Origin of the sequence: Loktanella sp. M215, from assembly GCF_021735925.1 — a bacterium.
Taxonomy (GTDB): Bacteria; Pseudomonadota; Alphaproteobacteria; order Rhodobacterales; family Rhodobacteraceae; genus Loktanella.
The window spans coordinates 1-57,671 of sequence record NZ_WMEA01000006.1 but is presented as its reverse complement, the minus strand read 5'-3'; the positions used below and the strand labels follow the sequence as shown (position 1 = coordinate 57,671).

Annotated in this window: 46 protein-coding genes and 4 pseudogenes (1 of these 50 running past the window's edge); 25 read left to right on the top strand and 25 right to left on the bottom strand. The window is 62.2% G+C overall.

Going from position 1 to position 57,671, the window contains the following annotated elements; all coding sequences use genetic code 11:
• The 7 genes from GLR48_RS23535 to GLR48_RS23505 all read right to left on the bottom strand — a co-directional run.
• Positions 1 to 439, bottom strand: partial view of a glycosyltransferase gene (locus tag GLR48_RS23535; protein WP_237066379.1) — the 5' end (the start) only. Its footprint begins 3,551 nt before the window's first position; the window shows 439 of its 3,990 coding nt (coding positions 1-439); the start codon lies at positions 437 to 439; the stop codon falls past the left edge of the window.
• A gap of 83 nt (positions 440 to 522) precedes the next feature.
• On the bottom strand, positions 523 to 927 hold the full coding sequence (locus GLR48_RS23530; protein WP_237066378.1) for a hypothetical protein: 405 nt from the start codon (positions 925 to 927) through the stop codon (positions 523 to 525).
• Positions 897 to 1,721 carry a sulfotransferase family protein gene (locus GLR48_RS23525; protein WP_237066376.1) on the bottom strand — a complete coding sequence of 275 codons (825 nt, stop codon included), beginning with the start codon at positions 1,719 to 1,721 and terminating at the stop codon, positions 897 to 899. Before GLR48_RS23525 ends, GLR48_RS23530 begins: the two co-directional genes overlap by 31 nt.
• A 213-nt stretch (positions 1,722 to 1,934) precedes the next feature.
• On the bottom strand, positions 1,935 to 2,225 hold the full coding sequence (locus GLR48_RS23520; RefSeq protein ID WP_237066374.1) for a hypothetical protein: 291 nt from the start codon (positions 2,223 to 2,225) through the stop codon (positions 1,935 to 1,937).
• Between the two features lie 15 nt (positions 2,226 to 2,240).
• A complete protein-coding gene (locus GLR48_RS23515) occupies positions 2,241 to 2,492 on the bottom strand; it encodes a hypothetical protein (RefSeq protein WP_237066371.1) in 252 nt (83 codons plus the stop codon).
• A complete protein-coding gene (locus GLR48_RS23510) occupies positions 2,486 to 2,857 on the bottom strand; it encodes a hypothetical protein (protein ID WP_237066369.1) in 372 nt (123 codons plus the stop codon). The genes GLR48_RS23515 and GLR48_RS23510 overlap by 7 nt, the downstream gene beginning before the upstream one ends.
• 290 nt (positions 2,858 to 3,147) lie before the next feature.
• Positions 3,148 to 4,512 carry a phosphomannomutase gene (locus GLR48_RS23505; RefSeq protein ID WP_237066367.1) on the bottom strand — a complete coding sequence of 455 codons (1,365 nt, stop codon included), beginning with the start codon at positions 4,510 to 4,512 and terminating at the stop codon, positions 3,148 to 3,150.
• 134 nt (positions 4,513 to 4,646) lie between these two features.
• Here GLR48_RS23505 and GLR48_RS23500 point away from each other — a divergent pair, with 134 nt between their 5' ends.
• The 4 genes from GLR48_RS23500 to GLR48_RS23485 all read left to right on the top strand — a co-directional run bounded on the left by GLR48_RS23500 (position 4,647) and on the right by GLR48_RS23485 (position 7,828).
• Positions 4,647 to 4,934: a hypothetical protein gene (locus GLR48_RS23500; protein WP_237066365.1), complete on the top strand. Its 288-nt coding sequence runs from the start codon at positions 4,647 to 4,649 to the stop codon at positions 4,932 to 4,934.
• A 233-nt stretch (positions 4,935 to 5,167) separates the two neighbouring features.
• Entirely contained in the window at positions 5,168 to 6,157 is a 990-nt protein-coding gene (locus GLR48_RS23495; RefSeq protein ID WP_237066364.1) for a glycosyltransferase family 2 protein, read from the top strand.
• A 13-nt stretch (positions 6,158 to 6,170) separates the two neighbouring features.
• Positions 6,171 to 6,611 (top strand): GtrA family protein, encoded by a 441-nt coding sequence (locus GLR48_RS23490; RefSeq protein ID WP_237066362.1) that lies wholly within the window; start codon positions 6,171 to 6,173, stop codon positions 6,609 to 6,611.
• A complete protein-coding gene (locus GLR48_RS23485; protein WP_237066360.1) occupies positions 6,608 to 7,828 on the top strand; it encodes a glycosyltransferase family 87 protein in 1,221 nt (406 codons plus the stop codon). Before GLR48_RS23490 ends, GLR48_RS23485 begins: the two co-directional genes overlap by 4 nt.
• A 60-nt stretch (positions 7,829 to 7,888) precedes the next feature.
• Here GLR48_RS23485 and GLR48_RS23480 read toward each other — a convergent pair whose 3' ends face one another.
• A complete protein-coding gene (locus GLR48_RS23480; RefSeq protein WP_237066357.1) occupies positions 7,889 to 9,784 on the bottom strand; it encodes a polysaccharide biosynthesis protein in 1,896 nt (631 codons plus the stop codon).
• 260 nt (positions 9,785 to 10,044) lie between these two features.
• On the opposite strand from GLR48_RS23480, the gene GLR48_RS23475 reads away from it, so the two are divergent.
• Entirely contained in the window at positions 10,045 to 13,080 is a 3,036-nt protein-coding gene (locus tag GLR48_RS23475) for a calcium-binding protein (protein ID WP_237066355.1), read from the top strand.
• Here the strand turns inward: GLR48_RS23475 and GLR48_RS23470 are convergent.
• The 4 genes from GLR48_RS23470 to GLR48_RS23455 form a co-directional block, all read right to left on the bottom strand.
• Positions 13,077 to 13,691, bottom strand: a complete 615-nt coding sequence (locus GLR48_RS23470; RefSeq protein WP_237066353.1) for a sugar transferase — start codon at positions 13,689 to 13,691, stop codon at positions 13,077 to 13,079. The genes GLR48_RS23475 and GLR48_RS23470 overlap by 4 nt on opposite strands.
• Positions 13,688 to 14,479, bottom strand: coding sequence for an NAD-dependent epimerase/dehydratase family protein (locus tag GLR48_RS23465; protein WP_237066352.1), 792 nt, complete (start codon positions 14,477 to 14,479; stop codon positions 13,688 to 13,690). Before GLR48_RS23465 ends, GLR48_RS23470 begins: the two co-directional genes overlap by 4 nt.
• Positions 14,480 to 14,522: 43 nt before the next feature.
• A complete protein-coding gene (locus tag GLR48_RS23460; RefSeq protein WP_237066350.1) occupies positions 14,523 to 15,989 on the bottom strand; it encodes a CAP domain-containing protein in 1,467 nt (488 codons plus the stop codon).
• 268 nt (positions 15,990 to 16,257) lie between these two features.
• Positions 16,258 to 17,415, bottom strand: a complete 1,158-nt coding sequence (locus GLR48_RS23455; protein ID WP_237066348.1) for a polysaccharide biosynthesis/export family protein — start codon at positions 17,413 to 17,415, stop codon at positions 16,258 to 16,260.
• A 207-nt stretch (positions 17,416 to 17,622) separates the two neighbouring features.
• Between GLR48_RS23455 and GLR48_RS23450 the strand changes: the two genes are divergently transcribed.
• Positions 17,623 to 18,771 (top strand): UDP-galactopyranose/dTDP-fucopyranose mutase family protein, encoded by a 1,149-nt coding sequence (locus GLR48_RS23450; RefSeq protein WP_237066346.1) that lies wholly within the window; start codon positions 17,623 to 17,625, stop codon positions 18,769 to 18,771.
• Positions 18,768 to 19,778: a glycosyltransferase gene (locus tag GLR48_RS23445; protein ID WP_237066344.1), complete on the top strand. Its 1,011-nt coding sequence runs from the start codon at positions 18,768 to 18,770 to the stop codon at positions 19,776 to 19,778. Before GLR48_RS23450 ends, GLR48_RS23445 begins: the two co-directional genes overlap by 4 nt.
• Before the next feature lie 226 nt (positions 19,779 to 20,004).
• On the opposite strand, the gene GLR48_RS23440 is transcribed toward GLR48_RS23445, so the two are convergent.
• A complete protein-coding gene (locus GLR48_RS23440; RefSeq protein WP_237066342.1) occupies positions 20,005 to 21,060 on the bottom strand; it encodes a ParB/RepB/Spo0J family partition protein in 1,056 nt (351 codons plus the stop codon).
• 147 nt (positions 21,061 to 21,207) lie between these two features.
• Entirely contained in the window at positions 21,208 to 22,617 is a 1,410-nt protein-coding gene (locus GLR48_RS23435; RefSeq protein ID WP_237066340.1) for an AAA family ATPase, read from the bottom strand.
• 445 nt (positions 22,618 to 23,062) lie between these two features.
• Here GLR48_RS23435 and GLR48_RS23430 point away from each other — a divergent pair, with 445 nt between their 5' ends.
• On the top strand, positions 23,063 to 24,055 hold the full coding sequence (locus GLR48_RS23430; protein ID WP_237066338.1) for a replication initiator protein A: 993 nt from the start codon (positions 23,063 to 23,065) through the stop codon (positions 24,053 to 24,055).
• Between the two features lie 84 nt (positions 24,056 to 24,139).
• On the opposite strand, the gene GLR48_RS23425 is transcribed toward GLR48_RS23430, so the two are convergent.
• Positions 24,140 to 24,907: a DUF2793 domain-containing protein gene (locus tag GLR48_RS23425; RefSeq protein WP_237066336.1), complete on the bottom strand. Its 768-nt coding sequence runs from the start codon at positions 24,905 to 24,907 to the stop codon at positions 24,140 to 24,142.
• A 241-nt stretch (positions 24,908 to 25,148) separates the two neighbouring features.
• Here GLR48_RS23425 and gmd point away from each other — a divergent pair, with 241 nt between their 5' ends.
• From gmd to GLR48_RS23410, 3 genes and pseudogenes are all read left to right on the top strand, one after another.
• On the top strand, positions 25,149 to 26,207 hold the full coding sequence (gene gmd / locus GLR48_RS23420) for a GDP-mannose 4,6-dehydratase (RefSeq protein ID WP_237066509.1): 1,059 nt from the start codon (positions 25,149 to 25,151) through the stop codon (positions 26,205 to 26,207).
• Positions 26,208 to 26,211: 4 nt separating this feature from the next.
• Positions 26,212 to 27,193 (top strand): annotated as a pseudogene (gene fcl / locus GLR48_RS23415) (GDP-L-fucose synthase).
• Positions 27,194 to 27,336: 143 nt separating this feature from the next.
• Positions 27,337 to 28,749 (top strand): mannose-1-phosphate guanylyltransferase/mannose-6-phosphate isomerase, encoded by a 1,413-nt coding sequence (locus tag GLR48_RS23410; protein WP_237066334.1) that lies wholly within the window; start codon positions 27,337 to 27,339, stop codon positions 28,747 to 28,749.
• 190 nt (positions 28,750 to 28,939) lie between these two features.
• Here GLR48_RS23410 and GLR48_RS23405 read toward each other — a convergent pair whose 3' ends face one another.
• Complete coding sequence (locus tag GLR48_RS23405; RefSeq protein ID WP_237066331.1) at positions 28,940 to 29,461, bottom strand: MobA/MobL family protein; 522 nt, start codon at positions 29,459 to 29,461, stop codon at positions 28,940 to 28,942.
• Positions 29,462 to 29,500: 39 nt separating this feature from the next.
• Positions 29,501 to 30,475: pseudogene (locus tag GLR48_RS23400) on the bottom strand (IS5 family transposase).
• Positions 30,476 to 30,675: 200 nt separating this feature from the next.
• Here GLR48_RS23400 and GLR48_RS23395 point away from each other — a divergent pair.
• From GLR48_RS23395 to GLR48_RS23385, 3 genes are all read left to right on the top strand, one after another.
• Positions 30,676 to 32,571, top strand: a complete 1,896-nt coding sequence (locus GLR48_RS23395; RefSeq protein WP_237066329.1) for a hypothetical protein — start codon at positions 30,676 to 30,678, stop codon at positions 32,569 to 32,571.
• 226 nt (positions 32,572 to 32,797) lie between these two features.
• A complete protein-coding gene (locus GLR48_RS23390) occupies positions 32,798 to 33,841 on the top strand; it encodes a hypothetical protein (RefSeq protein ID WP_237066327.1) in 1,044 nt (347 codons plus the stop codon).
• On the top strand, positions 33,838 to 35,538 hold the full coding sequence (locus GLR48_RS23385) for a glycosyltransferase (protein ID WP_237066326.1): 1,701 nt from the start codon (positions 33,838 to 33,840) through the stop codon (positions 35,536 to 35,538). Before GLR48_RS23390 ends, GLR48_RS23385 begins: the two co-directional genes overlap by 4 nt.
• Before the next feature lie 68 nt (positions 35,539 to 35,606).
• On the opposite strand, the pseudogene GLR48_RS23380 reads toward GLR48_RS23385, so the two are convergent.
• Positions 35,607 to 36,549, bottom strand: a pseudogene (locus GLR48_RS23380) (IS3 family transposase); the annotation flags it as partial.
• A gap of 112 nt (positions 36,550 to 36,661) precedes the next feature.
• Between GLR48_RS23380 and istA (GLR48_RS23375) the strand changes: the two are divergent.
• Positions 36,662 to 38,230 (top strand): IS21 family transposase, encoded by a 1,569-nt coding sequence (gene istA, locus GLR48_RS23375; protein ID WP_237066324.1) that lies wholly within the window; start codon positions 36,662 to 36,664, stop codon positions 38,228 to 38,230.
• Positions 38,163 to 38,891, top strand: a complete 729-nt coding sequence (gene istB, locus GLR48_RS23370) for an IS21-like element helper ATPase IstB (protein ID WP_237066322.1) — start codon at positions 38,163 to 38,165, stop codon at positions 38,889 to 38,891. Before istA (GLR48_RS23375) ends, istB begins: the two co-directional genes overlap by 68 nt.
• Before the next feature lie 262 nt (positions 38,892 to 39,153).
• Here the strand turns inward: istB and GLR48_RS23365 are convergent, their stop codons facing one another.
• The 7 genes from GLR48_RS23365 to GLR48_RS23335 all read right to left on the bottom strand — a co-directional run bounded on the left by GLR48_RS23365 (position 39,154) and on the right by GLR48_RS23335 (position 50,040).
• Positions 39,154 to 39,831, bottom strand: coding sequence for a YjbF family lipoprotein (locus GLR48_RS23365; RefSeq protein WP_237066320.1), 678 nt, complete (start codon positions 39,829 to 39,831; stop codon positions 39,154 to 39,156).
• Positions 39,828 to 42,044 (bottom strand): YjbH domain-containing protein, encoded by a 2,217-nt coding sequence (locus GLR48_RS23360; RefSeq protein ID WP_237066317.1) that lies wholly within the window; start codon positions 42,042 to 42,044, stop codon positions 39,828 to 39,830. Before GLR48_RS23360 ends, GLR48_RS23365 begins: the two co-directional genes overlap by 4 nt.
• 189 nt (positions 42,045 to 42,233) lie before the next feature.
• Positions 42,234 to 43,247: an NAD-dependent epimerase/dehydratase family protein gene (locus GLR48_RS23355; RefSeq protein WP_237066315.1), complete on the bottom strand. Its 1,014-nt coding sequence runs from the start codon at positions 43,245 to 43,247 to the stop codon at positions 42,234 to 42,236.
• 142 nt (positions 43,248 to 43,389) lie between these two features.
• Positions 43,390 to 45,156, bottom strand: coding sequence for a glycosyltransferase 61 family protein (locus GLR48_RS23350; protein WP_237066313.1), 1,767 nt, complete (start codon positions 45,154 to 45,156; stop codon positions 43,390 to 43,392).
• A 161-nt stretch (positions 45,157 to 45,317) separates the two neighbouring features.
• Complete coding sequence (locus GLR48_RS23345; protein WP_237066311.1) at positions 45,318 to 46,454, bottom strand: glycosyltransferase 61 family protein; 1,137 nt, start codon at positions 46,452 to 46,454, stop codon at positions 45,318 to 45,320.
• A 210-nt stretch (positions 46,455 to 46,664) separates the two neighbouring features.
• Complete coding sequence (locus GLR48_RS23340; protein WP_237066309.1) at positions 46,665 to 48,392, bottom strand: glycosyltransferase family 61 protein; 1,728 nt, start codon at positions 48,390 to 48,392, stop codon at positions 46,665 to 46,667.
• Positions 48,364 to 50,040 (bottom strand): glycosyltransferase, encoded by a 1,677-nt coding sequence (locus GLR48_RS23335; RefSeq protein ID WP_237066307.1) that lies wholly within the window; start codon positions 50,038 to 50,040, stop codon positions 48,364 to 48,366. The genes GLR48_RS23340 and GLR48_RS23335 overlap by 29 nt, the downstream gene beginning before the upstream one ends.
• Before the next feature lie 527 nt (positions 50,041 to 50,567).
• Between GLR48_RS23335 and GLR48_RS23330 the strand changes: the two are divergent.
• The 9 genes and pseudogenes from GLR48_RS23330 to istA (GLR48_RS23290) all read left to right on the top strand — a co-directional run.
• Positions 50,568 to 51,227: pseudogene (locus GLR48_RS23330) on the top strand (ISNCY family transposase); the annotation flags it as partial.
• Between the two features lie 96 nt (positions 51,228 to 51,323).
• Entirely contained in the window at positions 51,324 to 51,584 is a 261-nt protein-coding gene (locus GLR48_RS23325; RefSeq protein WP_237066304.1) for a CopG family ribbon-helix-helix protein, read from the top strand.
• 96 nt (positions 51,585 to 51,680) lie between these two features.
• Positions 51,681 to 51,881, top strand: a complete 201-nt coding sequence (locus GLR48_RS23320) for a hypothetical protein (RefSeq protein WP_237066302.1) — start codon at positions 51,681 to 51,683, stop codon at positions 51,879 to 51,881.
• 327 nt (positions 51,882 to 52,208) lie between these two features.
• Entirely contained in the window at positions 52,209 to 52,856 is a 648-nt protein-coding gene (locus tag GLR48_RS23315; RefSeq protein WP_237066300.1) for a choice-of-anchor C family protein, read from the top strand.
• 1,020 nt (positions 52,857 to 53,876) lie between these two features.
• Positions 53,877 to 54,479 (top strand): VPLPA-CTERM sorting domain-containing protein, encoded by a 603-nt coding sequence (locus tag GLR48_RS23310; RefSeq protein WP_237066298.1) that lies wholly within the window; start codon positions 53,877 to 53,879, stop codon positions 54,477 to 54,479.
• A gap of 203 nt (positions 54,480 to 54,682) precedes the next feature.
• The gene (locus tag GLR48_RS23305; RefSeq protein WP_237066296.1) at positions 54,683 to 54,919 is read left to right on the top strand and encodes a hypothetical protein; all 237 of its coding nucleotides are present in this window, start codon (positions 54,683 to 54,685) and stop codon (positions 54,917 to 54,919) included.
• A gap of 319 nt (positions 54,920 to 55,238) precedes the next feature.
• Complete coding sequence (locus tag GLR48_RS23300) at positions 55,239 to 55,742, top strand: hypothetical protein (RefSeq protein WP_237066294.1); 504 nt, start codon at positions 55,239 to 55,241, stop codon at positions 55,740 to 55,742.
• Positions 55,743 to 55,971: 229 nt separating this feature from the next.
• Complete coding sequence (locus GLR48_RS23295; RefSeq protein WP_237066292.1) at positions 55,972 to 56,244, top strand: hypothetical protein; 273 nt, start codon at positions 55,972 to 55,974, stop codon at positions 56,242 to 56,244.
• 297 nt (positions 56,245 to 56,541) lie between these two features.
• Positions 56,542 to 57,671: IS21 family transposase (istA, locus tag GLR48_RS23290; protein WP_237066290.1), on the top strand; the 1,130-nt coding region annotated here is incomplete at its 3' end.

The following is a 57,671-nucleotide window of genomic DNA, read 5'->3' as shown; positions in this document are numbered from 1 at the left end:
ATGACACGTCGAACAGCGGATGCAGCGTGTGACCGTCCTTCCAGCCCTGCTGCAGGTAATGCTGGATCGGCTCGACGCCCTTTTTCAGCAGCTCGGGATGCTCCAGCAGGTACCAGGCCGGATCGAACAGGGGGTGCGGGCTGCACAGACGGCGCCAGTCGCCATCGAAATAACAGCTCATCGGTTCGATCCGGGCCTTCGCCAGTTCGGGGCGCTGCGCCAGATACCAGGCCACGTCGAACAGCGGATGCGGATTGCGGCGCTCGGCATAGCCGTAGCGCAGGTAATGATCCTTCGGCCCCGGCTTGTAACCCCTGACGTCGGGATTGGCCGCAAGATACCAAGTGGCGTCGAACATGCGATCAAAGACCTGCCGCGCGGTCACGATCGGGGCGGTTCCGGCCGGATGCGCACGCTGGCCTTCGGTCCTAGTGCTCATCGGGAACTCCACTGAATGTCGAGGTTCATCGCAAACCCTGCCTTGTCGTTGTCACGGCGACCCCCGTCGCCCGGCGAGCCAGCCTAACCCCGCCCCGTCACCCGGCGCAAACCCAGCACAACCCCGCGCAGGGGTGCCGTCAACCGCCAAGAGGTGCTGACGGTCATCGCGCGCAGTTTCCGTTCGGCCGCGTCGCGCTGCTTGCGGGCGTCGGACACCAGCGCATCCGCATGGGCATTGCTCAGGCGCAGAGCCGTCGTCAGCTGGTCGCGTGTGGCCTGCAGCGCCTGCTGATGCCGGTTGCGCAGATCGCGCAGCAGCGCCTGCCTCTCGTCGCGCAGGGCATCGCGTTCAGCCGCCATGGCGTTCTTCAGGGCATCACGCTCGGCCGCCACGGCATCTCGGGCCGCCTCGGCTTGCGCCAGCCGTCGGGCCAGCGTATCCGTGCGCCCGCTCTCTACCGCAGCCGAAAAGGCCGGGGTCGCCACGTCGAAGGCCGCCCGGATCCCGTCGAGCGTCGCATGGTCGGCCGCGTCCTCGCCCTGCGCGCTCCAACGTTCCAACGTTCCAAGATCGCGAAGGTGGTGGCGACCCAGGGCGCCAGCCGCTGCCGGTCCGAGGCATGGTCGTCGCGGGCCTGCATATGAGACAGGTCGCGGTCGAGAAAATCGTCGATCTCCGCCGCGGCCCTGTCCGACTGGCGCGGCCATACCAGATCGAGGCTCTCGCCCGCGTTACGTGCAACCGCACGCCAGTCCTGCATCAGCCGGGTATAGGAGGTGAAGTGTCGGACCTGCCCGCGGGTGGAGGCTTCTGCCGTCAGCACGTAGCGAAGCCACAGCAGCTGCCCGTAGCCCTGGTCATAGCCCGCCCAGTGGTCAAGCGACTGCGCCACCTCCAGCGGGTGACGATGGGTGTGCAAATAGCGCGGGGCGTAGCCCGCCGCTTCGAGAACGGTCTCCCAGAACGGCACGAGCATGCACATCCGCGGATCCTTGATCACCGGAAAGGCCGCATCGCCGTAGACGGCCTCCAACTGCGCCATCGCCCGCGTCCGACCGGCCTGTGCCTGCGGGGCGCGGAACCAGCTGTCGCTGAAAGGCTGCCAGGTGAACCAGCTGGACCCGGCGGATTGCATCAGCTCGTCGTTCATCTGACTGATGCCGCCGGATTCGTAGAAACCCTTGGCATTCATCGGCGCGGCCTCCAACAGGTCGCGCGGCACGTCGCATCCCAGACGGGCCAGCATCCCGGCCAGCGCGGATGTCCCGGACCGGTGCATCCCCAGAACGACAACGGCGATACGCTAGTCCGGCCGGGTCGCCTGCTCTGCTGTCACCGAAGGGTCCCTCACGTCGTTACATGCGGCGCCGGCGATCCGTTCCGCCGTCCCGCTGGAACGGCTTGCGGGGGTGGCCACAGTCGTCGGTCTCGGCATTACGGTCTGATCCCATGAATGTCAAAGGTGCCGTCGGCCCGGGCGGGGAATCCGCGATCATGGGGTGCCGGTGGCTGAAATGCGCAGGCCGCGCGCCGTCATCGTCGCCAGCAGGGTCGTCGCCTCGCGCAGATAGCCTGGTCGTGCCGCGGCCCACATCGCGGACAGCGCAGCCCCCTGCAGACCCGAGGCATCGCCCTCGCGCATCCGCCACAGGGCAAAGGCGGTCTGTTCCGTGACCTTGGCCGCGCCCGCGTCCGTCGCTGGGCGTGGCGCGGGCGCGGGCGCGGGGGTAGCGGATGCCGCGGGAAGGGCATCCTGTGTCCGGGCCGAGGCGGTCTGATCCACCAGGCGGGTCCACATCTACGCAAAGGCGGGATCGGGGCTTTGCGCCCGGCCCGCGGCCAGGGGAAAGGCCAGAAAATGCGGACGCCGGCCGTCAGGCACCTGTGCCGCGATGTAGCGTTCCGCCATGCCGGTCAGGATCGCGGCAGGCCTGACCGCCGACACCAGCTCATGATGGAAATGAGAGCTGCGCACGAAGACGATGCTGTCCCAGTAGAAGATCAGTTCGTCCAGCAGGCAGCGGAAAAAGGAATCCCCGAAGATCAGCAAGGTGCCGGTGCCGGCAGGCGCATGCGCTTCTCGTGGCGCTGCGGCACGCATTGCACGCCCAGGTCGCCCACCACCGTCGCGGTCCGGGCGCTGGCGACACGGGCTGCGACATGTTCCGGTTCCTGCCGGCCCAGCATGACCCGCGCCACCTCGGCCGCAAGATGCAGGTGGCCCAGATCGCTGTAATGGCTATCGGTCAGCGTCTGCCGGTCGGGATGGTCTTGCAGCAGTCCGATCGGGTAATGAACGTCCGCCGTGTCTCCGTCAAAGCGGAAACTCGTCTCGTAGACGGACCGGACCTGCGACAGGTCGAGACCGCCCTGCCCCGCCGCCCCGCCCTGCGGCGCGGACAGCCTGGCCAGCACGATGGCATCTGGAAACACCCATTGCGAGAATGCGATCCCCCCGCGTCGCGCACCAGGCGCGCCGGGCGAGGTGGTTGTCGCGAAAGGCCGCGATGGCCTCAGGCGCAGGCGCACTCAGGCCCGTGAAAAGGTTCGCCACATTGTGCGCCCCGCCCGTGAGGACCAGCCGTCCGCCAGCGGTCATGCCGATATGGTCCGGCAAGCCCGCCGTTTGAAGAGAATCAATCATCTCGCTTGTCATAGCATCCTGTCCGCCGCGTCCTGCATGAGCATCCCTCACTCCGTCCGGATCAACCGGCCAGCGCCTGTGACAGGGTCTTCAGCCCCGTTGCCAGAATCTCCTGCGCCGCCTGCGCCGTGTCGGCTTCCGCATAGAACCGCAGTTCCGGCGCATTGCCCGAGGGGCGCAGGTGCACGATCCGGCCGTCGGTCAGGGTCATGCGCAACCCGTCGGTGCGGTCGACGCTGGCCTCTTGGCCATCGAAGAGCGACAGGAAATCCGCGCGCTTACCTGCATCGCTGTCGAACGACGCCACCAGCGCGAGCGATTTCTCCGTCGGCACCTCCTGCAGCCGGTTCGCGGCGGTGAACCGCGCCGGCTGCGCCGCCACCAGCGCCGCCAGCCCCTCCGTCGCCGCGACCAACGGCGCCACGAAGGGCAGCACCGCGTCCCGCGTCGCCAGTGCCGGCAGCGGCCCCGCGGGGCCTTCCGCATCGAAGCCCAGCAGGAAGCCGCCATTCGCCTCGTAGCCTACGACACGCCCCCCGACCTCTGCCATGCCGGCGATCACGAAGGGCGAGCCGATCTTCGTGCGGACCACGCGCCCGAACAGGCGTTCCGCTCCGGTGTTCGACGACACCGGCGTCACGGCGACCTCGGCTCCGAGGCTCTGCCCGGTGATCTGCCCCAGGATGTCGCCGACGATGACCTCTCCGGTCTCGTCCGTCAGCAGCGGTCGGTCCCCGTCGCCATCGGTCGAGACGATGGCATCAAGGCCATGCGCCTGCGCCCAGTCCCGCAGCTGTGCGCGGATCGCGGGATCGACAGCCTCCGTATCGACGGGAATGAACCTCTCCGACCGCCCCAGTTCCACGACCGATGCCCCCAGCCCCGCGACGATTTCCAGCAGCAGATCGCGGCCCACGGCGGAGTGACTGTAGACGCCGATCCTCCGCCCCGTCAGCGCGGGGCCATAGGCGCCCACGTTGCGTGCCACGTAATCCGCCCCGGCGCGCGTATTTTCAGTCACTGTTCCGGCGTGACCGCCCGCATCCCGCCACAGCCCCGCCAGGATCGCCGCCTCGTCAGCCTTGCCGATCTCGCCGTGGGTGACATAGAATTTCAGCCCGTTGCGGTCGGCGGGGATATGGCTGCCCGTCACCATCACCGCCGCGGCCCCGGCCCCCATCGACGCCAGCGCCAACGCCGGCGTCGGCACCGCACCGCAGTCGGTGACGTCCACCCCCTCGCCCCGCGCCGCGGCGATCACCATGTCGGCGATGGCGGGCGACGACGGCCGCAGATCGCGCGCGACGAACAGGCCCGTGCCCACAGGACAGGCATGGATGAAGGCGCGCACATGGTCCGCCACCAGATCGGGGGTTAGTTCCGTGACAAGACCGCGCAGGCCGGATGTGCCGAACTTGGGGGGCATGGGATGGGTCCTTTCAAGGAGGTGTCGGCCCGTCTTAGCGGACCCGCGTGCCCCCGGCAAACACCGGTGGCGACCGGCCTGCCACAGATGTCATTCAACTTGTGCCGGGCGGTCGGATCGGGTGAACTGATATCATGATGACATCGTATCAGGCCCGCAAGCTGATCGCCTTCCAGATGGTCAATCTGGGCGTCACGATCCTGATCAGGCTGGGGATCCCTTTCGACATCCGCGGCGGGGGCTTCATCTCTATCCTCTTTGCCCTCAAGATGATCGCCCTGCTCTATTGGAACGATTATCCGGCGCAACGGGACCGGTATGCGCTTCTGTTTTTCGTCATCGCCGTGACGGAAGTCATCCTCGTCTTCGTCTTCGGGTCCTTCTCGATCTATTCCTTCGCCTACGTCAGCCTATTCGGATGACCCGCACATGATACGCCAGCGGATCGGACGCGCGGCCCGGTGACCGGACGACACGCGCGTTTGCTCTGACGACACCGACGTCCGGTTGTCCGACCGGCCAGGGCACATCACGGTCGGATTTTTCACGAATATGGCAACAGGTGGCCATTTTATGAACAATGTTGCCCCCCATGCCTCTGACCGAGCACCGCGAGACACATCGTCACGCACGGACATCGCCATGGGATGACACGATGAGCATCGTCAAACTCAACCTGTCGACCGACGCCACCCCCGTCGAGACGCAGACCCTGCTGACGCTGGTCGTCCCCGTGTATAACGAGGAAAGCGCGATCGGGCCGTTTCTGGATGCAACGGCCACGATCCTTGAACAATTGGCGCCCTCGCTCCGGTGCGAAATCCTGTTCATCAATGACGGCAGCCGCGATGGCACGGAATTCGCGATCCGGTCCTTCATGCACAACAATCCCGCCATTCGCCTCGTCAACCTGTCGCGCAATTTCGGCAAGGAGGCGGCACTCTGCGCCGGGCTGGAACACGCGCGCGGCGCTGCCGTCATTCCGGTCGACGTCGACCTGCAGGACGACGTCAGCATCATACCGGACATGGTCGACAAATGGCGGCAGGGGGCCAGAATCGTCAACGCACGCCGCAGCGACCGGACAAGCGACAGCTGGGCAAAACGCACCTCCGCGCGCGCCTTCTACCGGGCCTTCAACGCGCTGTCGGACTATCCGATGCCGTCCGACGTGGGTGATTTCCGCCTGCTGGACCGGCAGGTCGTCGACGTCCTGCGCTCGATGGGAGAGCGGGTGCGCCTGAACAAGGCGCTGTTCAGCTGGGTCGGGTTCAAGACCGAAGAGGTGACCTTTGCGCGCAACGCCCGCAGCCGGGGCAAGACCACGATGAACTACTGGCGGCTGTGGGGCATGGCGCTGGACGGGATCATCGGATCGACGACCAAACCGCTGCGGATCTGGACCTATCTCGGCACCGGGCTTGGTCTGCTGTCGTTTCTCTACGCGGCCTGCATCTTCGTCAGCACCCTTTTGTTCGGTGTCGATGTGCCGGGCTATGCCTCCCTCGTCCTGCTGATCCTGACCTTCGGCGGTCTGAACCTGTTCGCGATCGGGATCCTGGGGGAATACATCGGCCGCATTCTGACGGAAGTTCGGGAAAGACCGATGTTCGTGGTCCGGTCGACCTACGGCGCAGAGGACTAGAGTGCGACAGTCCATGCGCAGGGATCCCCGGCCCGGACCGGTCTGGCTGGGCCAGTTGGGACGTTTCGCCGTCGTCGGCGTGGCGGCGACGCTGACCCATGTCGGGGTCGCCCTGCTGACCACATACATGTTTGCCCTGTCCCCCCTGCAGGCCAATCTGGCCGGATTCACCGCTGCCGTCGGCGTGTCGTTCCAGGGCCACCTGCGCGTGACGTTCCGGGTGAAGGATCCGCAGTGGCGGCATCTGTGCCGCTTCATCGTCCTGTCGGTGACGTCCCTGGCGGTCAGCAGCCTGATCACGGCCCTTTGCACGCGCAGCGGTGGCGACATCAGGCTGGCGATGGCGCTGGTCGCCGGGGTCGTGCCGGCGTCATCCTTTCTCGTGGCCCGTCTCTGGGTCTTTGCAGGACTTGCGGTCACCCCACCGGAGTCGCGATACGGAGTATCCCCATGATACAATTGAAACCTGCGACGCTGGCTGTGGTGGCTGCGGTCACCGCGGCCCTGATCGGATATGTGGCACTCGAATTCGCACTCCCGGTCCTGCTCGGGAAAGAGAACCTGGTGGATTTCGACATCTTCCATCTGGTCAGCATCATGATCGCGGAAGGCAACCTGCCTGCGGCCTATGCGGTAGAGACCTTCATGCTGCGACAGGCCGAACTGCCCGGCTTCACCGGCTTCGATATGTTCTGGAGCTATCCGCCCTTCTTCGATCTGGTGGTCGCCCCGCTGTCGCTGCTGCCCGCCGCACCGTCCTATATCCTGTTCATGGTGGTGACGCTGGCCTTCTACGTCCGGGTCGTCCGGACGCTGGCCGGCCCCGCGTTCCACACGATCCTCGTCCTCTTCCTGCCCCTGACGCTGCTGATCATCCGGACGGGCCAGAACGGTTTCCTGACCGGCGGCCTGATCGGGCTGACCTGCGTACTGGCGCTGCGCCAGTCGCGCTGGTCCGGCGTGCCGCTGGGTCTGATGGCAATCAAACCGCATCTGGCCCTGGGCGTCGGCATCTGGTCGCTGCTGGATCGCCGCTGGGGCATGGCCGTCCAGTCCTTTGCGGTGATCGGCCTCTTTGCGGCACTGACGACGCTGGTGTTCGGCACCGGTGTCTGGGCCGCGGCCTTGGGGGGGATCTCTGAAACCGCAGAGGTTCTGCGGGAGGGACGGTTCGCGATGTATCGCATGACCTCGCTCTATGCCTTCGGTCTGTCCTTCGGATTCGGACACGCGGTGGCGCTGTCCCTGCACATGACGGGGGTCGCCACGGCCCTCGGGGCGCTGGTCCTGCTCAGCCGCGCCAAGCTGCCGCCGCGTGTCTTGATGGGAGCCGGAGTTTTCGTGTCGGCGCTGATCAGTCCCTATAATTACGACTACGATCTCGCCATGCTGGCCGCCGCCGCCTGTCTGCTGATCGACACGGTGATGCATCATGCCAGCAAGGCAGAACGATACACGATTGCCGCTGCAATCCTAATCGTCGGCACCTACGGGATTTCGCTCACGGCTATCATCGACCTTATCATGAACGATGAGTTCGCTCGACCGGTTTCCGTTTTAGGCCCCGTGCTGTTTGCTGGTGGAATCGTCCTGTTCCGGGTGGTCTGGCGCAGCAGGAATGCGGCACATGCGCACCCCTCCACAGCGAAAGCAGGGTTCAACCCGGCCTGAGTCTGCCTTGGCGGATCATCACGATCGACCTGAAACGCGATGTCAGTCGCGGCAGGCTCCTCAGATCTGGCCCTCGGCCCCGCCCGCGAAATGCGCGCCGCCTTCGACCCAGCGGGCGACGACCGCGCGCAGGGCCACCTCGTCGGCGGCCTCGATCGCGCGGCGCAGGGCCTTCAGGGCAGAGGCGACCTCGATCTCCGACAGGGCCGCCTCGTTGGCCTGCAGGATCTTGGGGTGCGGCGTGGTCAACTGGCCTTCGCCGATCAGCAGCTCCTCGTGGATCTTCTCGCCGGGGCGCAACCCGGTGATCTGGATTTCGATATCGCCGTCGGGGTTGGCCGCGTCGCGCACCGCGTAACCCGCCGCCCCTATCATCTGGCGCGCAAGGTCGTAGATCGAGATCGGATCCCCCATGTCCAGCACGAAGACATCGCCGCCTGACGCAAACGATCCCGCCACCAGCACCAGCTTGGCGGCCTCGGGGATCGTCATAAAAAAGCGCGTGACCTCACGGTGGGTCAGCGTGACCGGGCCGCCTTTCTGGATCTGGTCCTGAAACAGCGGGATGACCGACCCCGACGACCCCATGACATTGCCGAAGCGCACCATGGTAAAGACCGTGCGCCCCTTGCTGCGGCTGGCCAGATCCTGCACCACAAGCTCCGCCATCCGCTTGGAGGCGCCCATCATGTTCTGCGGCCGCACCGCCTTGTCGCTCGAGATCAGGATGAACCGTTCGACCCCCGCGTTCGCCGCGGCCTGCGCAAGCACCTGCGTGCCCAGCACGTTGTTGGACATCCCCACCACCGGGTTCTTTTCCACCAGCGGCACGTGCTTGTAGGCGGCGGCGTGCAGCACGACCTGCACCCGGTGCGTGGCCATCACGCGGGCCATCAGGTCCGCGTCGGTGATCGACCCCAGCACGGGCACGATCTCGGTCTTCTGGCGGCGCAGCAGGGCGCGCAGTTCCATGTCGATGGTATAAAGGGCGAGTTCGCTGATCTCGCAGAGCACCACCTTGGCGGGGGCGCGCGCCAGCAGCTGACGGCAGAGCTCCGATCCGATCGACCCGCCGGCGCCGGTGATCAGGATCACGCGGCCCGCATAGGTGGCCCCGCCGTCGGGCAGCGCCGCGTCCAGCGCCGCGCGCCCCAGAAACTGCCCCGGCACCACGGGCTGCAACTGGTCCACCAGCGGCATCCGTCCGGTCAGCTGGGCAAAGGACGGCACCGCCTGCACCTCGACCCCCATATCCTCCAGCCTGCGCGACAGCTGCGCCTGCCGCGGCCGCGGGGCCGAGGGCATCGCCAGCAGCACCCGGTCGATCTGGTGGGCCGCGATCAGCGCGGGGATCGCCATCGGCCCATAGACGGTCAGCCCCTGAATGATCGTGCCTTGCACGTTGACGCTGTCGTCGACGAAGGCGATGGGAAAGATCGTCTCGTCCGTGCGCAGCGCCGCGGCCAGTTGCCGCCCGGTGGCACCGGCGCCGTAGATCAGCACGCGGGACTGGTCCTGCCCGCGGCGGTAGATCACCAGCAACAGCTGCAGCATCCCCATGCGCGCGCTGACCGCCAGCAGGAAATAGACCAGCGCGAAATTGATGAAATTCGCCAGCGGCGTGGCAAAGCCCGCCATGTCGTCCATCATCGCAGCCGCCAAGCCCAGCAGCACCGCATGCACCGCCGTCAGGCCGATGGCGTGGCTTTCGTAGGATTTCAGCTGGATCAGCGGCAGGCCCAGCACGGATGACAGAAGCCCCCCGACCGCCATCAGCAGGGGCAGCGCCAGCCAGTGCGCGACGATGCCGCCGCCCGGTGCCGCGCCGTCAAGGCCGGGCGTCCCCTGCAGGGCCGCCGCCGCCAGCAGCGCCACGGGGATCAACGCGACATCCACGCTCAGCAGCAGTGCCCGCTTGGCGCGGCGCGACATGGCGCTGATCCATCTGTATATCATCGCTTCCCGTCATCCCTGCTGTCCCGCTCTTCTGGGCGTCTGGACCGCATTTTTCAAGCATCCGCCGGTGCATACGTCATTTTTGGCGAAACGCCGCGTCCCCGGCGCACCGGGTGCATGCGCGCAGACTACGCGCAACTTGATGCAAAAACCCTTTAAAGCTGCGGCAAGAGACACCGCTGCGACCCATTTGCGCCCGTCCCGCGCCCGCCCGCCCCGCAACACGAAGGCCTACGGGGCAAGAGCTTGGGTGCGCAACAATGGGAGAGCTGACACGGATCACGACGGTCCTGCGCGCCGGCGCCGCCGATATGTCGCATGTCACGGACCTCGCGGTCCTGAACGGCCAGCTTTACGCCACCACCCGCCACGACGGACGGCTCGACAGCTGGACGATCACCGGCGCGGGCCTGACCTTGCGCGACAGCGAGGCGCACCGCGGCACCCTGACCCCAGGTGATCTGGGCTGGATCAGCACCGTGAACTTGGGGGCCAGCCCCGCCCTGCTGACGGGGGGCGGGGCCGCGGGCGCGCTGGTGCTGCGCACGCCCGGTGCGGGCGGCACCCTGTCCGCGGGGACCACGCTGGCGGGCACCACCGGGACATGGGGCACGCTCCAGCACACCACCAGCATCGACCTTTCGAACGGCAACCACGTCGTCTACGGCGGACTGGCCGGTCGGGACGGTCTGGGGCAACTGTTCTTTCGCGACGACGGCACGCTCCTCACCAGCCAGACCCTGACCGACCGGGCCGACACGTATCTGGGGCAAGTCAGCGGCACCGCGACCGCCACTGTGGCGGGTCACACCTACCTCTATGCCGCCTCGGCCACGGAAAACGGCATCAGCACCCTCGCCGTCGCCGCAAACGGCACGCTCACCCCCGTGGCGACCACCGGCAACGCCGACGGCCTCTGGATCGCGACCCCGACCGCACTCGCCAGCGTCACCACGGGCGGGCGCACCTTTCTGGTCGTGGCCGCCGCCGGCACCGACAGCCTCACCGTCCTGCGGACGGAAGCCGACGGCTCGCTGACCGTCACCGACCACCTGCTCGACACCCGCGACACCCGCTTCGGCGATGTCGCAGCACTCGAGGTGGTAAGTTACCGCGGCGATGTCTTCGTCATCGCGGGCGGGGCCGACGACGGGATCACCGTGCTGCAACTGCTGCCCGACGGGCAGATGGTGACACGCGCCACGATCGCCGACACGACCGCCATGACGCTGGCCAACGTCTCGGCCATTGCGGCCACCGGGTCCGGCGACGGCCTCGACATCTTCGTGACCTCCGCGTCAGAGGACGGGATCACCCGCCTGCGCTACGACATCGGACCCGCGGGACAGACCCTGACCGCGACCACTGCCAACACCACGCTGACGGGCGGGGCGGGCGCCGACCTGCTGACAGGGCTGGCGGGCAACGATGTGCTGCACGGCGGCGCGGGCGAGGATATCCTGCGCGACGGGGCCAGGTCCGACACGCTCTTCGGCGGATCCGGCGCCGACATCTTTGTCCTCGCGCGCGACGGCGCCCGCGACACGATTCAGAATTTCGAGGTCGGCGTGGACCGCCTCGACCTCTCGGGCTGGGACTTCCTGAGCGCGCGCGCGCAGCTGACCTTTGCCATCACCGCCACCGGCTTCACCATCACCTACGGCGACGAGGTGCTGGTGGTGAACGCCGCCGACGGCAAACCCATCGACCACCGCGTGCTCTCCGACGCCGAGCTGATGGGCGGCGCGCGCATCCCGCTGGTGATCCGCCCCGGCTATCCCGGCCCAGTCATGCCCGCCCCCGACCTGCCCCAGCGTTCAAACACCGGGACGGCGGCGGACGTTGGCGGCACCGGTGGCGGCGGCACCGGCAAACTGCCCGCCGCCGGGTCCGGCGGCAACGCGGCCCCAACCCTCGCAACCACCCTGCAGATCGCCGGCATCGGCTTTCTCGCGCCGCAGATCTCGGCGGTGAAGGGGACAAGGCTTCGTGGTACCACGGCGGACGAGTCGCTTCGGGGCACCGGACGCGGCGACAAAATCCGCGGCGGCGACGGCCACGACCGGATCGACGGCCGCGGCGGAAGCGACCGGCTCTTCGGCGACCGGGGCCGCGACACGCTGATCGGGCGGGTGGGTGATGACCGGCTGAACGGCGGTAGCGGCAAGGATCTCCTGAAGGGCGGACCGGGCCAGGACGTGCTGATCGGCCGGGCGGGACCCGACCGGCTGAAAGGCGGCGGGGGCGACGATCTGCTGAAGGGCGGTGCCGGGCGGGACATCCTGCAGGGACAGGGCGGCAACGACCGGCTTTATGGTGGCAGCGGCAGCAACCAGCTTTTCGGACAGGGCGGCCGGGATCTGCTGGCCGGCGGCGGGCGGGGCGACCTGCTCTACGGCGGTATCGACGATGACCTGCTGGATGGCGGCGGCGGTAACGACCGTCTGGACGGCGGCGACGGCAACGACCGGCTTTATGGCAGCGATGGCAACGACGTGCTGCTGGGCCAGGCCGGGCGTGATCTGCTGGACGGCGGCACCGGCCACGACGTGCTGCTGGGGGGCGACGGCGACGACAGCCTGATTGGCGGGGCCGGGGTGGACCGGCTGTCGGGCGGCAACGGCCGCGACCGTCTGTCGGGCGGCGCGGACAACGACATCCTTTCGGGCGATGCGGACAACGACCTGCTGGACGGCGGTACCGGTCACGACACCCTGCTGGGCGGCACCAGCGACGACCTGCTGACGGGCGGCGACGGCAACGACACCCTGCTGGGCGACGCCGATCACGATACGCTGACCGGTGCTGCGGGCCATGATACGCTTTACGGCGGCACCGGCAACGATCAGCTCGATGGTGGCGCAGGCAACGACCGGATCGACGGCAGCGAGGGCGACGACCTGCTGACGGGCGGCGCAGGCTTCGACGTGCTGCTTGGGGACGCTGGCAGCGACACCCTGCTGGGCAACGCGGACGGCGACCGGCTGGACGGCGGGGCGGGCAGCGACACCCTCGACGGTGGCCAAGGCGACGACGTCATGACTGGCGGGACCGGGGCCGACACCTTCGTCTTTGCGACCGGTGCGGACCGGATCACCGATTTCGACACCGGACTGGATCGTCTGTCGCTGGAATCCGATCTCTGGGACGGCAACCTGATTCCTGCCGACGTGCTGTTCCTGTATGCGACCGTGGTCGGCGGCGACACGGTGCTGGACTTCGGCGGGGGCAACCGCCTGACGCTGGACCATATCACCGACTGGACCGCGCTCGCCGCGCAGATCGACTACATCTAGTCTCTGTGAAAGGGTTTCAGTGCCGTCCGCCCGATCAGGGCAAGGTCCCAGCACAGGCTCCGGTGACGGGCATAGATCAGGTCGAGCCGCGCCTTGGCGGGGATGCAGCGCCGGCGATAGACCGCGTCGGTCTCGGCGGGCGTCGCACAGGCGGCGAGCAGCCGCTCCTCGTGGCCGTGGTAGACGAGGCTCGCCAGACCGGTGATCCCCGGCCGGCTCTGCAGCACGGCGGCGTAGAGCTCCGGGTAGTCCTCCACGTAGCGGCGCAGGGGCGGACGCGGGCCGACGAGGCTCATGTCGCCGCGCAGCACGTTCCACAGCTGCGGGATCTCGTCTGCGCGGCTGCGGCGCAGCAGCCGGTGCATCCGCGACAGGCTGCGCTGCTTGTCGCCCCCCGTGACGCCCCCGACGCGGTCCGCGCCGACCGGCATGGTGCGCAACTTGATCAGGCCAAAGGGCCGCCCCGGTGCGCGCATCCGCTCCGAGACATAGAAGAAGGGCCGCCCTTCCGTCACCGCCAACACCGCCAGCAGCAGCACCAGCACCGGAGCCAGCAGCACCGCCAGCAGCAGCGTCAGGGTCAGGTCCAGCAGCCGCTTGGGCAGCGTCATGTCAGCGCCCCGGCCACGGCGGCCGCATCGGCGGGGGGCATTGGGCAGATGCCCTGCAACAGGGTCACATCCAGCGCCATTTCAGGCAGCGCCTCGGCCGGGGCCGGGGTCCAGTCGAAGGCGACGCCGGCCGCATCCAGCACATCCGCCATCGCCACAAGGCCCGGACGCGCAACATTTACCACCGGCGGCCGCGCAGGCGCCGCCGCGAGAGCGATGAGCACCCGTGCCAGGTCCCCCGGCGTGCAATAGGCCCGACGCGGCCCCTGCCCGTCCGCGAAGCGGTGCAGCACCACGCCGCCCTGCGCGATCCCCGCGGCCAGCGCGTCGCAGCCCGCCACGTTGCCGATCCGCAGGTGGGTGACATGGGGTCCGGCGACGGCGGCCTCCATCGCCGCCTTGGCGCGGCCGTAGTCGCCGGTGGGTTTCAGGGTCTGATCTTCCCGCAGCAGACCCGGCTGCGGGCCGTAGACCGCCTGTGATGACGCGACAAACACCGGCACGCCCAGTCTTGCCCCCAGATCCGCGCCGGCCTGCGCCAACGGGGTGTTCAGCGCCAGGGCCTCGACCGTACCGTGGGTGATGCCGGCCAGCACGACAACGCTGTCGATGGGCGGCAGATCCGGCGCGGAGGCGTTCAGGATGTCCCAGGCCAGCGTGTCCCCTGCCCCGTCGCGGCTCTGGCGCAGGGGGGCGGGCGAATCCGCCGGCCAGGCCCGCGCCAGCGCGCGCCCCACGCGCCCCGAGGCGCCCAGGATCAGGGGGCCCGTCTGTGTGGATTTGGTCATCGACGCCTCGTGCAGATCGCCCGGATGTGGGCGGTGCGCAGGCCTAGTTGATAATCAGGTCGTTGGCCAGAATGTTCAGGTTGTCGACATGGTCGATTATCAGCACATCGCCGTGGCCGAAATCCAGGATCGCGCGACCATGAGAGATGGATGCGTCATCCAGAATGTCCGCCACGCTCTGGCCGCGGGCCAGGTCGGCATCGATTACGATCGTATCGACGTTGTCGCGGAAGTCCTTGATCCGGTCGCGCCCTTGGTCGAAGACAAAGGTATCGGCCCCTCCATTCCCGCGCAGAACATCGTTGCCGTGGCCACCGTTCAGAACGTCGTCGCCTGCACCGCCTTTCAGGATGTCGCGGTGCCGTCCGCCAAACATCGTGTCGTCGCCACCGCCGCCTTTCAGCACATCCTTGCCGTTGCCACCATCCATGCGATCGTCGCCGGCGCCGCCCCAGAGCCGATCCCGACCGCTATGACCGTTCAGCAGATCTCTGCCATCTTCGCCGTAAAGCCTGTCGTTGCCACGGTTTCCAAAAAGGTGATCGTTCCCGTCTTCGCCGTGGATCCAGTCGCCCCCGCCGCCGCCCCGGATGTCATTGTCGCCCCCGTTACCGTTCAGACGGTTCCGCGCACCCTGTCCGTTCAGGTCAAGGTCGGCGCTGCCCAGCAAGCTGGCGTGGCGGATCCCGTCCAGCAGTGTGGCCGAGGACGAGACATGCGCCACCTCGCGTCCCTGGGCATCGGTGACCACGTCCAGCTTGACGTTTCCGTCCGATACGTCGACGACCAGATGCCCCATGATCCTGCCGCCCACTGCGACGGTCATGGCGACATCGTCCTGCGCCGCCATCCGGATCGCGTAGCCACCCGCGCCTGCGGTCGTGTCGGAAGAGCCGCCGCCCGAGATTTGCAGGCCCTGACGACCTTCGCCGATGGAATAGAAATCGTCACGGTCCGCATCGCGATAGGCGACGCCGGTGACGAAGACATCGGTGCCCGACACGGCGAACTTCTCGGTCACCATGGACGAATTGTAGGTGGTGCCCTGATAGGTGAAGGACCCGCCGACCTGACCGATCCCGATTTCACGCATCTCGGCGGCAAAGGTGTTCTCCCGGTGGGATTGCGACCGGTACAGCCCCTCGTGATGCTGGGCGATCGACGCTTCCATGTCGATCCGGCCGGTGGTGCCCAGCCAGGCCAGGTTTTCACGCCAGCCCCATGTCCCGGTAAAGACGTAGCCCGCGCTTTGCATCCGGTCGCCCGCGTTGGACCCGCCCGCCCCGCCGTGCGAGAAGCTGTCGTTCGCCACCATCCAGTCGCTGTGGTTCGTGGCCGCGGTTTCCAGCGCCGCATTGGGGGCCAGCACCTGCAGCGCCTGGGTTCCGATGGTCCCGGCGGGAAGGCCGGCATTCAGATCGAGGTTGTAACGGGCCGCTTCGCCCAAAGGGTCCAGACGCCCCCTGTTGATCAGTTCAATCAGGTATTGTTCACCCGCGGTCAGCGACATGGTAGTCTCGCTCTCTACATCCAGATACCGGACGCACACCGGGGCAGATCCGGCGCGCATCCCTTACAAATATAGGCCGACAAGAGTTAACAAATGGGTCATGGGCGGGGCACGGGTCTGCCCCGAAAGGGGCAAACCCGTCGAAACCCGCAACTCTGCGTTGCCGGATCGTGGACAATGGGGGGTGTAGGACGCGGCAGGACGCGGAAACAACCCGCGCCTTGCGGGATGGCGCGGGGTCGGCAACAGGATGCCGACCCCGCGCGGATTACTGCTGCAGGCGCTGCCGGGCGAGGGTCACGTTGGTGATGAGGCCGAGCAAGGTGGTCGCCGTACCCAGCGGGCTTTCGGTCACATAGACCAGATCGCCGGACTGGATCTGGAACTTGCCGGCACTGAACAGCCCGTCGGCGCGTGTCAGGTCGATGGTAAAGACCACCCGGTCGCGCGGCGGCCCCTCCGGACTGGGGACCTTCGGATCGGCCACGGGCCGCACGGCAGAGGCCGGATAGTCGCGCAGGATCAGGATGCCCTGCGGGTTCGCCCGCAGCGCCGACACGCCGCCCATGATCGACAGCGCGTCCAGCGCGCTGACGCGGTCCTTGGGGAAAGGATAGAGGGATTCCCGCGTCACCGCACCCAACGACAGGAAATAGCGGTCGTCGGCCTCCACCAGCACCCGGTCGCCGCCCTGCAGCGTGGTATCAAGGTTCGGCTCCGCGAAAAGCCGCTCCAGCGACACGCCGTAGGGCTTGCCGTTCCGGAACAGCTTGACCCGGGGATTGACCGTGCTCTCCGGCACGCCGCCGCCCTGCGCGATCAGCGACAGCAGGCTGACGTTGCGGTCGACCAGCGGATAGATGCCGGGATTGCGCACGCCCGACGCCAGCGTCACCGTATTGGCGCGCCCCGGGGCCACGCTCAGCTGCACCTGTGCAGACGGCACGGTGTTCAGCAGCATGTCCTGAATGCGCTCGCGCGCGGTGTCAGGGGCCATGCCGGACACCTTCATGTTGCCCACGAAGGGCAGAAAGATCCGCCCGTCGGGTCCCACCTGGACGTCCTGCAACTGCGCCACGCGCTCGCCGGGGCGGGTCAGCAGGGAATTATCCTCGGCGTCCCAGATGCTGATCTTCAGCATGTCGCCGGGGCTGATGATCATGCTGGCAGGCTGATCCACCCGCCCGATCCAGGGCAGCGTACCGGTGGCATTGCCCGGCCATCCCGCCAGCAGCGGCAGGCTGGCCCGGGTGACGGAAAACACAGCAAAGTCATAGACCGGCTGACCGTTCGCATCGACGCCCGCCTTGGCCGACAGCACCTCGTTACGGAACCCCGCACCGCGGGGCAGGTTGCAAGCCGACAGCACCAATCCCATACACAGGCACAGGCCCAGCATGGCGATGCGGCGATACGTGACCGTCATGAAGGCTCCCCCGGGATGCCGCACCGCAAACCGGTGCCTGTCTGCCTCGTCAATCTCTGCCTTGCGCATACCCTTTGTGGCCCCTGTCGCGCAAGCCACAAGACCCGCCCTGCCCCGCACCTGGCCCAAGGGTGCGCGCCCCTTTGCCGTGGCGCAGGTTTTCAGCTAAGCCGCGCGGCAAGGAACCGCGAGAGGGAGACGGGCAGGATGACCGAACGGCTGATGATGGTGGGCGCGGGCCTGTCCGGTGCCGTGCTGGCACGGCAACTGGCCGAGGCCGGTCACGCCGTCACCGTGGTCGATGGCCGCCCCCATGTGGCCGGCAACTGCCACACGGCGCGCGATGCGGACACAGGCGTCATGGTCCATACCTACGGGCCGCATATCTTTCACACCGACGACGACGGCGTCTGGGACTACGTGCAGCGTTTCGCCCGGTTTCGGGACTATAAAAATCAGGTCAAGACCACCGTGGCCGGTCAGGTCTATTCCCTGCCCGTCAACCTGCATACGATCAACCAGTTCTTCGGGACCGCCCTGCGCCCCGATCAGGCGCGCGCCTTCGTCGCCGCACGGACCGCCGACATCCCCGACCCCCAGACCTTCGAGGAACAGGCGCTGGCCTTCGTCGGCCCCGATCTCTACGCCGCCTTCTTCAAGGGCTACACGGAAAAACAATGGGGCACCTCGCCCGGCAATCTGCCCGCGTCGATCCTGAAACGCCTGCCCCTGCGCTTCACCTACGACGACAACTACTTCTTTCACCGCCATCAGGGCATGCCAGAGGACGGCTATACTGCCCTTGTCGCGGCAATCCTCGATCATCCGGGCATTACTGTGGTGTTAGAGACTGTTTTCGACCCCGCAGAGGCCGATCAGTGGGACCATGTCTTCTGGTCCGGCCCCCTCGACGGGTTCTTCGATTACCGCCTTGGGCGGCTTGGCTACCGCACGCTGGATTTCGAGGTCTTCCGCGCGATGGGTGACTGGCAAGGCTGTGCGGTGATGAACCATCCCGACGCAGACGTGCCCTATACGCGCATCAGCGAACATAAACACTTCGCCCCTTGGGAAAGCCACGAAAAATCAGTGCTTTACCGTGAATTCCCCCGCGCCTGCGGGCCCGACGACATCCCCTATTACCCGATCCGTCTGGCAGAGGAGAAATCCCTGCTGGCCGACTACGTGGCCCTCGCGCAGACGGCACCGAACGTCACCTTCGTCGGCCGCCTCGGCACCTACCGCTACCTCGACATGGACGTGACGATCCGCGAGGCGCTGGACCTCGCCCAGGCCTTCCTCGCCACCCGCAGCACCGGCACCCCTGCCCCACGCTTTTCCAAGGCGCCGCTGTGACGCGCGTCGCCCCCCGTCTTGTGGCAATCGTCGTCACCTTCAACCGGCTCGACCAGTTGCAGATCACCCTGCCCACCCTGCTGGATCAGGACGTGGACCACATCGTCGTCGTCGACAACGCTAGCACCGATTCCACCCCCGACTGGCTGGCGACGCAAGGTGACGCCCGCGTCCACGTCGTGACCCTGCCCACCAACACCGGCGGCGCCGGCGGGTTCGAGGCCGGGATGGCCTACGCCCGCGATCACCTCTCTCCCGACTGGGTCGTGCTGATGGACGACGACGCCCGCCCGCAGCCCGGCGCGCTGGCCACGTTTCGCAGCGAGACACCGACGCTGGAATCTGATTTCCCCAATCTCGGCATCGTCGTCGCCGCGGTCTTCTATCCCAACGGCACCCTGTGCGAGATGAACCGCCCCTCGCGCAATCCGTTCTGGAACCTTGGCCTTTTCGCGCGGACCCTGTTGCGCGGCACACGGTCGGGCTTTCATCTGACCGACTCGCAATTCGCCCCCGATGCCCCGGCCATCCAGATCGACGTGGCCTCCTTCGTCGGCTACTTCGTCAAGGCCAGCGCCTGGGAAAAAGCCGACCTGCCCGAAGGCGGCCTCTTCATCTACGGCGACGACGTGCTCTATTCCCTGCGCCTGCGCCGGGCGGGCTTTGCCATGGCCTTCGTGCCCAAGGTCCGCTTCACCCACGACTGTGGCACCATGGGCGACGGCTTCGTCTACCGCCCCCTGTGGAAGATATACTACCACTGCCGCAACGGCGTCGACATCGCGCGCCAGGCCGCAGGCCCGCTGATCTTTCCCGCGGCCCTCGTCTATTACACCCTGATCTGGTGGCGCCGCGGACGGCACTGTAAAGGCACCGAACGCCGCCTTTACTACAAAATGATGCGCATGGGCCTGCGCGACGGCCTGCTGGGCCGCCGCGGCCGTTACGACGAAGCCCATCAGATGGTCAGCAACGCAAATATAACGACAACTACCCGAGAAGATTGATCTCGAAGAGATCTGCGCTCGCCACTCGCAAGAACGGTGACGTGCAATACTTCGCAACCGCTTCTTAGCATAAAACAAGCCTTCAAAAATACATTACAAAAACCAAATGTTTCGCATGCGATACATATTATGTAAAATAGCGAAGGCCCGCATCAGGGGTGATGCGGGCCTTTTGCATGATGTCACGCAGCGAAACAGACTCTGAAATCCCTGCAGCAGGGTCTGATCAGGCCGTGTCCAGATCGCGCAACGCAGCCATCAGGCGACTGACAAAGAACCGGTTTTCCAGCGCGGGGCCGGTCAGGCGGAACGCACCGTCCTTTTCCACCCGCAAAACCAGACCCTCGCACAACGGTTCAGGCTCTGAATGCTTGCGCGGCCGCTCTCCGGTGATCAGGGGGGCGGTGGGGGGTGTCTCCGCATCGGCCATGGTGCGTGCGATGATCTGGCCTTCGGTTTCCGCGGTCCGATCCGGTTTGGCGGCAAGCGCCGTGATCAGTCTCTGTGCAAGGCTCTCATCAGCCTCCAACGCCTGCACAAGGGCCAGACCGCTGCGTTCTGTGATGGCGGTGGGGTATTTCAGGCCGGCATCCAGCTGCCGCACGATGGTGATGAACTGGTTGATCTTGGACCGCTTGGACCGGGACACGGCGGCGAAGAGCTGCGCCAGCGCCACGCGGTCGCTGCGAAACACGTCGCGATCCACGGCGCGCACCACGATGCGGGCGCGTTCGTAGAACGACAACCCGACGCGAATCTCGTTTTCCTCGACCATGGCGACATAGGATTCAGCCGCGTCCGCCGGCGTGCGGATCAAGGCCAGAACCGTCTCGAACGCAGGCTCTTTCGTCTCGATCAGCAGATCGCGCAGGGCACCGAGCCGCCGCCAGCCAGAGATCAACCCATAGCGTCCATCCTCCAGCGCCACGACCTCGATCGCGGTCTGCTGGCCACGCTGGCGGATGCTGTCCTTGAGGACGCCCATTTCCTCGGGATCGGCCACAAGGCGATCACGCACCAGATGGTCTGCGTCGATCAGGTGCAGCGGCAGGCGCTGGATCAGACGCCCCTCGGCACGGGCGGCGGTCAGGGTCTGGGCGACCTCTGCCAGCGCATTGGCGGATGCCGCATCATGGGCGACCTCTGCGATGGGCGGCCGGACAGAGCCTAACCCCCGGGTCAGAGTCGTAGCGGATTTTGTTTCCGGTGCCGCCAGCGGGGCAGGGCGGGCGTTACCGGATGCGGCACTCGGCAGGGGGGTCAGGCGTTTACGTTTGGCCATGTGGGACACCTTTCGCGAAAAGGGCAGGGTGCTGCAGCGTGGTTAATGCCGTCTGACCGGGCCGCGCGGTGGGGTGAGGGCTCGCGCCAAAAATACATTTCAAAACCCAAATGTTTCGCATGCGATACATATTATGTAAAATAGCCATCACTCCGCCGCCGTCCCGGCCGCCGCTTTTTCAGCGTCCCGCAGCGCGATTTCATCCTTGCGCCAGGCGCCCAGCAGCAGAGTCTTGAAGGCGGCGTAGGTGGCATCGAACGTCTCGCGGCCGCGGGCATAGGTCTCGCGGTTGAAATCGCGGTAGTCCGCCTCGTAGATGCCCTGCACCTGTTCACCGGCCTGACCGATCAGCGCCGTGAAATCCTGCCGGTGCGGTGAGAGCGTCTTGCCGAGGTAGGCCTGCATCAGCCCCGCGAGTTCCGCCTGCTGGTTGCCGTCATAGCGCGTGACGACCGCACGGACCGCGTCCCACTGGAACGCCATCTCTGGCCGACCCAAGGCACGGGCGGCGAGGTTCTCGCCATCCTCGATGGACTGGAAGGTGGTGTGAAGCATGTCGAAGAACCGGCCCGTGGAGTCGAACTCCAGAAAGCTTGCCCCCACCGGCACCAGCAGGATGTCGGCGGCGGCCAGCCCGTTGATCGTGAGGTACCCCAGCGCGGGTGGGGTGTCGATGAAGACCACGTCATAGGCGTCGAGGATCCCGTCCGCCTCCAGCGTGTCGGTCAGCGCATCCCAGAGCTTCCAGCCGCGGCCCTGCATCCGCCAGACGGGGACCTGAAATTCGGCCCAATACAAATTCAGCTGGGCGCCGATCAGGTCGATGTTGGGCCAGTGGGTTTTCTGGACGAGGGACTGCGCGGTCATCCCCAGGGCTTCTGTCAGGGTGTCGTCGAGGGGGATCGGGCTGTCGCCGCGATCCATCCGCCGCTGGTTGTCGCTTTGCAGATGTTTCGCATAGTGACGCGCTAGTAGTGGGAAGACCGTCTGCCATTCGTCGGCCACGGTGCCACCGAAGACGGAAGTCATGCTCGCCTGACTGTCGAGGTCGATCACCAGCACCCGGTAGCCGTCGAGGGCCGCCGACATGGCGAGGTGCGCCGCCGTCGAGGTCTTGCCGACGCCGCCCTTGAAGTTCGCAACGGCGACCATCTTGGCCGGCAGGCCCTTGGGGCGGTAGGGCTGGTACTCCTTCGCCTTCGATCCCTCCTTGCCGAAATGCGCCCGCAAGGTCAGCACCTCGTCGAGGGTGAACCACTTGGCGCCGGCCTCCGTCTCGGACCGGCCCTGCGGCCAGTCGGGATGCTGCTTCAGCACGCGGCGGAAATGGGCCTGGGCCACGGGGATCAGATAGCGCGTGATCTCCCACGTCGAAAACAGGCGCAGGTGCCGCTTGCCGTCCTCGGCCAGACCGCGCCCCGCCAAATCGTCGCGCCCGTCGCGGGCGGATCCGGCGATGGCGGCAAAGCCTGCGGTGGTCACGGGATCGTCCAGATCGGCCATGGCCTGATCGGGGTTGATCCGGAAATACGGGGGGAGGGGGGTACTGCTGCTCATCGCCTATCTGCCCTTATGTGCGGCCTTTTGAACAAGATACCACAAAACGTCGCACATGGAAGAAAAGGTTGCACATAACCTATTTTTTCTGAGCAAATCAGGGGGTTTTCACTATCGCCCGACCCGTCATCAGGGGGCTGCCAAAAAAAAGCGGTGTTAAAATCCGTTAGGTGATAGTTACGGTGTCCTGCCTTTTCTGCAAAGCCCTGAATTTGCGCAAGGAAAGGCGCATCTGAAACACCGCTGCGACTCCGATACCCCGAAAGGGCGACTCTGATACCCCGAGGCGGCGACTCCGATACCCCGATCGGCGCGGTTTACAGACGGCTGTGGATAACTCTAGGGTGTCACTGAAACCACGAAGACACTTCGGGTGATTCCGGCAATGTCCGGCAGAGCAGCAAAGCCCCATAATAACCGGGGCGCCAGACAGACAGGCACGGGCATGACAGCAGCGGCATCGGCGCAGGGGGGACCCGCGGACTTCTTCGTCTGCGATATCTTCGACGCCTCCCCCAAGACCGACATGGGCGGGATGGAGCATCCGATGTTCTCGCTCTCGACCCGGCCAGACCGTCTGATCCGCCATTACGCCCGCGGCGACACGACGATTACCGTGACGCCAAGCGTCCGGGGCCGCGCCACGATCCATGACAAGGACATCCTGATCTATTGCATCAGCCAGCTGATGGCGGCGGTGAACGCAGGCCGCGCCATTGCGCGCAAGCTGACGCTGACCGCTCATGATCTGCTGATCGCCACGCAGCGCGACACGGGCGGCGACAGCTACGTGCGCCTGTGCGAGGCGTTCGAGCGGCTGGCAGGCACCCGGATCACCACCAACATCGTCACCGGCGACCAAGAGACGACATCCGGTTTCGGCCTGATCGAGGCCTGGGAGATCGTGCGCAAGTCCCGCGGCGGCCGCATGGTCAGCGTGACCGTGACGCTGTCGGAATGGCTGTTCCGGGCGGTGCAGTCGAAATCCGTGCTGACGCTGTCACGGGACTACTTCTCCTTGCGCAAACCGCTGGAACGCCGGATCTACGAGATCGCCCGCAAGCACTGCGGCCAGCAGCGGATCTGGCGCGCGAGTGTCGCGACCCTGCACGAAAAGGCAGGCTCCGACGCGCCCCTGCGCGTCTTCCGCGCGGCACTCCGCCGGATGATCGAGACCAACGGCTTGCCCGATTACGCGCTGGAAGAGGAATCCGGCGACATCATCTGCATCACCCGCAAGGGCCTCTCCGCCGATCAGGCCGGCCTGCGCCCGCTGAGCGCGGACACGCTGGAGGCCGCCCGCCGCCTGGCCCCCGGCTTCGACGTCCACGCGCTCGAGGCCGAATGGCGCGGCTTCTGGGCTGCCTCGGGCCGCCCCGTGCTGCGCAGTGCCGACGCCGCTTTCCTTGGCTGGCTCAAGGGCCGCGTGACGCGCTGATCCGCCTTCTTCTGGTCGAAAATACTTCGGGGGAGGCGCAGCCGGGGGCAGAGCCCCCTCTGACCCCTCCCCCTCGCAGACCGCTCAGAACAGGTCGCGCCACACCGCGCCGTCAAAGCAGCGCAGTACCTCGCCCGCATCGTCATAGTAGACCGTGCCGCGCGCAGGAGCCGCGGGCGCCGTCCCGGGGACCAGCGTGGCCAAATGGTGCAGCGTGACGCCGCCCGTCGCCGCCTGCGCCGTCAGCGCCGCGTTCCAGGTGCCGCCGTCGGCGCTGACCTTGAGGGCGAAGTCGTCGTTGCCCGCCAGCCCCATCTCGGCCCGGCCGCCGTAGTTGGTCTGGTAGAGCAGGCTGGCGGTGTCACCGGCGGCTGACTTGTTGATCTTGATCTGGTGCCCGCGGCCTGCGTGGTTGAAGAGCGTCGCCTCCGCCGCCACCGACAGCCGGTTGGTGCTGTCGGAGGTGGCGTTGATGCCCACGCCGGGCAGGTTGTTGAGATCACCCGCCCCCAGCCCCGCGCCTGCCCAGGCGGTGCCGGTCCAGATCCGCAGGGCGGATTCCGCCAGTCCCCAGGCGCGCCAGCCGGGGCCGGGGATGACACAGAGCCAGCCGTCGCCGGCGAAGGTCGCGATCTGACCCGCACGTCCGGCCCAGACGCCTGTCGGCGTGGTCCCCAGCGCCCAGGACTGGCCGTTCACAGGGCTGGCGGGCGGGGTTTTGGCGTTGAACTGCTGCACGCAGAGCTGCACGATCACGTCCAGCCGTTCGAGGGCGGCATTGTGGGTGACATGCTTCTGGGCCTGTGCAGCCTCGATGAAGGGCAGGTCGAGACGGGGGGAAAAGGTGGTCATGGCGCGCGCTCCTGCAAACCGGTGGGATGCAGAGGTTGTGAGCCGGACAGGGTGAATGGAGTCCAACATGGCCGCGCGCTGCGGCGCATGGTAGCGCAACGCAATTCGTCTTCGCCCGCGTGTCAGGAGGTTGTGAGAATCACATCCTTGTCACAGACAGGGCGCTGAACAGGACGGGGTTGGATTTCAGATGACGAAACGCGCACTCATCACCGGTGTCACCGGGTAGGACGGATCCTATCTGGCGGAACTGCTGCACGTGGTGCACGGGATCAAGCGTCGGGCGTCATCGCTGAACACCGCGCGCGTGGATCATATCTATGAAGACCCCCATACCGACAACCAGCGGTTCCAGCTTCACTACGGCGACCTGACCGACAGTTCCAACCTGACGCGGATCATCAGTGAGGTGCGGCCCGACGAGGTCTATAACCTCGGGGCGCAATCCCATGTGGCCGTCAGCTTCGAGGCGCCGGAATACACTGCCGACGTCGACGCTATGGGCACCCTGCGCCTGCTGGAGGCGATCCGCTTTCTGGGGCTGGAGAAGAAGACACGGTTCTATCAGGCCTCGACCTCCGAGCTTTACGGTCTGGTGCAGGAGACGCCCCAGACCGAGACCACGCCCTTCCACCCGCGTTCGCCCTACGCCGTGGCCAAGATGTATGCCTACTGGATCGCGGTGAACTACCGCGAGGCCTACGGGATCTATGCCTGCAACGGGATCCTGTTCAACCACGAGAGCCCGCGGCGTGGCGAGACGTTTGTCACCCGCAAGATCACCCGGGGTCTGGCCAATATCGCGATGGGGCTGGAGGACTGCCTTTATATGGGCAACATCGACAGCCTGCGCGACTGGGGCCACGCCAAGGACTACGTCCGGATGCAGTGGATGATGCTGCAGCAGGACAGCCCGGAGGATTACGTCATCGCCACCGGTGTGCAGTATTCCGTGCGCGAGTTCATCATCTGGTCCGCCGCCGAGCTGGGTGTGACGCTGGCGTTCACCGGCACCGGTGTCGAGGAGATCGCGACGGTGACCAAGGTCGAGGGCAACCTTGCACCCCATATTGCCGTAGGCGACGTCGTGATGCGCATCGACCCGCGCTATTTCCGCCCCGCCGAGGTGGAAACCCTGCTGGGCAATCCGGCCAAGGCGAAGACGAACCTCGGCTGGGTGCCTGAGATCACGGCGCAGGAGATGTGTGCCGAGATGGTGGCGAATGACCTTAAGGCCGCACAGCGCCACGCCCTGCTGAAGGCGCACGGGCTGGAAATGCCCGTCAGCCTGGAAGGGTAAGGCGATGCGCGTCTATATCGCAGGCCATCGCGGCATGGTGGGGGGCGCGATCCTTGCGCCAGCTGACGCAACGCCTGGACGCGGGCGCGGATCTGACCCTGATCACCCGCACCAGTGCGGACCTCGACCTGACCGATCAGGTGGCGGTGCGCGACTTCATGGCGACGGAAAAGCCCGACGTCGTGATCCTTGCGGCGGCGAAGGTCGGCGGGATCGTCGCCAACAACACATACCCTGGGCAGTTCATCTACGAAAACCTGATGATGGAATGCAACGTGATCCATCAGGCCCATGCGGCGGGCGTGCAGCGCTTGCTGCAGCTGGGATCATCCTGCATCTATCCGCGCGAAGCCCCCCAGCCGATGGCCGAGGACGCCCTGCTGACCGGCACGCTGGAACCCACCAACGAGCCTTATGCGATCGCCAAGATTGCGGGCATCAAGCTGTGCGAAAGCTACAACCGGCAGTACGGGCGCGACTACCGCTCGGTCATGCCGACGAATTTGTATGGCCCGGGTGACAACTTTCACCCGGAAAACTCCCACGTGATGCCCGCAATGATCCAGCGGTTTCATAACGCGGCACGGGCCGGTGACGCTGAGGTGGTGATCTGGGGGTCCGGCACGCCGATGCGGGAGTTCCTGCACGTCGATGACATGGCAGCGGCCTCGCTTTTCGTGATGGAGCTTGACCGGGCGACCTACGCCGCCGAGACCGAACCGATGCTGTCCCACATCAACGTGGGCACCGGGCAGGACGTGACGATCCTGGAGCTGGCGCAGCTGGTCGCGCAGGTCACGGGGTTTGCGGGACAGATCACGACCGATCCCACCAAGCCCGACGGCGCCCCGCGCAAGCTGATGGATGTGAGCCGTCTGGCCCGGATGGGCTGGACGGCGGACATCGCGCTGGCGGACGGGGTCGCCCAGACCTATGCGTGGTATCTGGCGCAGCTGGACAGCGGTGCGGCGGTGCGCGCCAAATAGGCGTCACGGTGTGAATTGAATGCGGGACGCGCCGCGGGGCGTTTATCTGGTCAGATGAAACCCTTAAGAGGAACCATAATTTCAGCATGATGGCAGGACGGTCCCTTTGGGATCACACCAACGGGCATAAAGGCAGATTTGACATGATTGTTCCGGTTCTTCTGTGCGGTGGTTCTGGCACGCGGCTTTGGCCGCTGTCGCGCAAAAGCTATCCCAAGCAGTTTTCCGCCTTGATGGGCGAGACGAGCCTGTTTCAGGCCAGTGCGGCGCGGCTGGCGGGGACGGATTATGCCGCCCCCATCGTCGTCACGGCGGATGCCTTCCGCTTCATCGTGACCGAGCAGCTGGATCAGGCGGGGATCATACCCGGTGCGGTACTGATCGAACCCGCAGGCCGCGATACCGCCCCCGCGGTGCTGGCGGCGGCGCTCTATCTGTATGCACAGGACCCCGACGCGCTGATGCTGGTCGCGCCCTCGGATCACGTGATCCCCGATGCGGACCAGTTCAACGCCACCGTCGCCGCCGCCGTGCCTGCGGCGCAGGCCGGGCAGCTGGTCACCTTCGGCATCAGCCCCGACCGGCCGGAGACCGGGTATGGCTACCTCGAGATGGCGTCCGCCCCCACCGGCGACGTGGCCCCGCAGCCGTTGCGCGCCTTCGTGGAAAAGCCCGATGCGGCGACCGCCACGGCGATGCTGGCCGAGGGGCGGTATCTGTGGAACGCAGGAATCTTTCTGTTTTCGGTCGCATCCATCAAATCTGCATATGAAACCTTCTCGCCCGACATGGTTGCGGCGGTGCAGGGCGCGCTCGATCACGCGAAATCGGATCTGGGCTTTACCCGGCTGGCGGCGACGCAGTGGGAACGCGCACAGGCGATTTCCATCGACTACGCGGTGATGGAAAAGGCGGACAACCTGTCGGTCGTGCCCTACACCGGGCGCTGGTCGGATCTGGGCGACTGGGCCGCGGTCTGGCGCGAGACGGAGCAGAACGGCGTGTCCCTGTCCGGCCCCGCCACGGCGATCGACTGCACCAACACCCTGCTGCGGTCCGAGGTGCCGGGTCAGGCGATCGTGGGCATCGGTCTGGATGACATCGTGGCCATCGCCATGCCCGATGCGGTGCTGGTATCGCACAAGGGCCGCACCCAGGAGGTCAAGCAGGCCGTCGCTGCGCTGAAATCGCAAAAGGCCCCGCAGGCGGAAAGCTTTCCCAAGGACCACCGCCCCTGGGGCTGGTTCGAGAGCCTCGTCGTGGGCGAGCGGTTTCAGGTGAAGCGGATCGTCGTGCATCCGGGGGCCGCGCTGTCGCTGCAATCCCACCATCACCGGTCAGAGCACTGGATCGTGGTGCAGGGCACGGCCAAGGTGACGGTCGACGACAGCGTGAAGCTGATCAGTGAAAACCAGTCGGTCTATATCCCGCTGGGCGCCGTGCACCGGATGGAAAACCCCGGCAAGGTGCCGATGGTCCTGATCGAGGTGCAGACGGGGAGTTATCTGGGCGAAGATGACATCATCCGCTATGAGGATGTCTACGCCCGGGAGTGATGACAGCACCTGTCGACGTCGGGCATCGCTATGCCATGCTCAATGTGACTACTGGCTTTTGCGTGCGGATTGATCAGGCAAGATGCGGATCAGGGTGAGACACGCAAGTGTCTGACGCCGGTCTGGTTCGTGCCGTCGGGAGCGTTATGACATTTAAATGAAGCTGTGCCGGAACCGAGCAGATCCAGTTTCAATCGGACGCTACGCAGAACGGGGGAAGGAACCCACCGTGCAGTTTTGTCGGATGCCGCTCGGCCTCCTTCCCTTGGTACGCCCGGCTGAAGCTCGCAGCGAAGTCCCTGGCCCCTGCCCCGGAGAACAATGCCCGCGCCGCCTCGGTGGCCGCAAACAACCGGCTGGCGTCGGCCTCACGCGCCGCCGTGTAGATGTCGCGGGCCTGCACCATGCGCTCCAGCAAATCGGCCATGAGGCTGCGCTGCTGGCGGACGCCGTGCACCTGCGCCCCGCGCTGGGTGACGGGGGTGTACTCCGTGCCATTGTGCTCAGCCACGCGCCGTGCCTTGCGCTCCATGGCGTTGGCCGCCGGTCCCAGCTTGATCTCGGGATCGCGGTCCAGCGTCATGACGACCAGCTCCTCGCCGCGTTCAAGGGCGGCTTCCCGCTGATCCTCCAGCGAGCGGTGATCGACCCGCGACTCGAGGCCGGCACGTTCCAGGGCGCGGTTCTGCATCTGCGCGGCTTTGTTGCGCATATCAGCTGACGAACGGTTTTCCCCTTTCCCCAGACGGATTTATCCCACGGCTTTCGTGACAGGGATGCCAAGGGCGGTGTAGCCGTTCAGGATCGCAACGCGCACCTGAACCTCGGCGACTTGCCGGTCGAAGTCGCGCGCCATCAGGCGCTGGGCCAATAGCTTTACACAATGCATCTTTGTTTCGGCGCGGCTCCGGCGGTAGTAGCCGCTCCAGTTCCGCCAGAGGGCCCGACCCAGATATCTTGACGCGCGCAATGCATCGTTCCTGGCGATGGCACCGGCAGTGGTTGGCTTCCATGGCTGAGCATTTCTGCGTGGCGGGATGACCGCGGCCCCACCGCGGTCAGCGATGGCGTTGTGGCATCTGCGCGTGTCGTAGGCACCATCGGCAGTCACGCTACCAATCTCTTGATCGCGCGGGATCTGGTTGAGGAGATGAGGTAGCATCGGCGCGTCGCCCGAGTTGCTGCCCGTGATCTCGACTGCCCTGATTTCCAGCGTTTGTTCATCAATGCCGATGTGGATCTTGCGCCAGACGCGTCGTTTGGGGCCGCCGTGCTTGCGGGCGTTCCATTCGCCTTCACCTTCAACCTTGATGCCGGTGCTATCAATAAGCAGGTGCAGCGGGCCCTTCGCGCCACGATACGGAATGTTCACCGCAAGCGTCCTTTGACGGCGGCAGATGGTGCTGAAGTCAGGCACGGCCCAGTCCAGCCCCGTCAGCCGCAGCAGGCTCTCGACGAAGCCCGTCGTCTGGCGAAGCGCCATCCCGAAAAGCACTTTCATAGTCAGGCAAGTCTGAATCGCGTTCGCCGGGTAAACCATCCCCCGGACGGTTTACTGATCCGGCTTACCAATGAAATTCCGCGATCTGCCCCTCTTGCCGGAAGGTTCGGCATCCCAGTTCATCTCGGGATCGAACCAGATCGTCAGTGATCCGCGGCGCTTCAGCGCCGCGTTATAATCAGCCCAGTTCGTCGTCTTGTAGGTAGGTGATGTCGGTTTGCTCATGAGGTCCAGCTACCACACTGGATTCGCGACATGAATCCCTCACCGGGTTTGTGCAACAGAGCCCAGTAAACCTCAGAAGGTTTTCACCACATTCGAGATACAACCTAAATCAGAGTTGCTCTTCAAAATACAGCAGCGTAGGTGGTAAGCGGACCCTGTCTACCCAAGCATCAAAGCATCACCAACATTGAGCGCCTCAAATGAAGATCAAAAAGACCCATACAACACAAAACCTTGAAAATCATTATGTGGTGACGGGCCTGTTTGGTGACGATCGCGATTTCGGAGTATATAAAGCGCCAAGACTTTCAGGGGTCGAGTGCCTGTTTTTTTCAAATAGCGATGTGATTGGAGAATATGCTTACGCGCAGGGTTGGCGATTTATTAAGACGTTTCACCCAGTTCTTACGAATGATTATCTTGAATCTTCACTACAATCGAAGTGGGTTAAGTACCTCCAATTTCTAAACGAAAGTCCGATTATCGAAGAATTCTTGGAGCTTCCAAAATCGGTTTTGTACTTTGATCACAAATTCAACGTCACGTCCGAGCATGTTTCAAATATTCTCAAGCGGTCCACGGACGCATCTCTTTTGATCCGCAAGACCCCGATCGCCAAAAAGTCCGTCAATGTCGAAATTGACGCTGCTCTGCCTTACGAGCGCTATGCACGGCATATGGAGCCCACAAAGGCGTTTATAAATAACCGTCTGGCGCAGGGTGATAAAATAGATGTCACGATCTGTAACACGGGGCTGATCCACTACCGGAATCTGGAGGTGTCCAGAGACTTGGCAGACCGAGTTTATAACACCTGCCAATCTTTGAAGCAACCCGAATGCCAAATTGTCTGGGCAATGCATGCCCAAGCCTTTGACGACAAGATTGATGTGATCGACTGGAACGATCCGCTGGTTGGCGATATCGAATGGCAAAATCCCAACGTATATTCGGCCAATGGCGTGCTAACAGTCGCACCCAGACGGCGCGAGCCGGGCCATGGGATCGTGGTTGGGGGCTTTCACCGCAGCGGTACGTCGTCTGTTGCGGGGATGTTGCACAACTCGGGCATCAGCGCAGGCATTGACCTGATGAAAGGAACCGAGAGCAATACGAAAGGCTTTTTCGAAAGCTGGGGTCTGGTAAATATGCATGACCGGTTGATGAACGCGAAGGGCGTGGATTGGGCGACCTCTCTTGAACACAAGGCGCCCTTATCTGAAAGCGATTTGACTGAGCTGCGCGCCTATTTCAACCAAAGGGCAGAACACTCCGACGGCGCGTGGTGTATGAAGGACCCACGCATCGGCCGGTATTTGTTTGAATGGATGCGCGTCGCACCGGAGTTTAAAGTGTTGGTGCTGTATCGTTCACCTAATGCCAGCGCGCTGTCTTTGCAAAAAAGAAGCCTGCGCGAATTTGTGCGAACGCGAGGCACCCTTGAACTGCCAAAACGGTTTTACGAAGACCCCGACCTCGCATTACGGCTTTGGGTCGAGCACAACGAAGCATATATCAAGCTGTGCCAAGCGTACCCAGAGGATTGCATGGTTATTGGCCATGCCGCTATTATTAACGGCTTTGATGTGCTTCAGGCGGTCTCGGTCAAATTTGGCGTTGATACGCCCACCCAAAGCGGCAAAGATTTTTTGGACAGCTCATTGTTGTCCCAGCCCCGGCCAATTTATGTGGTGTCCGCTGATGTCCGAGATCGAGCGATTGCGGTTTGGGATGCGCTTTGCGGAATGGATGTTTCGCTTCAGAATCCATCAGCTGCGCCACAAAGCATTGAGGACCAGTTAATCTTAGACATTGACGGTAAGTTTGCACGGGCTGAACTGCTTGAAGTCTTTGCCAAAGCCGCGCTGAAGGAGTTGGAAGAACGGCACAATGTGGCCCAAGAACGGCACAACGTGGCCCAAGAAGCATTGAACAAGCTGAAGGCAGCACATCAGTCCCAGAAAAATGAAATTGTGACCTTGAAGAAGCAGATCCAAGATGTGCGCCACGAATATACAACCAGCACTTCGTGGCGGATCAGCGCACCGATCCGTATCGGAGGCCGGCTAGTTAGACAGCTGCGGAAGCGCCCGTAGCGATTGGAAAGGAGCTATTGATCCGTTCAAGCGCTATGTACGGTTCGGGGCCAGTGAAGGGCGGAATCCATTGCCTATCTTTTCCATGGTCAAATATCTTACGTTGTACAAAGAATTTATTGAAGTGGAAATAAATCTACTTTTTCATTATGCGCAGTACGGTCAAAAAGAAGACAGGTCGCATTAGAGTCTTTGGACTTTGTGACACAAAACGAGTGGAGTGGACGTGAGGTATATTTTTACAACCTGTGCTTTAAACTACTACCCTAACGCACGGCTTTTGGCGGCTTCGGCCAAAGCACATCTTGGGGATGTCAAAACAGTTTTGATGCTCGCCGATACATATCCAAGCGATTTTGATTTTGGCGATTCCGACTTTGACGAAGTCTGGCCGATTTCTGAGCTAGAACAAGACCTGCCCAACCACATGGCCTGGGTATTTGGGCACAGTGTGATGGAGTTGGCCACCGCCATTAAAGGTTTTGTGCTCAAAAAGCTGTTGGAGCGTAAAGACTGCGAAGTAGCTCTATTTTTGGACCCAGATTGCGAAATCCACAGTGATTTGACTGTGGTGTTCGATAAACTATACACCAAAGACATTGTGCTGACGCCACATTGCTGTTTGCCGCATACCCAAGCCGACTGGATCAAATTTGAATTGAACCAGCACCGGGTGGGCACGTTCAACTTGGGCTTTTTGGGGGTCAGAAACTCGGCAGAGGGAAAGAAGTTTGCAGACTGGTGGTGGCACCGGCTCCAGCGACACTGCGTGATCGATGCCAAGCGCCATTTGTTTACCGACCAAAAGTGGATTGATTTGGCACCGTCATATTTTGATCATGTGGGTGTGATCCGGCGCCCCACATTGAACTTGGCGCGCTGGAACACCTTTCAGCGCGAGGTCACCCGCAATGCAAGCGGGACTATATTCGTGGATGGGTTGCCGCTCGATTTTGTGCACTATTCCGGCTTTATGAAGGTCGGTTCGAAAAACCTGGGCATGTATGACGTGGCCTCAGAGCCGTGGATCAAAGGCAAAGACGTCCTGGACCAAATGAGCAACAGCTATGCCGAACGATTGCTGGAGTACCAGCAAAAACCCGTATGCCAAAACGACTGGACGCTTGGGCGCTACCGCAGCGGACAAAAGATCTCGGACCAGCAAAGGCGGTTGTACAAAATGACCCCTGCGCTTAACGCGCAGTTTCCGCAGCCCTTTGAGGGCGGAGAGGCATTTTTGGCAGCACTTGTGGGGGGGATGACAGGATGAGCGAAACTAAAAGCAATCTAAAAGCCGCGGCGGCTTTTGTAGATTATGGGCTGATGGAAAAATCCGAGGGACGTCGCGAATCCGCCTCTGGGCCTGGCAGCAAACTGACAGCGGCAGCGGCGGCCTCCAAATTGCTGTTGCGCAAACTCCGCGAGTTGCCGATCCGCAGCGTCTTGGATTTGGGGTGTGGCGATTGGAACTGGATGCAGCATTTGGGCTTTCCCCATCCCATTCCCGGACGGCACATCACCTATGAGGGCTGGGAATCTTCACAAGGCCTTGTTGATGCGCTGCGCGCCAAGCATGGCCAAGACGGCGTGGATTTTCATGTGCGTGATGTCAGTAGCGAAGCCTTACCGGACGTCGATCTGATCATCGCGCGGGATATCCTGTTTCACATGCCCCCCGAAATGGCGCTTCGCGTGGTTGAAAGGATCAAAAAATCCGGCAAATACTTAGCGGCTCCGTCCCATATATTTTTGAGCAAAAACAGCGGATTTTCCGAATATTTGGATATCGAAGGCTGGGGCTATTTTAACATAAATTTGAATATCAATCCATTTTCACTGCATCCTTTTATGCAGGAGTGTGTGCTGGAACCAGAGTGTAGCAGTAAAGAAAAAAACCGATACTTTTGCTTTTATAACTTTGCCCCGATTATAGCAGAGCCTGTGACTCAGCCTAAGTCAGAGGCATCACGCCCGCAGCTCTCAAGAACGCCTGCAACGTTTTCTGCACCCGAGATTATAATAAAGGCCCCCGCGGTGTCGGTAATCGTCACCACCCATAACAATGCGGAAACCATCGAGAAGGCCGTAGCCTCGATCGTCCAGCAAGACGTACAGGATATCGAGGTGATCGTTTTAGATGACCGCAGTACTGATGAAACTTGGTATAAGGTGGAAGGCCTTGCTCGGCGGGATGAACGGGTGATTTCTATTCGCTCAAGCCATAATTTGGGGCCATCGGCAATGCGCAACATTGGGATGAATAATGCGCGCGGGGAATACGTCTGTTTTGTAGATGGAGACGACACGCTGCGCAGTGGCGGGCTTGGCCAGCTTTTAGATCGGGCTTGGTCTGTTTCCGCAGATGTTGTGCGCGGCTCGCATGTAATGCATGTGGATAACCATTTGAGTCTGAACGCTCCAGAACACTATCACCAACCAGAAGTCTTGCGCACATGTTATGCGGACATGCCCGGCCTAGTCCAACTTTATACCAGTTGGAATATGCTTATCCGACGACATCTTATTAGCAAAACGGGCATTAAGTTCGATATCGGCATGCGTCTGGGCGAGGATAGGGTTTTTAACCAGCAGGTGTTTAACGCGGCCCGTTCGATTTCGATGATGAAGTTTGAAAGCTATAACTGGGTGCGTAATCGGGCCTCCCAAAATCATCTGTCGGCAGGCCTTAAGATCGCGGACCGACTTGTGTCTATTTCTGCCTTCCTCAATGCAGTCGCAGCGCTGGAAAACGCAACCCCGGTACATTTCAAAATGGCGCATGCCTCAATGGCCTTTGAACTAGCGCGCTGCATGCAAAAAGCTGAAAGAGACGGAACAGACTTTTCAGACGATATTGATGCCCTGTGGGATAGAATGCGGCTTGACCGCAGCTGGGTCACAAACCCGGCAATCAAAGGGTACGAAAAGCCGCTGCTGAACGACTTTATTCTAGGCAAACTGGCTTAGGGGGATGTGTTGAACGGATCTACTCCAATTTGGAACACTGAGCTGCTGCCGGTTTCGTGGACACCGGGTTAGGTTTGCATAGCTCGGTCCTCGAACGCCATAGGGCTGAGATAGCCCAGCTTCGAATGCCGTCGCCTCGGATTGTAAAAGCGCTCGATGTAGTCGAACACGTCGGCGCGTGCCGCGTCACGGGTGCGGTAGACCTTGCGGGCTGTCCGTTCGATCTTCAGCGACGAGAAGAAGCTCTCCATTGCTGAGTTGTCCCACACATTGCCCGCACGGCTCACCCGGCAAATGATGCCGTTGTCCAGCAGCAGGCGCTGAAACTGCTCACTGGTATATTGCGATCCTTGGTCTGAGTGATGGAGCAGCGCGTCAGCCTTTCCGCGCCGCCAGACGGCCATCCGCTGCCCGGCAGTGGTTTGCAGGTCATTCCGGTGGAATGACTGGCAAACCATGAGAGGGATCAGCGCATCCATGACCAGTGAAGCATCCCGTTCCGCCTTCATGGACCAGCCGACGGTGAGCCATTGATGCGCCATTGGTTCAAGCACAATGGCGAACCCTGGAGAACAGGTCCAGCACGACCGCCACGTAGAGCCAGCCCTCTGCGGTCCAGATGTAGGTGAAGTCGGCAAGCCACTTCTGGTTCGGCCGGTCTGCTGTGAAGTCGCGGTCAAGGATGTTGTCGGCGATGACCGACCGCTCGCCGTCATCCTTCGGGTTCCCGCGGCGTTTGGGCCGCGCTCTCATTGCATTTAGCCGCATCAAGCGTTTGATCCGGTGCAGTCCACATGCGAGACCTTCTTCCAGAACGTCACGCCAGACCCGGCGGGCGCCATAGGTGCGATCGCTGGCCTTGAAGCTCTTGTCGATCGACTGGACGAGCTTTGCATCCTGAGCCGCGCGTTCGCTTATCGGCCTTCTGAGCCAGGCATGAAAGCCGGATCGGGAGACGCCCAGCACCGCGCACATCCAGCTGACCGGCCAAATGTGCCGATGCTTTGCCACGTGTGTTTCGGCGTGCAAAACTGACCCCCATGGCGGGGTAATCGGCATCCAATTTTGACCCCCATCAGGTTTCATCTGACCATCCGTTGCAAGGCAGCGGATGGAGGGGGAGTTGAAGCGAGTGGATACGATAGCGCGGGTGCGTCGGGCGTTTCATGTGCAGGGCTGGTCGATGAAGCGCATCGTCCGGGACCTGCATGTGTCGCGCAACACGGTGCGCAAGATCCTGCGGTCAGACGAGACGGACTTTGCCTACGAGCGTGAGCATCAGCCGATGCCGCGGATCGGGCCTTGGCAGACGGAGGTGGATCGGTTCCTGGTCGCCAATGAAGGCAAGCCTTCGCGAGCACGGCTGACTCTGATCCGGATCTACGAGGAGGTCCGGTCACTCGGCTACGAGGGCAGCTACGATGCGATCCGGCGCTACGCCAAGACTTGGTCGAAGGCGCGCGGATCAGCGGCGGCCGAAGCCTACGTGCCGCTCTACTATGCGCCCGGCGAGGCCTACCAGTTCGATTGGAGCCATGAGGTCGTGCTGATCGGCGGCGTGACGACGACGGTGAAGGTCGCGCATGTCAGGCTCTGCCATAGCCGCATGATGTTCGCCCGGGCATATATGCGCGAGAGCCAGGAGATGGTGTTCGACGCGCACGACCGGGCCTTCGCCTTCTTCAAGGGCACCTGCACGCGCGGGATCTACGACAACATGAAGACGGCGGTCGAAGCGGTCTTCATCGGCAAGGAGCGGCTCTACAATCGGCGCTTCTTGCAGATGTGCAGCCACTACCTGGTCCAGCCGGTTGCCTGCACGCCTGCATCAGGCTGGGAGAAAGGCCAGGTCGAGAACCAGGTTGGCCTTGTGCGCGAACGGTTCTTCACCCCAAGGCTTCGGGTCCGGAGCCTGGATGAGCTGAACGTCTGGCTGCTCGACAAGTGCATTGCCTATGCCAAGGCGCACAAGCACCCTGAGCGCAGCGATCAGATGATCTGGCAGATGTTCGAGGCAGAGCGCGCGACCCTCGTGCCCTATGTCGGCTCGTTCGACGGCTTCCATTCCGTTCCGGCCTCTGTGTCCAAGACCTGCCTCGTCCGGTTCGACAACAACAGGTATTCCGTGATCTCGACGGCTGTCGGACGGCCCGTCGAAGTCCACGCTTATGCCGAGAAGATCGTCATCCGGCAGGACGGGGTCATCGTGGCAGAACATTCCCGCTGCTTTGGCAGGAACGAGACGGTCTACGATCCCTGGCACTATGTGCCTGTTCTGGCGCGCAAACCCGGCGCCTTACGGAATGGTGCCCCGTTCCAGAATTGGGTGCTGCCGACAGCAATGGCGGCCGTGCGGCGCAAGCTCAAGGGCGTCAGCGACGGTGATCGCCAGATGGTGGCCATCTTGGGCTGCGTTGCCGCCGATGGCATCGCAGCCGTCGAGAGTGCCTGCCAGGAGGCCCTTGCCCAAGGCGTCTTCTCAGCTGCGGTGATCATCAACATCCTCGCGCGCAGTCGTGACCCGGCACCACCCCCGTTGCTTCTCACCCCCACCGCGTTGCGGCTGACCCACGAGCCTGTGGCTGATTGCGCACGCTACGACAGCCTCAGGAGGGCAAACTACGATGGAACGCACCCAGGTTATGGAATTGATGGGCACTCTCAAGCTCTACGGGATGCGCAGCGCCTATGACGAGATCATGGCCACCAGCATCAAGCGTCAGTTCGAACCACCTCGCATTGTCGGTGATCTGTTGCAGTCCGAGATCGCCGAGAAGCAGGCCAGATCGATCAAGTATCAGCTCACCGTGGCAAAGCTGCCGCTTGCGAAGGATATCGAGGACTTCGACTTTGCCGGCACACCCGTCAATGAGGGTCTGGTGCGCGATCTTGCGACCGGCACCTTCGTGGCCGACCAGCGTAATGTCGTGCTGATCGGAGGCACGGGCACGGGCAAGTCGCATCTGGCCATTGCGATCGCGCGCGCCTTGATACGGAACGGCACCCGAGGCCGCTTCTTCAACGTTGTCGATCTGGTGAACAGGCTCGACACCGAGAGCCGCGCCGGCAAGCAGGGGCGCACGGCAGACTACCTGACCCGCCTCGACTTCATCGTGCTGGACGAACTGGGATATCTGCCCTTCGCGCAGGCCGGCGGTCAGTTGCTGTTCCACCTGATCAGCAAGCTCTATGAGCGAACATCCATTATCGTCACGACGAACCTTGCTTTCGGCGAATGGCCGACCGTCTTCGGCGATGCCAAGATGACCACCACTCTGCTCGACCGCCTCACGCATCACTGCGAGATCGTCGAAACCGGCAACGAGTCGTGGCGCTTCAAGAACCGCGCCTGATCAGGGTCTGTCCCGCCTCCGCAACATGATCAGCTGCGTCGGGCCAGACCCTGATTACCACCTTCCGCGGGGGGTCAATTTTGCGCGCCGATAGGGGGTCAATATTGCGCGCCGATTGACAGCACTGCGTTGGATTTATGCTGCAGTGCATCATTTTGCGGCAACGTTATCGGCTTTCGGGGTCGGTTTTCAATTGGGACGACACCTCCCAATGCGGTGATATGGAATGGCGCGCCGCTTTTCCGAATCCGCCGGAGTGGTGTCAGGGCCGGTCGAGTTGGATGTATCCCGATTCAGGCGCGATGGCCTGCAGGCTGCGTACCATGACGCCTGAATCGTCGATCCAGTACTTGTTGGTGAAGGCCAGCATGTCGGATTGACATGTCTCGTCGAAACGTTCCGTCGCGATCTGGCGACCGAGGATGCCGATGGTCTCGCGCCCCTGCGAGGCGAGGCTGCAGGCGAAGGTCAGCGTCTCGATCTGGTCAGTGTCGGAAAGGATCTCGTGCACGCGGGTGGCGGACCCGCCACCGGCGATCAGGGCGCGCATCACGCCGTCCACGTCGGCAGCCATCAGGTCGCGCGGAAAGCCGCGGGTCGCCACGAGCACACCGTTCTGGGTCGTCACCGACGGGCCCTCCGCCGACAGCCAGGTGGTGCGGCTGCCGTTGCGCGCGCCTGCGGCCATCGCGGTCACCACTGTGCCGTTGTAGGCATTCAGCACCAGAAACCCGCCCGGATTGGCGTCGGCCTGGGCGCGGGTCAGCACCGGGGCGGTGGCCACGGGCTGCACCGGCGTGCCGTCAAGGCGGGCGCGGACCGCGGTCAGGGCCGTGCCGGTCAGGTTGCCCTCGTTCATGGAGCCGCAGCCCGCCAGAGCCACCAGGGCCACCATCGCCCAGACCGTGGCGCCGTGCTTCGTCATCGCATGCATGCTCATCGCCAGAACCGTCCCCATGTTGTGGTCAGATCGCCCAGCTGGCCGCTGCGGATCGTCTCGTACAGGCGACCGTCGACCTGTACGCGCGCGCCGCCGTCGCGGGCGAGCGACTGCAGCGTCGTGCTGGTCGTCTTCTGCGTCGGCGTGCCGAGGAAGTAGTCGTAGGGGATCGTGATGCGGATGCCCTTGTCGAAAGAGCCTTCGCCGAACTGGTCGAACGGCATGTCGGTCAGTGAGAAGTAGCCGCCGACCTTCCAGCCGTTGGCGTATTCGCGGTCCAGCGCGAAGGTGGCGCCGTAATCGCCAGCGAGGTAGCGGCCCACGTCAACCTGCGCCTGATAGCCGTGGCCGATGTCGTAATAGGCCGAGACATGGGCGGTGACGGCGTCGAAGGTGCCGGTCTTGATGCGGGTGCGTTCGCGGGTCACCGGATCCACGACGGTCTTGTATTCGGCGAAGTCGAAATTGACGTTTTGGTCGCGCATGCCGACGTAGTTCACCTCGGCCCCCAGGGCCAGGCGGCTGGCGACCGGTGCCCAGAGCACCTCTGTCGAGATGCCGCCGTACATCTTTTCCAGATAACCCACGGTGACGCGGCCATAGACGTCCGGTGTCAGGCGCGTGTAGTAGGCTGCCGTCAGCTTGCTGAGGATCGGATCGCCCGAACGTCCGAAATAGGCCTGGTCGCTGCGCACGTTAGCGTAGTCGTTAGGATTGTCGAAAAAGCCCAGCGGGTCACGCTTGCCGCGGAATGATTGTTGTACCCGACCTGAAAGGATCAAGTTGCGGCTGACCTGATATTCGGCTGTGGCCTCTAAGCCAATATCGGCGTTCACTGGGCCAGACCCGTCGAAAACGGTCACTGCCAGATAGGGGGCGATGCCCCAGCGGAACCGCGGATCAGGGTCTGGCAGGGTTTCCAGCCCCGTGGCGGCGCCGGCTTGGCCGAAGGTGGCCGCGTCGTAGATCGCGGCGGTGCCGCCGACCATGTTCTCCTGCGCCTCGATCTGGGCGCGGGGCAGGCTGACCTGGCTCAGGGGAATGCCGGCCTGCACCGGTTCCATGATGAAGGTCTGCACCGAAGGCGGGATGATCTGCGTCATCATCCGCGCGGCCCGGCCCATGGCCTGCGCCTCGCTCCGGTAGCGGGTGTTCTGGTAGCGCAGGCGCGCGGTGCGGTCGGTCAGTTCCAGCCCGACGAGCTCGATCCCCTCGATCGCCAGCAGGTCCGACAGGCCCTTGCGGACGGCGGGTTCGGGCTGTTTCGCGCGGTCCCAGGTGGCGGCGGCGCGCTGGTCGGCGGTGCGCACGCGGACCGGCGCCGGCGCAGGGTCGAGGCCGCTGGCGGTGTCGCGCTCTGTCGGGTTCAGGATGAAGGTGCCGCGCAGCCCGAATTCGCTGCCGTACATGTAGGAGGCGCCCAGTTCGATCCCGGGCTTGTAGCGATACGACAGCCCCACGTTGAACGGCGACTTGTAGTCGACTGCCGGGTTGTACACGTCCTTGGGGTAGCTGATCGAGGAATATTCCGCCTTGATCCCCAGCTTGTCCGTCAGCTGGTATTCGGCGCCGAAGAACAGCGCCGCGTCGCCGCGGAACCACTGCTTGACCGACAGCTGGCCACCCAGACCCACGGTGGGATCATCGCTGAATTCGCGGTCCTGATAGACGGGACGGTCGTCGAAGTAGTCGCTGACAGCGCCCAGCGGATTGCCGAAACCGTTCTTCTGCCCCATCCGGCCCCAGCCGAGGCCTGCGGTCACGACCAGCTTGGACCCCACCGATTTCGACGCCACGACGTATTCAGAGCTGTAGCGCCCGGTGCCGAGGAAATCGCGCAGGCCGACGGCGATGGCGGGCAGGTAGCCACTTTCGTTGGTCAGCCGGTACTGCACGTCAAAGCTGCGGTCGAAGGTCTCGAACGTGCCGGGATCGGGGTTGGCCGCGGTCGGCCGTCCGTACTGGTCGAACACGCCGTAGCGGAAACTGCCCGACAGCCGGTCGGTCAGCTGGAAGGTAAAGGAGGTGCGGTAGCCACTGGTCGGCGAATAGGCCAGAGTCACGGCTATGTCATTGGGATCGGCGCTTTCGGCGGTCGGCATCTCCAGCAGGCCGGGCGTGCCGAAGGTTGTGTAGGACGGCCCGTTGTCCTGCGCCGCAGCACCGCCGGCCAGCATCGCCAGCATCGCCGCATAACCAACACGTCTGTACATCACGATCCCCGCATCATCCCGCCGTCTGCTTAGCAAGTCCGTCCCCCGATTGGAAACGTCTTATTGCCGGGCGCGGCACGGTTTCGCCGCAGGTGCGGCCTGAACCACTGCCGGACCGAAGAGCCCCGGCCGACGGCGGGCGGGGACAAGGGCAGGGCACCTGCAACGGACGCCGTTGCAGATCAGGCTCTAAACCCCGTAATAGTCCCTGTACCACGCGACGAACTGCCTGACGCCGTCGCGCATGTCGGTCTGCGGGCGGTAGCCGGTCAGATGTTCCAGCAGGGCGGTGTCGGCCCAAGTCGCGGGGACGTCGCCGGGCTGCATGTCCATGTTGTGGCGCAGGGCGGTCTGCCCCAGCGCCGCCTCGATCGCGGCGATGAAATCGGGCAGGCGTTCGGGATGGCCGTTGCCGATGTTCACCACCCGGAACGGCGCCACTGGCGACAGGCTGTCGCCTTCAAGCACGATGCCGTCCGCCGGGCGCCGGGGGATCGCGTCGAACATCAGCAGGCGGACCCCGCGCACCAGATCGGTGACATAGGTGAAGTCCCGCGACATGTTGCCGTGGTTGTAGACGTCGATCGGATCCCCCGCGAGGATCGCGCGGACGAACTTGATCGGCGCCATGTCGGGCCGCCCCCAGGGCCCGTAGACGGTGAAGAAGCGGAACAGCGTCGTGGGCAGGTCGTGCAGGTGGGCATAGGCGTGGCCCATCGCCTCGGTGGCCTGCTTGGAGGCGGCGTAGATCGTCAGCGGCGTGACGGTCTTCTGCGTCTCGCTGAACGGCATATCCGTGTTGGCGCCGTAGACCGAGGAGGTCGAGGCCATCATCAGGTGATCGACGCCGTGCCGGCGCGCGGCCTCCATCACGTTGAAGCTGCCGATGACATTGGCATCGAGGTAGGCGCGCGGCGCTTCCAGGCTGTAGCGCACGCCGGCCTGCCCTGCGAGGTGGACGATGATCTGCGGCGCGCAGGCGTCGACGGCGGCATCGACCGCCGTGCGGTCCTCCAGCAGGGCCTCTGTCGCGGTAAAGGCGGGCGATTGCGACAGCATTGCATGGCGCCGCCGCTTGAGGGTGACGTCGTAGTAATCGGTCATCCCGTCGAAGCCGTGCACGGTGTGCCCTTCGTCCAGCAGCAGGCGGGCCAGATGATAGCCGATGAACCCGGCGGTCCCGGTGACGAAGATGCGGGCCATGGGGTGCGGGCCTTTCAAGGGAATGTTGCGGGTCTGGATACAGGGGGTGGCGGCCAAAGGCGATCCCGTGCGTGGGGGGCGTGGGGCAGGGGGCCGCCTGTGCCCCACGCGCGGAATGGTCCGGACGTTGCGCGAGAGAGGTCTAGGGTGTGATGTCGGGATCCGGCGTTGCGACATAGGGGTCTGCATCCCACTTGCGTTTTGCGAAGAATGCCACTGCGAACTCCCGGTGATAGCGGAAGTAGCCGAACGCCAGGCTCGCGAAGTCTCCACTGGCCTTGAGGCGATGGGCCAGCAGGATCGCGCGTTCCAGCAAGGCGCGTCTTTGGGGTGCCAACCGCGCGGCCTGCATCAGGTGTTGCAGGGCCTCCTTCGGTCTGGATCGCGATGCGGCGCAGTTGGCGGCCCAGACATGGGCATCCGGCTCGTGCAGCATCGTGTCGAAATGCTGCGCCAGAAAATCGGCCAGGGCGTCGCCGGGGCCTTCGGTGTTCAACTGCGCGGCCGCGGCCATGGTCTGCGCATGTCGCAGGGGGTCGAGATGGGCGATCACCAGGGATCGCAGGATCCCTATGCCAGCCGCGTCGAGCTGCGAGCCGACAAGACTGTGAAGGTCGTAGTCGGGAATACTCTCCTGATCGGGCCAGTCGTGGTCCGTGAAGAAATGCAGGTAGCGCGCCCGCGAGACCAGCGCCAGCGGGCTGAAATCACCAAAGCGCAGCATGGCGATCTGCAGGGTCGAGATCTCGACCACCAGGCATCCGGGCGGTGCGTAGAGCATGTTGGTCAGGCCGGCTCCGTGCGCTGTGACGATGACCTCCGCTTCTGACACGAGCCTGGCCTGCGTCAGGACGTCATGATCCTCGAAATGGATGACCTCGAAGTCGAGCGCCGTGAGTGCCGCAATCAGCAGCTCTTCCTGTCCGACCGCACGCGGGCGCCGGCCGGGACGCCGCGCGACGTAGAGCCTGCGCGGTCTGGCGGGGACATCTGCAGGACTGCGTGTCGCCGCGACCCGCTGCAGCACACGTTCGCGCAGGGCGATCAGCGCGGTCTCGCAGCTGTTCATACCCAGTGTCTTGAGGTTGCGTTCGCCCAAGGTGCGGTCTTCCCACATCCAGCTTTTCTTCGTGAGCGCATGGAAGGACGGCATGCAGTCGTCGCTGACCTGGTAGTACAGGAGCCGTGCATCGAGGGGCAGCAGCGCCCGGGGCGATCTCAGCTCTCCGGTCGACAGCACGACGCGCTCCGCAAGCTCCGGAAAGAACCGGTCGATCTCGTCGCGCACGAAAGCGGCTGCCGTCCCGTTCTGGGCATGGATGATGATCCGGCCCGTCAGGTTGTAGTCCTGATACAGGGTCAGGAGCGGCATCGTTTCCCGGGTGAAGTGGTAGAAGTTGAACAGGTTCTTGGCGACGACGATCAGATCGCGATCGCGGTCAGAGGGGTCGGCGAAAGGCAGGTCCATGCGGTTCGTGCGGTGCCGCTCCGCGAAGGATGCGACGATGTCCGCGAGCTTGCGGACCCTCTTGGCACTGCGCGCCCGCGACAGACGGTTGATGATCCGCAGACCGGAGGGTCCGTTGACCAGGAACTTTCCCTTGACCGTGACGATCGACCCCTTGATGTGGATGTCCTCGGCGGCCACGATCAGACTCCGGAAGACGATCCCGGCAGAGAACGTCCTGAACCTTTCGTGCCGGGTCATGTAGTCGGTCAGGTGATGACGGTGTTCCACCCCGGTGGACACGATCACGGCGTCGACATCGACGGGGCAGGGCAGGACCTGCGGCGCGATATCCTCGTCGGCAAGGCGGTACATCCCGGGATCGATGCCGGGCCAGAAGATGTTGCCGGCGTTGATGGCGCTGATCGAGATGCGCGGATCGTCTTTTCTAGATGTCGGCACGTGTCGTCCCCGGGGAAAATGAACATCGATCCTGCAGGGGTCTTGTCCTGAACGTTGTGACGCTACGGCGCGTTAAATGCCAGAACCATCACCAGAACCGATCATTGCAAACCCACCTTGGCACATCCCTGTCCTCGCGGGGCGGTGACATCATCACAGTGCTATTCCGCCGAAACGGCGTCCTCGACCGGAATGGGCCAGTAAGGCGATTCAGATTCAGATCCGAGCTCGGCAAGCTGTGCGTCGATTTCCGCGGGCGTCAGATCACGCCAACCGTCAAGCGACGTGATCATGCCCGCAGCAAGAAGATCCGCGCCGACGGATTTCAGGCTGACATCGCTCCAGGAGGTGCGCCCGATACGACGGAATTTCTTGTTCACGTAATCCGCGCGGATATGGTCGATGACCTGCACTCTGGGGCTTGCGAAACTCTCGAGCTGTTCGAGAATATTCGTGATCGCATCCATCGAACGGCGCTTGATGATGCTGATCTTCTGGTCGGGATGCGCGACATACGCCAGGAAATGCAGTGGAGAGCAATCGACGGAAATGATCTTCTTTGCGGCGCGATAATGCGCAGCCTGTTGCTGCAGCGTATGACGCTGCGGCTTGAAGATGTGGTAGCCCTCCGCCTCCAGGCGGTTGATCAGGAATTGCTCGCCCAAAATCATGCCGCGGTCGGCAGGCAATCCCTGCCGGGAAATATACAGAAGCTCCGCACCTTCGGGTTTCACCGTCGCAGCACAACGCCGCATGAAATCCACGTAACGCGGCGTGCCGCGGATCAAATCCGGCGACAGACCGAACTCCTGATCAGGCACAATCAGCCTTTCGACCCGGACAGGCCGATCGATGACGGTCAGATCGGTATGGACACCGATCGCGGCCAGCAATCCGGTTTGACGCGCCACAGCATGGTCGGCGAAGCCTTTTTCCTTCGGCGCGAAAATGATGCTGTCGATTGGCATGTCCTGTCCCAATATCCACAGCCGCCCGGTCGACTCGGTGATGAAGTGGCCGAAATGGCCAAAGAAGACGCCGCCGAACGCATGGGTGCCGGCCAGATACGTTTCCTCGAACGACCCAGCCGCGGGCAATTCCGGCGCGTTGTGGACGAATTTGTCGCCGGTGACGGAAAGTGAGCTGCTGACGAATGTGCTGTCTTCCTGAAAGACACCGGAGCATCCATTGTACTTTCCGTTTTCTCCGACGGCGGGCGGAACGACAAGGGCATTCCTGAATTCCAGAAACCCTTTGGGCGTCGTCTTCTCCGGTGCGCTCGTTCCGCTATTTTCCATCGTCAAGGTGTCTTTCGCGCTAAGGAGTGAGGGACTTGGTTTGTCCAGCTGACGGCCAATCGTCATGGGTCGCGGTGCTGGAATAGGGCCTTTTAAGATCGGCGGTGCTGCAGGGTCATGCAGGATTTCTTCAACGTCATTATCAGCACAACATGATGATTTGAAGTCATTTTGAAGATGACAAGTTGATGGGCAGGCCGGAAAATCCCGTCATCCTTGAATGGCGATTGCCCCATGCTCGGTCCGACACCATCGCATCCAGCGGGCACGCCTGTAGGACTCGCTCATTTCAAGCGCCCAGCTGACAGTCTGCTCGTCGGCGAGGGCCTCCGCCAATTCCAGCACCTTTGCCCAAAGGTCGGCACGGTATGGCACGAGGGATACCAGAGTTGAGTAGGCCTTCAGTGCCTCCTGTGTCATCTCCGTTTTCTCATACGCCTCGGCGAGGAAACCGACCGTTCTGGGGCAAACGGCGGAGCGCAATGTGTCCAGATTGATCACGGAAATGAGCGTGGCGTGATCCTCTTTTCGACGCAGACCCTCTATGCGCGAAAAGAATTTTTTCTGCTCGTCTTTTTGAACGAGGGATGCAATGAAAAGCTCTAGTTTCTGCAGCACGCGTTCCGAAATCGAAATGCCGGCGTGGCCTTCGTGATGGAGGTTCGGGACCTCATCGGACTCGCCTACATCGTGATCTGCAAAGAAATGGGTGTAGTTCACGCCAGAGGCTGACGCATGCATGTTGAAGTCACCGAACCGGTGACGCGCCGTCTGCAAATGACTAAGCTCGATGAAAGAACTGCCAGGCTTGCCATAAAGCATGTTCGTGAAACCGGCGCCGTGGGCCGAGACGAGAATATCGACGGAGTGACACAGGCTCGCCTGCTGCAGAGGCGTCATGTTCTCGAACTGGACGACATCGAAGCCGTAGCGTGACAGCATTTCAATGAGTGCATCTTCGCCAACGACGGACCTCTGACGAGACGCGCCCTGTTTGCGCGAGACGTAGACGTATCTTGACCCCTCATGCACATAGGTGCGCTTCAGGACGTCATCGCGGTGTCTTTGAATATACTCGTCGCGGCTGTTGCGAAATATCCAACGGTAGTTTTCCGTCGTTTCCGGGCGCAGGTCTCCATCTTTGAGGTTATTCGAGAACCCGGCGCCTTCTTCGATATCCTTCATCACCGTGCTGTCGGAACAATGATAGAGGTGGTTCGTGTTGAACGGAATAATTGCCTTTTTGTATCGGGTGCCGCCGGTCAAAAAACTAACCTTGTCAAACAGATCGGGGTAGAAATCCTCGACCGCTCGCAGCAGATAAGGTTGAACCTCGCTGGTGCCCCCTGTCAGAAAGTGAATGTCACCCGAGAGCGCATAGTCACGGTACATCTGCAGGTAAATCATGGATTCGGTCGTGAAGTGGTAGTAATTGTAGAAATTCCGACACTCTATGACGAAGGGGAGGCTGGAATCCTTCGAAAAGTCATCCGTTGAGATAACCGGCAACTTCTGATTTGATCGATGACGGGCCTTTTCGGATTCGTCTTGAAGCAGTCTTTGCGCCTTTTTGTCACCCATATCCTTGAAGAGCTTCGTGCGCACACGAAGGGCGGAGGCGCCACTCATCAGGAGAGCGCCACCGCATCTCGGCATGCGTTTCTTGAAGGAGTAGTGCTTTACGAGGGCTGGAAAACTTCTTAGCTCGACGCATTTTTCTGCGGACCTGAAGTCTCTGTAATTGGTGATGAAGCCGTGCAGCAACCTGTTGTGGACGGTGTTTTCAGTCGCGATGACAGACAGGAGATTGGCTCTTTCGACATACCGCGGCTCGATGTTTTCATCGTCACTGACAATTGCAAATTTACCGTTCGCACCCGGGACGAAGAAAAACGGCTCCGCGTTGCTCTTACCCATTGAAACCGTCGCTTTCAGCATGTTCCGACGCTGCATTGATACGGTCGAGATGCTTCAGGAGTTCGGATGCCAATCCATGTCTGTCGATTTTCTTGAAGTATGAATACGCCGTTTTCATGCAAAGCATCGAGTTCTTCACGATGATATCGTTCATGAGGTCGGCCTGATATCGTCTGTTGCTCCGAGCAATCCTATATGTCCTGTAGAAACTTGCGGCGTCGATCTTTCCGGACAACGCCTCCAATATCATCTTATCCAGGACACCGATGAAATCGAGAAAGCGTGTCGGGTGCGGACCCGAACGGCGCGCATTCAATATGACGGGACGGTCATCGCCGCATTTGTCGAAAAAGTCCGTGTCCACGTGCTTGGGATCGCTTATGACGATTATTCTGTTCTTTTCGCTGTTCAACGGTACAGGCAACGCCGTCGCGATCCTGGGCGAAATCAGCAAGACAGGCGCGTCCGGGAAATGACCTGCGACGGCGGTCGCCAGATGTGCGCCTTCGGCCCCCCCCAGTATCAACGTCCTCGGGAACGATGCGAACAGACCGTCATTCATCATATTGCCCAAGTGCGTCATGATCGACGATCGCGCGGAATCGTCGTCACCGCGCAGGACGATATCGAGAGACGAGACGCCGAGACGACGACAGTTGTCCGCAAACATTCCGCCAGTCATGCGCTCTTTTTCGGAAGGTCCTGTCGTGTATGAGGTTGAGACGACAAGGTCGTCTGCGCTTCGTGGGACATACGTCAGAAAGAACGTTTCGTGCGAAATGAAGATCCCACCACGAGACACGACTTCGCTCGCCTTGACGACATCATCGATCGGTGGCTTTTCGAGAAAATCGGCAATCCCGGATAGTTTCTTTCCCTGACCCTCCAGAAACTTGAAATTGCGTTCAACGGCAATCTCGACCTGTTCCTGCGTCATGACGGACATCTTACGCTTGCGCAGCATGTCCGAATTGTAATCCGTATCGTTCGTCCCGTTATTGGTCACCAGAGAAATCCGACCGGCAATCGAAACGGATCTGAAACGGTTTTCAAGGGCGAAGTGTCCGAAGTCGTAAATGCTCTTGCTCTGATGTCGGACCGCTGCCCCGGCGCTGAAGAAATTGACGGGCCAGTTGTAGATGGCCGTATCAGGACCCATGACTTTCGTGTACATGACGCCGTGGATCGTGGCGGCAAAGGGTTCTTTGTCCTGCGCCATCAAATGCGCGGTATGAGATTTCATCAGGGCGATATAGTCGGCGCAAAGACAATCGTCGTCATCCAGTCTGAACTGCAGGACCTTGCCGAAATCCAGTTCGTTTTCTCTGAACATCTTTTTCTGTGCGTCACTGGCCGACGTCAGTCCAAAGAACTGCAACTTGACCTGAGGGATGTCATTGCAAAGGTTTTCCAGCCGTTCGCGAAACCGCTTCGGCATGAGGTTCGACGCAAGAACCATGAAGATGAAGTCCTGATCCGTTTGCGCTTTGATCGAAGCCAGTGTCAGGTGCTCGAATGTCAGCAATCTCGCAGTCATCCGCTCGGTCGTGAACAGCACGTCAGCCTGTCTGGTGGCGATGGCCTCGACTTCTGCATCCGTCTTGCCCTGGTATGCCTTCCAGTCCCCGCGTCCGACCAATGAAAACCGACATACTCCGGCTACCAACATTTTCGATCCTTCAAGCGAAACCAGAATTCATATTTGTGCTGCATCGAGAAATATCACAGAGCCAGCAACGTCTGTCAGACGTGCGATCTTCTGTCCCTCAATGATGTCACGCAGCTGCGATCAGCGGCGATGTACATGCTGTCTGACTGACGGCAGGTTGCATGATGAAGCCCTTGCTCTCTCGCTCTTCGACGACGAATTCCCTCAGGTCCCAGCCTCTCGCGGATCGGATCGACGATGAATTCTTCCGGTTCCGATGTCCACATCTTGCAACGGTATTTGTCAGGGATGTGGCGGCGGTGTGATTGCATGGGTTCGTAGTGTCGCAGCTTGAATGCCTGGTGAACATTGATTTTACCTGTCGACCTAGACGACTCTTACGGCGCAATCAGAGCGGCATTGATTTTAAAATGACATAATCCACATTACGCGGGATCTCATGTGTAAGCGCAAAGTTAGAATGTCCCACATCTGCAAAGTAGAAGTGTCACACTTCCCTGTCGATCAAGCAGGATTGGAGTGTGGCCGTGGGATTGATCATCATGAGCGAACGCGAACTGAACCGCATTGAAGTACTGAGCCAAGTGACACGTGGTGTCATGACGGCTGTGAACGCTGCCAACGTGCTGGGACTGAGCCGACGACAAGTCCACAGGCTGCTGAAGGATTTTCAGACTGGAGGTCCTGGTGCTATCCGGCACAAGGCGCGTGGCCGCAAATCCAACAATTGGATCGACCCTGCGGTGCGTGAGTTCGCCGTGACCTTGGTCAGAGAGAAGTACAGCGATTTTGGGCCCACATTCGCGGCCGAGAAGCTGGCAGAAGACCACGATCTGAAAGTCTCGCGCGAGACACTGCGCAAATGGATGCAGGACGCCGGGATCTGGTTGTCACGCAAGCAGCGCCGCACGTTTCATCAGCCGCGGCTCCGCCGGGAGTGTCTGGGCGAGTTGATCCAGATCGACGGGTCGAATCATCGCTGGTTCGAGGATCGCGGGCTGGCCTGCACCCTGTTAGTGTTCATTGACGATGCGACGAGTACGCTGATGCAGTTGCGGTTTATGATCTCGGAAAGCACGTTCAGCTATTTGGAAGCGCTGGACCTGTATCTGGTAACGCATGGCTGACCGATCGCGTTCTATTCCGACAAGCACTCTGTGTTCCGTGTGCCCCAGCAAGGAGCCCGTACCTGTGACCGAAATCGCGGCTGAGATCGGTCAGCCTCCCAGAAATGGGCAAAATGCGCTATGTGTTAAGATGTACACATCTGTAAAGACAATGCGATGACTGTCAGCACCACGATGACGATCCGGCTCGATCCGCAATTCAAGGAAAAGCTGGGAAGACTGGCGGAAGGGACGCAGCACAGCCGGTCATTTCTGGCGGCTGTGGCTGTTGAAGCCTACGTGAACCGGGAGCTTGCGATCATCGAAGGAATTGAGCGCGGATTGGCAGACATAGAGGCTGGTCGGACGGTCAGTCACGATGATGCAATGGCGTCCATACTGCGCAAGATCAACACGGCAGCTGGTGGGGCGATGTGAGGCGACCGGTCCACCGATGCTCTTGCCGAGCTGACCGGTCAGCTGGCCTACATCGCATTCGAGAACCTCACAGCGGCCCGGTGTGTCGCTGACGCCTTGGATGGCACGGCGCTGGCACTGGGCGATATGCCCAGCGGATGCTCCGGGCGGGTGACCGGCACTTACGAGAAGTCCGTGACGGGCCTGCCCTACGTCATTCCCTGTGCGCTCATGCTGTACGACGGCGTGGAAGCGGTCTCAATCGTGCGTGTGATCCTCACGTCGCGGGACGGGCCCGACGCAGGATGGGCGCAATAAAGGGGTCCATGGGGCTGCGATTGATGAGGTCTCCGCGCGTCGTCTCAAGGCGGTTTGATCGTTTCTGACGTTTGGTCGCGAATCGCTCTTGGCTGTGCTGCTGCCCGGCCATGAGTGATTTTGTGAGTGGCGTTGGTCGATTTGTGACCAAATATGCATCACAGGGGCGCATTGTTTCGAATTATAACACAATAAGCGAGGCGGCCCTCAATCTATAATTGTATTACGCGGTGCGGCTATCCTGACGCAAAAGTTTCGCTTAGATTTTGGCGAAAGTGTGGCATAATTCGACATGCGCAAATATTTTCCTTCAAATAGAGTAGAAAAATGCTAAAAAAAATCTTGTCGGCGTCGGCCTTGGGCCTCGCGCTTTTCTCTGGGGCCGCGTCTGCGGCCACTATCACCAACGGAAGTTTCGAAATCGGAGCAGCTCCGGGTAGCTTTACCGAACTTGGGAATGGCAGCACGTCCATCACGGGCTGGACGGTCGGTCCGAAAAACATCGACTATATTGGTAGCTATTGGACGGCGCAGGATGGCGGTCGCAGCCTTGACCTGAGTGGGAGTGCGAAAGGGTCGATTTCCACTACGATCACGGACCTGATCGTCAATGCGACCTACGAATTGTCGTTCTGGATGTCGGGCAACCCGGCAGGCCAACCTACCGAAAAGAAAATGGACGTGACGCTGGCAAATCCCGCTACGACGGAAAGATACGGCTACAACATCCAGACGTCTGCCAACACCCTCACCGACATGAAGTGGCAGGAGTTTGTTCTGAAGTTCACGGCCACATCCACTTCGTCTCTGCTGACCTTTGCGGCAGGCAATGGCGGTGGAGGTGCGGCATGCTGCTATGGTCCAGCTCTGGATAACGTGAGCATTGCCGCCGTGCCGCTTCCTGCCAGTGGCTTGCTGCTGTTTGGCGCATTCGGTGGGATCGCGGCCCTGCGTCGTCGCCGCAAGTTGGTCTGAGTCAGAGCCATCAAGATTGATGAAAGGGGGCCTTCTGGCCCTCTTTTTTGTTGAAAGATATCCCCCCTCGGCCATTACAGCCGCATCAGGCGATGCCTTAAAAGTGCTGTTGGGCTGTATGCATCCGTGCATGTCATCGTGTCCTGCTTGACCGACGACCGCGATGACGTCCCGCCGCGTGCCCAAGCCGATTGACTAGTCCGCTCTTCAGCGCCCAGACCACCCCGGTCGAGTTGCAGGCTCTCCGCATTCTGATGGATGACCAGGCGCGCGGTCTGAAATGGCTTGATCAGTGCGGTGGCTTCGCCAGACGTGCCGATTATCCCCTCTTTGGCGGGCAGTCAGAGGTGGTTGGAAGCTCCGGCTGTCAACGTCATCAAGGAGTCTGTCTTGTAGGAGGGGGACCCGCCCTGGCTAAGGGCGGGTCTTTTGGTCGTCTTGCGGAACTGCAAAATGGTTTTGGGGCATTCTGCAGTAGCGAGAATAATTCCTAATGCGAAAAATTCAACCCAAAGCTGCAAGGGGTATAAAGTTTTACCTGAATGTCATGACCGGCATTTGAACGTGCTAGACAGATCTTGGGGCGCGGCGAAGGGATGCGCAAAGAAACATCCTCCGCTGCAAGACATGCAGGTAGGGGGTGAGGTGGTTTGGATTTGGAGTAGTAGCACTTCGTAGGCTTTTGATGCCTGAGCGGCAACACTTATGCGCAACCCATGCGTGGAAATACCCGTATGCGACCATGGCGGCCAACAGAATCGTTGAGGGATGAACTCGTTGAAACCGGGATCTGGATCCTGTCGCAACGGTCTCGAAGCTCAGCGTCCGAAACGCCCAAAAGGCGCAAATTATTACAGGAAACAACTAATGCGTGTATTTGGTGAGAGGGGCGGGACCAAAAACATAAATTTGACAAACTTTGGTCAAGTTTCCGTCTTTTTTAGTTGAAGCAACCGTGGAACGCGCTCAATAACATTGCGGAGTGGGTTATTGAGCCCTGTTTTTAGTTGTGAGTCCCATATGAAGAATTTCAAGCTTAGCACAGCCGTATGTTTCGCGGTCGCAATAGTCGCAGCAGGCGCTGCGAACGCAGCGACTGTTTTGTCCGGATCTACCAAGGTGGGTGATACGAATAACATCGTTGCCGTTGGCGGGCCTTCCATTTTGTCCAACAACGCGGCCTATACCTATGAAGCGACAACCCCGGCTTCGGATTGGGTCTGGATTGATGACGTCAACGACAATGATATCGCAAAGTTTGTCTTTAAGTTTGATCTGTCCGGATACAACTTGGCTACAGCGAACCTCAGCGGCGTCTGGGGTGTTGATAACGCTGGATCGATCCAGCTGAACGGTACGGAAATTTCCATTCTGTCCTACGGCTATCCCGCCTTCCAGACCCTGACATCCTACGGATCGACTGACGCCAGCATGTTCTTGGCCGGTGTGAACACGCTGACTTTCAACGGCCTTGATCAAGGTGGCCAAGGCGCCTTGCGCGCCACCGCGATCGTGACGGCAGACGCTGCTGTGTCCCCCGTCCCGCTGCCGGCCGCTGGTCTGATGCTGTTCGCGGGCTTGGGTGGCCTGGTTGCTGCACGTCGCCGCCGCAAAGCCGCTTAAATACACTATTTCTGAGACAAATAGGGCCCTTCGGGGCCCTATCTGGTGTAACAGACTGATTTTATTGATGTATTTTACAGTCCTTGAGCAAGGACTTGGCTTGCAGGCTTGCAGGCTTCCACGCGGACGTGAGCCGGTTTTCCGTCGAGACGTGAGCCACCCTGCCCGCACGCGGCGCGGCAACGCTTGCCATAACGCGCAGGATGACACAATCGACGGTCCTCATCGATCCGCTACAGTCTAATCTGCAATTGGCAGGCATCTTGATCGAGGACGAGACGGCGTTGACTGCAACGCCAAGCCCGAGCCGCGTCATCTTGCGCTACCGGGGCGACAGGCAGCTCGCGTTGGACGTGGCCGAGCTGGACACGTCGGATGCAGGCGGCGCAACTGCCTATTCAGCCTATTCCGATCTGGTGCCCAGGTCGGTATCGGACTAGTCATCGGGCCGGATCAGGAACGGTCTTGAGGTTAGACGCTGAACACCACCCCGTCCACCGCATCGGCATCACAGGCCATCTCTGACGTCGTGCCATCGTGTAGTGGACAACGCAGGGTTTGCCGGAGGCCAAACGACAGCAGCGGCAAGGAAAAGTGCCGTTCTGCAGCACGTCCCCGGCCGCGTATGCTATAGGCCCCGGCGTGGGGTCGCGCGTCACAGCGGCTGCCCTGAAAGCGCCACGATCTTTCTTTACAAAAAATCAATATAGCCTATACTGCATTTACATTTAAGAATTTCTCAAAAACTTGGAGACCGATGTGAAAGCACGTCTTATTGCTACCATCCTCGCCGTATTGTGTGCCGCACCCGTATCCGCTGCGACCCTGATGTATGATGTGGCCTCTGACAGTTCCACAGGCGTGGCCACCACATTCGACCTCGCAGTCGGACAGACCTTTTCGGTGAACGTGATCGACCGTGCGGACACCTGGATCCTGGGTGCCACCCCGCGCGAGTTCACCGCCGACGGCATGGAAATCAGTGGTGCGGACTACGGCAACTTTGGCGCGTTCCGCTACGGGACCCTCGTCGGGCGGATCGGCGCGGGCGATGCCTTTGCCATTGGCTTCGGCGACACGTTCATGGCGGCGACATCCGGCATCCTGTCCTTGCTGAACTGGGATTCGGCCTACGGCGACAACTCGGGCTCGATCGCGGTCAATGTGACGTCGGCCGTGCCTGTCCCTGCCGGCGGTCTGCTGCTTCTGTCCGCCCTGGGCCTCGGCGGTCTCGCGGCACGCAAGCGGCGCAAGTCCGCCTGATCCGCACTCCGGACCGGATCATGTATGACGGCAGCCTCCTAGGCTGCCGTTTTGCGTTGTAACACAGCAAGGGACGGCGATACGCATCCGACCGCGACGGTGGCAAAAGAATCTGCCCGCTGAGCCGACAAGTGCTGCAGATACGACGGATTGGACATGTTCCCCGTCCCACGCGCTGCAAGTTGGATCCAATATATCGGGGGCATGGGATCGGTCCATACGGGTCTGCATGCAGAAACCGATTACAGGTTTTGTGCTGCTGGAATGGCATCCCGACTGCGTCAGCTATGAGATGATCTATCGCTCTTCCTCCGTAAAGGATGGCCTTGCAGACGGTTTGTACCGTCATCTGCTCGAGCGTCGCCGCCAGAGCCGGCCCCCCGCGGCGCATGCCGGTATTGAGCTATCAGGCCCACTCATGATTTTCGTCACCTCGTTTGATATGACTCCGGAAGACACCAATCGATACCATGGCTGTGCTCACTCCAACTCGCACACATAGGTCCATCTTTTGTTGAATCTTTTCCGACCGCTGAAATCAATGATGATGACGTCCCCCTGGTCATCCAAGTCGATGACCCCGTCATAACCCTGTCTGCGGGCGGCTTGCGCACGAATGCGTTGAATGTGCCATCCGAGTTCAGGGTCTCCATTCCAGTCACCGCCATCCTCCCATAAGGTACTCGTGTTGATTTCCACCCAGAAGTGACCCGGGTAGCGGCATAATTTCCATTGAGAATTGACCCATGTGACCCTTCCCCCAGCGGCATGCGCAACGGGGGACATTGGAGTGATACACATGGGACTTTTGAATATCATCCGACGTATGGCTTTGCGTGAGAAGTTGCCCCTGCGCGAGATTGCGCGGCGGACCGGGATGTCACGTAATACGATCAAGAAGTATCTGAATGCAGGCACGATCGAGCCGCAGTTCGCGACGCCGGAGCGGCAGAGCAAGCTCGATCCGTTCGCTGAGAAGTTGGCCGGCTGGCTGAAGACGGAGGCCGGCAAGTCGCGCAAGCAGCGGCGGACGTTGAAGCAGATGCACGCGGATCTGGTGGTTTTGGGATTCGATGGGTCCTACGGCCGGGTCGCGGCGTTTGCGCGTGACTGGCGGGCCGATCGGCAGCGAGATCAGCAGACGACAGGGCGCGGCACCTTTGTTCCCCTGTTGTTTCGGCCGGGCGAGGCATTCCAGTTCGATTGGAGCGAGGATTTTGCAGTTCTCGGTGGCGAGCGCACCAAGCTCCAGGTTGCCCACATCAAGCTGTCGCATAGCCGGGCCTTTCTGGTCCGGGCATATCTGCTGCAAACGCACGAGATGCTATTCGATGCTCACTGGCACGGATTCCGGGTCTTCGGCGGAGTCCCGGAGCGCGGCATCTACGACAACATGAAGACGGCGGTTGACCGCGTCGGCCGCGGGAAGGACCGGCAGGTCAACATGCGGTTCCTTGCGATGGCAAACCACTACGTATTTGAGCCAGCGTTCTGCAATCCGGCCGCAGGCTGGGAGAAGGGACAGGTCGAGAAGAACGTGCAGGATTCCCGACACCGACTGTGGCAACCCATGCCGGACTTCTTTGATCTGGCGGCCCTGAACGATTGGCTGGAACAGCAGTGTGTGGCATTATGGGGCGAGATCCCGCACGCATCATTACCGGGGAGCGTTGCTGACGTCTGGGCCACAGAACAAGCTGCGCTGATGCCATTGCCACCCGCCTTCGATGGCTTTGTCGAACTGAGCAAGCGGGTGTCGCCGACCTGCCTGATCAGCTTTGAGCGCAATCGCTACAGCGTCCCGGCATCATTTGCCAATCGCCCGGTGAGCTTGCGGGTCTATCCCGAACGTCTGGTGGTCGCCGCCGAGGGTCAGATCCTGTGCGAGCATGTGCGGGTGATCCAGCGCAGCCACCAACTCCCACCACG

What these genes read in the sequence shown, in the direction of transcription:
- GLR48_RS23525 (WP_237066376.1), bottom strand. Translation starts at nt 1,721, where the DNA reads ATGCACCGGTCCGGGACATCCGCGCTGGCCGGGATGCTGGCCCGTCTG.
- GLR48_RS23505 (WP_237066367.1), bottom strand. Translation starts at nt 4,512, where the DNA reads ATGCCCCCCAAGTTCGGCACATCCGGCCTGCGCGGTCTTGTCACGGAA.
- GLR48_RS23500 (WP_237066365.1), top strand. Translation starts at nt 4,647, where the DNA reads ATGATGACATCGTATCAGGCCCGCAAGCTGATCGCCTTCCAGATGGTC.
- GLR48_RS23495 (WP_237066364.1), top strand. Translation starts at nt 5,168, where the DNA reads ATGAGCATCGTCAAACTCAACCTGTCGACCGACGCCACCCCCGTCGAG.
- GLR48_RS23490 (WP_237066362.1), top strand. Translation starts at nt 6,171, where the DNA reads ATGCGCAGGGATCCCCGGCCCGGACCGGTCTGGCTGGGCCAGTTGGGA.
- GLR48_RS23485 (WP_237066360.1), top strand. Translation starts at nt 6,608, where the DNA reads ATGATACAATTGAAACCTGCGACGCTGGCTGTGGTGGCTGCGGTCACC.
- GLR48_RS23480 (WP_237066357.1), bottom strand. Translation starts at nt 9,784, where the DNA reads ATGATATACAGATGGATCAGCGCCATGTCGCGCCGCGCCAAGCGGGCA.
- GLR48_RS23475 (WP_237066355.1), top strand. Translation starts at nt 10,045, where the DNA reads ATGGGAGAGCTGACACGGATCACGACGGTCCTGCGCGCCGGCGCCGCC.
- GLR48_RS23470 (WP_237066353.1), bottom strand. Translation starts at nt 13,691, where the DNA reads ATGACGCTGCCCAAGCGGCTGCTGGACCTGACCCTGACGCTGCTGCTG.
- GLR48_RS23465 (WP_237066352.1), bottom strand. Translation starts at nt 14,479, where the DNA reads ATGACCAAATCCACACAGACGGGCCCCCTGATCCTGGGCGCCTCGGGG.
- GLR48_RS23460 (WP_237066350.1), bottom strand. Translation starts at nt 15,989, where the DNA reads ATGTCGCTGACCGCGGGTGAACAATACCTGATTGAACTGATCAACAGG.
- GLR48_RS23455 (WP_237066348.1), bottom strand. Translation starts at nt 17,415, where the DNA reads ATGACGGTCACGTATCGCCGCATCGCCATGCTGGGCCTGTGCCTGTGT.
- GLR48_RS23450 (WP_237066346.1), top strand. Translation starts at nt 17,623, where the DNA reads ATGACCGAACGGCTGATGATGGTGGGCGCGGGCCTGTCCGGTGCCGTG.
- GLR48_RS23440 (WP_237066342.1), bottom strand. Translation starts at nt 21,060, where the DNA reads ATGGCCAAACGTAAACGCCTGACCCCCCTGCCGAGTGCCGCATCCGGT.
- GLR48_RS23435 (WP_237066340.1), bottom strand. Translation starts at nt 22,617, where the DNA reads ATGAGCAGCAGTACCCCCCTCCCCCCGTATTTCCGGATCAACCCCGAT.
- GLR48_RS23430 (WP_237066338.1), top strand. Translation starts at nt 23,063, where the DNA reads ATGACAGCAGCGGCATCGGCGCAGGGGGGACCCGCGGACTTCTTCGTC.
- GLR48_RS23425 (WP_237066336.1), bottom strand. Translation starts at nt 24,907, where the DNA reads ATGACCACCTTTTCCCCCCGTCTCGACCTGCCCTTCATCGAGGCTGCA.
- GLR48_RS23410 (WP_237066334.1), top strand. Translation starts at nt 27,337, where the DNA reads ATGATTGTTCCGGTTCTTCTGTGCGGTGGTTCTGGCACGCGGCTTTGG.
- GLR48_RS23405 (WP_237066331.1), bottom strand. Translation starts at nt 29,461, where the DNA reads ATGCGCAACAAAGCCGCGCAGATGCAGAACCGCGCCCTGGAACGTGCC.
- GLR48_RS23395 (WP_237066329.1), top strand. Translation starts at nt 30,676, where the DNA reads ATGAAGATCAAAAAGACCCATACAACACAAAACCTTGAAAATCATTAT.
- GLR48_RS23385 (WP_237066326.1), top strand. Translation starts at nt 33,838, where the DNA reads ATGAGCGAAACTAAAAGCAATCTAAAAGCCGCGGCGGCTTTTGTAGAT.
- istB (WP_237066322.1), top strand. Translation starts at nt 38,163, where the DNA reads ATGGAACGCACCCAGGTTATGGAATTGATGGGCACTCTCAAGCTCTAC.
- GLR48_RS23365 (WP_237066320.1), bottom strand. Translation starts at nt 39,831, where the DNA reads ATGAGCATGCATGCGATGACGAAGCACGGCGCCACGGTCTGGGCGATG.
- GLR48_RS23360 (WP_237066317.1), bottom strand. Translation starts at nt 42,044, where the DNA reads ATGTACAGACGTGTTGGTTATGCGGCGATGCTGGCGATGCTGGCCGGC.
- GLR48_RS23355 (WP_237066315.1), bottom strand. Translation starts at nt 43,247, where the DNA reads ATGGCCCGCATCTTCGTCACCGGGACCGCCGGGTTCATCGGCTATCAT.
- GLR48_RS23345 (WP_237066311.1), bottom strand. Translation starts at nt 46,454, where the DNA reads ATGGAAAATAGCGGAACGAGCGCACCGGAGAAGACGACGCCCAAAGGG.
- GLR48_RS23340 (WP_237066309.1), bottom strand. Translation starts at nt 48,392, where the DNA reads ATGCTGAAAGCGACGGTTTCAATGGGTAAGAGCAACGCGGAGCCGTTT.
- GLR48_RS23335 (WP_237066307.1), bottom strand. Translation starts at nt 50,040, where the DNA reads ATGTTGGTAGCCGGAGTATGTCGGTTTTCATTGGTCGGACGCGGGGAC.
- GLR48_RS23325 (WP_237066304.1), top strand. Translation starts at nt 51,324, where the DNA reads ATGACTGTCAGCACCACGATGACGATCCGGCTCGATCCGCAATTCAAG.
- GLR48_RS23315 (WP_237066300.1), top strand. Translation starts at nt 52,209, where the DNA reads ATGCTAAAAAAAATCTTGTCGGCGTCGGCCTTGGGCCTCGCGCTTTTC.
- GLR48_RS23310 (WP_237066298.1), top strand. Translation starts at nt 53,877, where the DNA reads ATGAAGAATTTCAAGCTTAGCACAGCCGTATGTTTCGCGGTCGCAATA.
- GLR48_RS23305 (WP_237066296.1), top strand. Translation starts at nt 54,683, where the DNA reads ATGACACAATCGACGGTCCTCATCGATCCGCTACAGTCTAATCTGCAA.
- GLR48_RS23295 (WP_237066292.1), top strand. Translation starts at nt 55,972, where the DNA reads ATGCAGAAACCGATTACAGGTTTTGTGCTGCTGGAATGGCATCCCGAC.